Annotated in this window: 49 protein-coding genes; 14 read left to right on the top strand and 35 right to left on the bottom strand. The window is 56.3% G+C overall.

Features of this window, described 5'->3' with window-relative positions; translation table 11 throughout:
• Window positions 1-175: 175 nt before the first annotated feature.
• The 4 genes from hemG to pepQ are packed head-to-tail and all read right to left on the bottom strand — an operon-like array spanning window position 176 to window position 4,159.
• On the bottom strand, window positions 176-709 hold the full coding sequence (gene hemG, locus PAG01S_RS20500; protein WP_022624877.1) for a menaquinone-dependent protoporphyrinogen IX dehydrogenase: 534 nt from the start codon (window positions 707-709) through the stop codon (window positions 176-178).
• 17 nt (window positions 710-726) lie between these two features.
• Window positions 727-2,178, bottom strand: a complete 1,452-nt coding sequence (trkH, locus tag PAG01S_RS20495; RefSeq protein WP_010257200.1) for a Trk system potassium transporter TrkH — start codon at window positions 2,176-2,178, stop codon at window positions 727-729.
• A gap of 32 nt (window positions 2,179-2,210) precedes the next feature.
• Window positions 2,211-2,828, bottom strand: coding sequence for an IMPACT family protein (locus PAG01S_RS20490; protein ID WP_010257205.1), 618 nt, complete (start codon window positions 2,826-2,828; stop codon window positions 2,211-2,213).
• On the bottom strand, window positions 2,828-4,159 hold the full coding sequence (pepQ, locus tag PAG01S_RS20485; protein ID WP_062759646.1) for a Xaa-Pro dipeptidase: 1,332 nt from the start codon (window positions 4,157-4,159) through the stop codon (window positions 2,828-2,830). The genes PAG01S_RS20490 and pepQ overlap by 1 nt, the downstream gene beginning before the upstream one ends.
• A gap of 186 nt (window positions 4,160-4,345) precedes the next feature.
• On the opposite strand from pepQ, the gene fadB reads away from it, so the two are divergent.
• Window positions 4,346-6,529 carry a fatty acid oxidation complex subunit alpha FadB gene (fadB, locus tag PAG01S_RS20480; protein ID WP_033767553.1) on the top strand — a complete coding sequence of 728 codons (2,184 nt, stop codon included), beginning with the start codon at window positions 4,346-4,348 and terminating at the stop codon, window positions 6,527-6,529.
• A 10-nt stretch (window positions 6,530-6,539) separates the two neighbouring features.
• Complete coding sequence (gene fadA, locus PAG01S_RS20475) at window positions 6,540-7,703, top strand: acetyl-CoA C-acyltransferase FadA (protein WP_010257216.1); 1,164 nt, start codon at window positions 6,540-6,542, stop codon at window positions 7,701-7,703.
• Between the two features lie 80 nt (window positions 7,704-7,783).
• Here the strand turns inward: fadA and fre are convergent, their stop codons facing one another.
• The 3 genes from fre to pepE all read right to left on the bottom strand — a co-directional run bounded on the left by fre (window position 7,784) and on the right by pepE (window position 10,817).
• Window positions 7,784-8,485 carry an NAD(P)H-flavin reductase gene (fre, locus tag PAG01S_RS20470; RefSeq protein WP_010257219.1) on the bottom strand — a complete coding sequence of 234 codons (702 nt, stop codon included), beginning with the start codon at window positions 8,483-8,485 and terminating at the stop codon, window positions 7,784-7,786.
• 41 nt (window positions 8,486-8,526) lie between these two features.
• Window positions 8,527-10,011: a 4-hydroxy-3-polyprenylbenzoate decarboxylase gene (ubiD, locus tag PAG01S_RS20465; protein WP_062759645.1), complete on the bottom strand. Its 1,485-nt coding sequence runs from the start codon at window positions 10,009-10,011 to the stop codon at window positions 8,527-8,529.
• A gap of 80 nt (window positions 10,012-10,091) precedes the next feature.
• Window positions 10,092-10,817 carry a dipeptidase PepE gene (pepE, locus tag PAG01S_RS20460; RefSeq protein WP_062759644.1) on the bottom strand — a complete coding sequence of 242 codons (726 nt, stop codon included), beginning with the start codon at window positions 10,815-10,817 and terminating at the stop codon, window positions 10,092-10,094.
• A gap of 206 nt (window positions 10,818-11,023) precedes the next feature.
• Here pepE and rfaH point away from each other — a divergent pair, with 206 nt between their 5' ends.
• On the top strand, window positions 11,024-11,512 hold the full coding sequence (gene rfaH / locus PAG01S_RS20455) for a transcription/translation regulatory transformer protein RfaH (protein ID WP_010257230.1): 489 nt from the start codon (window positions 11,024-11,026) through the stop codon (window positions 11,510-11,512).
• Here rfaH and tatD read toward each other — a convergent pair.
• The 10 genes from tatD to udp form a co-directional block, all read right to left on the bottom strand.
• On the bottom strand, window positions 11,509-12,291 hold the full coding sequence (gene tatD / locus PAG01S_RS20450) for a 3'-5' ssDNA/RNA exonuclease TatD (RefSeq protein ID WP_010257234.1): 783 nt from the start codon (window positions 12,289-12,291) through the stop codon (window positions 11,509-11,511). The two genes, rfaH and tatD, sit on opposite strands and share 4 nt — an antisense overlap.
• An 88-nt stretch (window positions 12,292-12,379) precedes the next feature.
• Window positions 12,380-13,138 carry a Sec-independent protein translocase subunit TatC gene (tatC, locus tag PAG01S_RS20445; protein ID WP_062759643.1) on the bottom strand — a complete coding sequence of 253 codons (759 nt, stop codon included), beginning with the start codon at window positions 13,136-13,138 and terminating at the stop codon, window positions 12,380-12,382.
• A complete protein-coding gene (gene tatB / locus PAG01S_RS20440; RefSeq protein WP_033759483.1) occupies window positions 13,138-13,803 on the bottom strand; it encodes a Sec-independent protein translocase protein TatB in 666 nt (221 codons plus the stop codon). The genes tatC and tatB overlap by 1 nt, the downstream gene beginning before the upstream one ends.
• A gap of 3 nt (window positions 13,804-13,806) precedes the next feature.
• Window positions 13,807-14,061 (bottom strand): Sec-independent protein translocase subunit TatA, encoded by a 255-nt coding sequence (gene tatA, locus PAG01S_RS20435; protein WP_010257244.1) that lies wholly within the window; start codon window positions 14,059-14,061, stop codon window positions 13,807-13,809.
• Window positions 14,062-14,170: 109 nt separating this feature from the next.
• Window positions 14,171-15,808, bottom strand: a complete 1,638-nt coding sequence (gene ubiB / locus PAG01S_RS20430) for a ubiquinone biosynthesis regulatory protein kinase UbiB (RefSeq protein WP_010257248.1) — start codon at window positions 15,806-15,808, stop codon at window positions 14,171-14,173.
• On the bottom strand, window positions 15,805-16,410 hold the full coding sequence (gene ubiJ, locus PAG01S_RS20425; RefSeq protein WP_010257253.1) for a ubiquinone biosynthesis protein UbiJ: 606 nt from the start codon (window positions 16,408-16,410) through the stop codon (window positions 15,805-15,807). The genes ubiB and ubiJ overlap by 4 nt, the downstream gene beginning before the upstream one ends.
• 11 nt (window positions 16,411-16,421) lie before the next feature.
• The gene (gene ubiE / locus PAG01S_RS20420) at window positions 16,422-17,180 is read right to left on the bottom strand and encodes a bifunctional demethylmenaquinone methyltransferase/2-methoxy-6-polyprenyl-1,4-benzoquinol methylase UbiE (RefSeq protein ID WP_008926452.1); all 759 of its coding nucleotides are present in this window, start codon (window positions 17,178-17,180) and stop codon (window positions 16,422-16,424) included.
• Between the two features lie 75 nt (window positions 17,181-17,255).
• Window positions 17,256-18,755, bottom strand: a complete 1,500-nt coding sequence (rmuC, locus tag PAG01S_RS20415) for a DNA recombination protein RmuC (RefSeq protein WP_010257260.1) — start codon at window positions 18,753-18,755, stop codon at window positions 17,256-17,258.
• An 85-nt stretch (window positions 18,756-18,840) separates the two neighbouring features.
• Window positions 18,841-20,109, bottom strand: coding sequence for a tetratricopeptide repeat protein (locus PAG01S_RS20410; RefSeq protein ID WP_062759642.1), 1,269 nt, complete (start codon window positions 20,107-20,109; stop codon window positions 18,841-18,843).
• A gap of 92 nt (window positions 20,110-20,201) precedes the next feature.
• Window positions 20,202-20,963: a uridine phosphorylase gene (gene udp, locus PAG01S_RS20405; RefSeq protein WP_010257266.1), complete on the bottom strand. Its 762-nt coding sequence runs from the start codon at window positions 20,961-20,963 to the stop codon at window positions 20,202-20,204.
• A gap of 303 nt (window positions 20,964-21,266) precedes the next feature.
• Between udp and PAG01S_RS20400 the strand changes: the two genes are divergently transcribed.
• A complete protein-coding gene (locus PAG01S_RS20400) occupies window positions 21,267-22,100 on the top strand; it encodes a dienelactone hydrolase family protein (RefSeq protein ID WP_010671680.1) in 834 nt (277 codons plus the stop codon).
• A 56-nt stretch (window positions 22,101-22,156) separates the two neighbouring features.
• On the opposite strand, the gene metE is transcribed toward PAG01S_RS20400, so the two are convergent.
• Window positions 22,157-24,427: a 5-methyltetrahydropteroyltriglutamate--homocysteine S-methyltransferase gene (gene metE, locus PAG01S_RS20395; RefSeq protein ID WP_062759641.1), complete on the bottom strand. Its 2,271-nt coding sequence runs from the start codon at window positions 24,425-24,427 to the stop codon at window positions 22,157-22,159.
• Between the two features lie 144 nt (window positions 24,428-24,571).
• On the opposite strand from metE, the gene metR reads away from it, so the two are divergent.
• Both metR and PAG01S_RS20385 read left to right on the top strand, forming a co-directional pair.
• Window positions 24,572-25,498, top strand: coding sequence for an HTH-type transcriptional regulator MetR (metR, locus tag PAG01S_RS20390; RefSeq protein ID WP_003854400.1), 927 nt, complete (start codon window positions 24,572-24,574; stop codon window positions 25,496-25,498).
• Window positions 25,499-25,581: 83 nt separating this feature from the next.
• Entirely contained in the window at window positions 25,582-26,061 is a 480-nt protein-coding gene (locus PAG01S_RS20385) for a YehS family protein (RefSeq protein ID WP_010257278.1), read from the top strand.
• A gap of 511 nt (window positions 26,062-26,572) precedes the next feature.
• On the opposite strand, the gene PAG01S_RS20380 is transcribed toward PAG01S_RS20385, so the two are convergent.
• Complete coding sequence (locus PAG01S_RS20380) at window positions 26,573-27,436, bottom strand: carboxylate/amino acid/amine transporter (protein WP_010257282.1); 864 nt, start codon at window positions 27,434-27,436, stop codon at window positions 26,573-26,575.
• Between the two features lie 374 nt (window positions 27,437-27,810).
• On the opposite strand from PAG01S_RS20380, the gene glpT reads away from it, so the two are divergent.
• Window positions 27,811-29,151, top strand: coding sequence for a glycerol-3-phosphate transporter (gene glpT, locus PAG01S_RS20375; protein WP_033767566.1), 1,341 nt, complete (start codon window positions 27,811-27,813; stop codon window positions 29,149-29,151).
• A gap of 49 nt (window positions 29,152-29,200) precedes the next feature.
• Here the strand turns inward: glpT and yigL are convergent, their stop codons facing one another.
• Window positions 29,201-30,001: a sugar/pyridoxal phosphate phosphatase YigL gene (yigL, locus tag PAG01S_RS20370; RefSeq protein WP_010257286.1), complete on the bottom strand. Its 801-nt coding sequence runs from the start codon at window positions 29,999-30,001 to the stop codon at window positions 29,201-29,203.
• 52 nt (window positions 30,002-30,053) lie between these two features.
• Entirely contained in the window at window positions 30,054-31,046 is a 993-nt protein-coding gene (gene pldB, locus PAG01S_RS20365; protein WP_010257288.1) for a lysophospholipase L2, read from the bottom strand.
• Between the two features lie 112 nt (window positions 31,047-31,158).
• Here pldB and rhtB point away from each other — a divergent pair, with 112 nt between their 5' ends.
• Window positions 31,159-31,782: a homoserine/homoserine lactone efflux protein gene (gene rhtB, locus PAG01S_RS20360; protein ID WP_010257290.1), complete on the top strand. Its 624-nt coding sequence runs from the start codon at window positions 31,159-31,161 to the stop codon at window positions 31,780-31,782.
• Window positions 31,783-31,835: 53 nt separating this feature from the next.
• Here rhtB and PAG01S_RS20355 read toward each other — a convergent pair whose 3' ends face one another.
• The 4 genes from PAG01S_RS20355 to pldA all read right to left on the bottom strand — a co-directional run bounded on the left by PAG01S_RS20355 (window position 31,836) and on the right by pldA (window position 36,237).
• Window positions 31,836-32,645, bottom strand: a complete 810-nt coding sequence (locus tag PAG01S_RS20355; protein WP_061703532.1) for a DUF1460 domain-containing protein — start codon at window positions 32,643-32,645, stop codon at window positions 31,836-31,838.
• Window positions 32,646-32,868: 223 nt separating this feature from the next.
• Entirely contained in the window at window positions 32,869-33,492 is a 624-nt protein-coding gene (rhtC, locus tag PAG01S_RS20350) for a threonine export protein RhtC (protein ID WP_010257296.1), read from the bottom strand.
• A 12-nt stretch (window positions 33,493-33,504) separates the two neighbouring features.
• The gene (gene recQ / locus PAG01S_RS20345; RefSeq protein WP_010257299.1) at window positions 33,505-35,334 is read right to left on the bottom strand and encodes an ATP-dependent DNA helicase RecQ; all 1,830 of its coding nucleotides are present in this window, start codon (window positions 35,332-35,334) and stop codon (window positions 33,505-33,507) included.
• A 24-nt stretch (window positions 35,335-35,358) separates the two neighbouring features.
• A complete protein-coding gene (pldA, locus tag PAG01S_RS20340) occupies window positions 35,359-36,237 on the bottom strand; it encodes a phospholipase A (protein WP_010257301.1) in 879 nt (292 codons plus the stop codon).
• Between the two features lie 194 nt (window positions 36,238-36,431).
• On the opposite strand from pldA, the gene PAG01S_RS20335 reads away from it, so the two are divergent.
• Both PAG01S_RS20335 and rarD read left to right on the top strand, forming a co-directional pair.
• Window positions 36,432-36,902 (top strand): thioesterase family protein, encoded by a 471-nt coding sequence (locus tag PAG01S_RS20335; protein WP_010257304.1) that lies wholly within the window; start codon window positions 36,432-36,434, stop codon window positions 36,900-36,902.
• A 23-nt stretch (window positions 36,903-36,925) separates the two neighbouring features.
• A complete protein-coding gene (rarD, locus tag PAG01S_RS20330) occupies window positions 36,926-37,825 on the top strand; it encodes an EamA family transporter RarD (protein ID WP_010257306.1) in 900 nt (299 codons plus the stop codon).
• Here the strand turns inward: rarD and PAG01S_RS20325 are convergent.
• The 10 genes from PAG01S_RS20325 to PAG01S_RS20285 all read right to left on the bottom strand — a co-directional run bounded on the left by PAG01S_RS20325 (window position 37,796) and on the right by PAG01S_RS20285 (window position 48,593).
• Complete coding sequence (locus PAG01S_RS20325) at window positions 37,796-38,848, bottom strand: AbrB family transcriptional regulator (RefSeq protein WP_029519697.1); 1,053 nt, start codon at window positions 38,846-38,848, stop codon at window positions 37,796-37,798. The two genes, rarD and PAG01S_RS20325, sit on opposite strands and share 30 nt — an antisense overlap.
• Before the next feature lie 97 nt (window positions 38,849-38,945).
• The gene (gene corA, locus PAG01S_RS20320; RefSeq protein ID WP_003854370.1) at window positions 38,946-39,899 is read right to left on the bottom strand and encodes a magnesium/cobalt transporter CorA; all 954 of its coding nucleotides are present in this window, start codon (window positions 39,897-39,899) and stop codon (window positions 38,946-38,948) included.
• A 176-nt stretch (window positions 39,900-40,075) separates the two neighbouring features.
• Window positions 40,076-40,132, bottom strand: a complete 57-nt coding sequence (gene ysgD, locus PAG01S_RS22760) for a YsgD/CorL family protein (RefSeq protein WP_353748370.1) — start codon at window positions 40,130-40,132, stop codon at window positions 40,076-40,078.
• Window positions 40,133-40,199: 67 nt separating this feature from the next.
• Window positions 40,200-42,362 carry a DNA helicase II gene (gene uvrD / locus PAG01S_RS20315; RefSeq protein WP_010257313.1) on the bottom strand — a complete coding sequence of 721 codons (2,163 nt, stop codon included), beginning with the start codon at window positions 42,360-42,362 and terminating at the stop codon, window positions 40,200-40,202.
• A gap of 155 nt (window positions 42,363-42,517) precedes the next feature.
• A complete protein-coding gene (yigB, locus tag PAG01S_RS20310) occupies window positions 42,518-43,234 on the bottom strand; it encodes a 5-amino-6-(5-phospho-D-ribitylamino)uracil phosphatase YigB (protein ID WP_022624864.1) in 717 nt (238 codons plus the stop codon).
• Window positions 43,231-44,136 carry a tyrosine recombinase XerC gene (gene xerC, locus PAG01S_RS20305; RefSeq protein ID WP_033780856.1) on the bottom strand — a complete coding sequence of 302 codons (906 nt, stop codon included), beginning with the start codon at window positions 44,134-44,136 and terminating at the stop codon, window positions 43,231-43,233. Before xerC ends, yigB begins: the two co-directional genes overlap by 4 nt.
• A complete protein-coding gene (locus tag PAG01S_RS20300; RefSeq protein WP_062759640.1) occupies window positions 44,133-44,837 on the bottom strand; it encodes a DUF484 domain-containing protein in 705 nt (234 codons plus the stop codon). Before PAG01S_RS20300 ends, xerC begins: the two co-directional genes overlap by 4 nt.
• On the bottom strand, window positions 44,834-45,658 hold the full coding sequence (gene dapF / locus PAG01S_RS20295; protein ID WP_010257326.1) for a diaminopimelate epimerase: 825 nt from the start codon (window positions 45,656-45,658) through the stop codon (window positions 44,834-44,836). The genes PAG01S_RS20300 and dapF overlap by 4 nt, the downstream gene beginning before the upstream one ends.
• 28 nt (window positions 45,659-45,686) lie before the next feature.
• The gene (gene lptM / locus PAG01S_RS20290) at window positions 45,687-45,887 is read right to left on the bottom strand and encodes an LPS translocon maturation chaperone LptM (RefSeq protein ID WP_010257328.1); all 201 of its coding nucleotides are present in this window, start codon (window positions 45,885-45,887) and stop codon (window positions 45,687-45,689) included.
• Window positions 45,888-46,034: 147 nt separating this feature from the next.
• Window positions 46,035-48,593, bottom strand: coding sequence for a class I adenylate cyclase (locus tag PAG01S_RS20285; RefSeq protein WP_010257330.1), 2,559 nt, complete (start codon window positions 48,591-48,593; stop codon window positions 46,035-46,037).
• Window positions 48,594-48,908: 315 nt separating this feature from the next.
• Between PAG01S_RS20285 and hemC the strand changes: the two genes are divergently transcribed.
• From hemC to hemY, 4 genes are read left to right on the top strand one after another with little or no spacing between them, the layout of a single operon-like run.
• Complete coding sequence (gene hemC, locus PAG01S_RS20280) at window positions 48,909-49,850, top strand: hydroxymethylbilane synthase (RefSeq protein ID WP_031292611.1); 942 nt, start codon at window positions 48,909-48,911, stop codon at window positions 49,848-49,850.
• Window positions 49,847-50,575, top strand: a complete 729-nt coding sequence (gene hemD, locus PAG01S_RS20275; protein WP_033767572.1) for a uroporphyrinogen-III synthase — start codon at window positions 49,847-49,849, stop codon at window positions 50,573-50,575. The genes hemC and hemD overlap by 4 nt, the downstream gene beginning before the upstream one ends.
• A 25-nt stretch (window positions 50,576-50,600) precedes the next feature.
• Complete coding sequence (gene hemX, locus PAG01S_RS20270) at window positions 50,601-51,734, top strand: uroporphyrinogen-III C-methyltransferase (RefSeq protein WP_010257336.1); 1,134 nt, start codon at window positions 50,601-50,603, stop codon at window positions 51,732-51,734.
• Between the two features lie 2 nt (window positions 51,735-51,736).
• Window positions 51,737-52,933, top strand: a complete 1,197-nt coding sequence (gene hemY / locus PAG01S_RS20265; RefSeq protein WP_062759639.1) for a protoheme IX biogenesis protein HemY — start codon at window positions 51,737-51,739, stop codon at window positions 52,931-52,933.
• The last annotated feature ends 1,034 nt before the right edge of the window (window positions 52,934-53,967 follow it).

Genomic DNA, 53,967 nt, shown 5'->3' with positions numbered 1-53,967 from the left:
TCTTTCTCAGAAGTTTTTCTCCGGCGGCGCAGTCTCCTGTGCCTCTCAACCCGCTTCCCGTTGCCGGTGTTCCGTGTCGATGGAGGCGCATTATAGGGAGTTCGCGCGGGCTGACAAGTGTTTATTACGAAAAGATTATCGTTCGCAGTAATTTTCATCAAATCGCGCTATTTCGCTACGATTTGCCTGGTAACTGTGCAAAATCATTGGCAAAAGTGCTTACCTGCTGCCAGTCCGTGTACTCCACTTCTTTCGTCGAATCTGTCTCACCACCGGTCATGCGCATAATCAACTGGATCATGACGCGATCGAACCAGCGATAGCGCGGATAATAGAGCGCGCCTGCGAACACGGCACAGCAATCAGGCTGCCACGGCGAGTGTGCCAGGAACTTCTGCGTATAGGCATTGGTTTCAGGAGAGCGCTTCTCAGGTTTGCGCGCCGTCAGGTTCACCGAAAAGAAACCGCTGGTACGCTGCTGCAACTCATGAAGGTGTTGTTTAACGAACTTATCGACGACCGGCTGAAAATGGCCATAGCGGATAGATGCGCCAATTAACACGCGATCATACTGTGCCCAGTCAGGCAGAGTGGCATCCTGAATGTTCAGTACATCACACTGCTGCTGCTGACGGATCACATCAGCAATAGAAGAGGCAATCTTCCTGGTTTGTCCGTCGCGAGTGGAATAGAGAATCAGCGCTTTCATGTCAGCATCCTTATTAATTATTCACGCCAGAAAGTAGGCGTAAACAGCACCAGCAAGGTGAATACCTCGAGACGCCCGAATAACATGGTGGAAATAAGAATCCATTTCGCCACGTCATTCATTGAAGTGAAGTTATCAGCTACGACCCCTAAGCCAGGGCCGAGGTTATTGAGCGTCGCGGCAACGGCAGCAAAAGCCGAGAAGTCGTCAACGCCGGTGGCGATGATCGCCAGCATGCTGATCAGGAACACCAGCGCATAAGCCGAGAAGAATCCCCATACGGCTTCAAGGATACGTTCCGGCAGCGCCCGGTTGCCCAGCTTAATGGTGTAGACCGCATTGGGGTGAACCAGACGCTTAAGCTCACGGTTACCCTGCTTGCATAACAGCAGTATGCGAATCACCTTCAGACCACCGCCGGTTGAACCGGCACAGCCGCCGATAAAGGCGGAGCACAACAGCAGTACCGGCAGGAACAATGGCCAGCGTGCGATGCTGTCGGTCGTGAATCCCGCCGTCGTCGCCATGGAGACCACCTGGAAAAAGGCCTGGTTCAGCGTCTGCCAGCCACTTTCATAGACATTATGGAACCAGAGCACCAGGGTACAGATCAACACCAGCGTCAGCTGAACGCCAATAAACATGCGGAACTCAGGGTCGCGCCAGTACACACGCAGATTGCGTCCGCTTAACATGGCAAAGTGCAGGCCGTAGTTACAGCCTGAGATCAGCAGAAACACCGCCACGATGGTATTGATGGTGCCACTGTTAAAATAGCCGATACTGGCATCATGGGTTGAGAAGCCGCCAATGGCGATAGTCGAGAAACTGTGGCCAATAGCATCAAACGCTGGCATTCCCGCCAGCCACAATGCCAGCGCACAGGCTATCGTCAGCAGGACGTAGATCAGCCAGAGTGTTTTAGCCGTCTCGGCGATACGCGGTCGCATTTTATTATCTTTCAGCGGCCCCGGCATTTCAGCGCGATAGAGCTGCATGCCCCCGACGCCCAGAATCGGCAGTATCGCCACGGCTAATACGATGATCCCCATACCGCCCAGCCACTGCAGCATCTGCCGATAGAAGAGAATCGCCTTAGGCAACGAGTCCAGCCCCACCAGCGTGGTGGCACCGGTGGTTGTCAGGCCAGAGAAAGATTCAAAGAACGCATCCGTCACCGAAAGATGCGGCTGTTCGGCAAAGATAAAGGGCATCGCCCCTACGCTGCCCAGCACCGTCCAGAACAGGACCACAATCAGAAACCCTTCCCGCGGTTTGAGTTCGGTTTTCTTTTTGCGATTCGGCCACCACAGCAGCGAGCCGATCACCAGCGCCATCATAAAGGTCTGGCTAAACGCCCGCCCTGCGCCATCGCGATAAATTAAGGCGACCAGGCCGGGCAAAATCATCGTCACTGAAAAGAGGATCACCAGCAGACCGACTATGCGGGTAATGGCGCGAAAGTGCATTCAGCCGTTCCTTTAAATAAAAGAGATGAACATCATGGTGTGAGCGGGATCAGCGATAACGCGCCCCGACTAAAGTCTGACAGATTTTTTTTGAACCCGTCGATCTGTCCGTAAGGTACAGCCAGCGTCAATGCAATACGATCCTGAAACTGGCTGTCGGTCACCTTACCTTCAAAACGCTGTACCAGCCGTTCAATATCACTGAGCTGTGCATAGTCACATTGCAAAGTGAACAGCTTCATCGGTACTTTGCGCTGCCGTGGCAGCTGCTTAAGCCCCTGCTGGACGCCACCACCATACGCTTTCACTAAGCCGCCGGTTCCCAGCATGATGCCACCGTAGTAACGCACCACCACAGCGGTAATCTCGCCAATATCCGCGCCCATCAGTTGCGCCAGCATCGGTTTCCCTGCCGTACCCGAAGGTTCACCATCATCAGAGAAACCGAGTTGCTGAGAATCATTCGGCGCGCCCGCTACCCAGGCCCAGCAGTGATGCCGGGCAGTGGGATGCTCGCTTTTAACCTGCTGGACAAACGCGCGCGCCGCCTCTGCACCCTCGGTGTGCGCCAGTAGCGTAATGAAGCGACTCTTTTTGATTGTCTCCTCACTGCTGCTTACTGGCACAGCGGGAATATCAAAGGCCTCCATCAGGTCAGATGCAGATCGCGGGTCATGTTCTCAACGCGATGCGCATGGATCACCACGTTATCCTCGATACGAATCCCGCCATAAGGCCGAAGCGCATCAATGGCCTGCCAGTTAAAGTGCTGACTGAAACGGCCTTCACGCAGCGGCGTCAGTAACGAGTCAATAATATAGAAGCCCGGCTCAATGGTTAATACCATGCCCGGTTGCAGCACGCGGGTGCAGCGAAGATAAGGATATTGCGCTGGCGCGGCGAGATGGGTGCCCTGCTCATCCTGCATAAAACCGGCAACGTCATGGACCTGCAGACCCAGCGGATGCCCCAGGCCATGTGGCATAAACGGACCGGTCAGATCTTCAGCCACCAGCGCTTCTTCGCTGATTCCCTGAACCAGCTCAAACTTCAGCAACATCTTCGCAATACGCTGATGCATCTGAAGGTGGTAATCGGTGTAGCGTACGCCCGGTTTCAGCGTGGCTATCAGGGCCAGCTCTTCAGTGTTCATCGCCTCAACCATTCTGGCATAGAGCGAACTGCTCTGCGCCGCATAGCTGCGGGTCAAATCAGCGGCATAGCCAAGATACTCGGCACCCGCATCAATCAAAAAGCTATGGCGTTTCACTGGTGGCTGATGATCCAGCCGGGTGTAGTGCAGCACCGCAGCGTGCTCATTCAGCGCAATGATATTGCCGTAAGGTACATCGGTGTCGCGATGACCGGTAGCGGTCAGATACGCCTGATTGATATCGAACTCACTTAAGCCCGCCGAGAACGCCTCTTTCGCCGCGCGATGACCGGCAACCGCCAGCTTCTGCGCCTGGCGCAGACAGGCGAGTTCATAATCAGTTTTGATGCTGCGATGGAAGTGCAGGAAGTCGATTACCGCTTTAGGATTAATATTGCCAGAGGCGATGCCGAGCTGAGATGCACGCGCGTTAACCGGGCCGATATAGGCGACGTTATCACGCTGTGCAGGCAGCAACTGCGCAATCTCATCCGCATTTTTCAGGCCGATAACGTCAACATCCCCGGTCCAGAAGCTATCCGGCAACGGTTCAACGTTATGCCAGTAATCCACCGGAGAGTAGAACCACAGTTTCGGTTTGTTTACCCCATCAATCCAGAGCCAGCAGTTGGGCACCTGCGTCACCGGCACCCAGGCCTTGAACTGCGGATTCACCTTAAACGGATAAGTGTGATCATCCAGAAACACCGTCAACAACTCACCGGAATGGATCAACATCGCATCCAGTTTATTGCGTGCCAGCACCTGCTGCGCCCGTTGTTGCAACGTGGCGATGTGCGCGTGATACAAGGTCTTCAGTGAATCCATGGACGTCTCTCCAGTGTCGCGAAATGGCCGCAGTTTAGCATACCCCTTGCGCAGATGCCGAAGTCGGCGCAGCTGTGATCTTGTTAGCAAATAAGCAAAGACCAGTTTGCAAAAAATTAACATCGCTCCCACACTCACGATCATCTGGTATGACCAGATCACCTTTCGCGGTTTCAGGAGACGCACATGCTCTACCAAGGCGCTAACCTTACTCTTCACTGGCTGGACGATGGCATCGCCGAGCTGGTTTTTGACGCTACGGGCTCGGTCAACAAGCTCGATACGCAAACTGTCGCCAGCCTGGGCGAGGCAATAGCTGTGCTGGAGCAGCAGCCAGAACTGCGCGGCCTGCTGCTGAGCTCCGCTAAACCTGCCTTTATTGTAGGGGCAGATATCACCGAGTTCCTTTCACTGTTTGATGCACCCACCGAAAAACTGAGCCAGTGGCTGAGTTACGCCAACAGCATCTTCAATCGTCTGGAAGATTTGCCGGTACCGACTCTGGCCGCCATTGACGGCTATGCACTGGGCGGCGGATGTGAATGCGTACTGGCAACCGATCTGCGTATCGCTACTGCGGACGCCCGTATTGGCCTGCCGGAAACCAAACTCGGCATCATGCCGGGATTTGGCGGCAGCGTGCGATTGCCGCGCCTGCTGGGCGCCGACAGTGCGCTGGAAATTATTGCGGCGGGAAAAGATGTCGATGGCAATGCCGCTCTTAAACTCGGTCTGGTCGATGCCGTGGTGTCTCGCGAGAAACTGCGTGAGGCGGGAATCACCATGCTTAAGGCCGCTGCCACTGATGGCAGCTGGCGCGCCCGCCGGGCCCCTAAGCTGGCTCCGCTGAAACTCAGCCCGATTGAAGCGGCCATGAGCTTCACTATCGCGAAAGCCATGGTGCTGCAAACCGCAGGCAAGCATTATCCCGCTCCGCTGATGGCGGTAAAAACCATTGAAGCTGCAGCCAGCCTTGGCCGCGATGACGCGCTGAAGCTTGAAACCGCAGCGTTTGTGCCGCTGGCCCAGTCTGATGAAGCACGCGCGCTGGTCGGCATCTTCCTCAACGACCAGTACGTGAAAGGTCTGGCGAAAAAGCGCGGCAGCGAAAGCGGCGCACCCGCTCAGGCAGCGGTACTGGGCGCAGGCATCATGGGTGGCGGCATCAGCTACCAGTCTGCGTGGAAAGGCGTGCCGGTCAGAATGAAAGATATCAATCCACAGGCGTTAACGCTGGGGATGAACGAAGCCAGCAAGCTGCTCAATAAGCTGCTGGAACGCGGCAAAATCGACGGCAACAAACTCGCCAGTGTGATCGCCACTATCCAGCCCACGCTGGATTACGCCGGTTTTGAACAGGCTGATGTGGTGGTTGAAGCGGTGGTAGAGAACCCGCTGATCAAGGCAAAAGTGCTGGCGGAAACCGAACAGCATCTGCGTGAGGATGCGATTCTGGCCTCCAATACCTCGACCATTCCCATCAGCCAGCTGGCGCAGGCGTTGCAGCGTCCGGAAAACTTCTGCGGCATGCACTTCTTCAATCCGGTACCGCGTATGCCGCTGGTAGAGGTGGTTCGTGGCGAGAAAACCAGTGAAGCGACCCTGAGCAAAGTGGTGGCCTGGGCCAGCAAAATGGGCAAAACCCCGATCGTAGTGAATGACTGTCCGGGCTTCTTTGTTAACCGGGTGCTGTTCCCCTACTTCGCCGCTTTCAGCCTGCTGCTGCGCGACGGCGCCGATTTCCGTCAGATTGATAAAGTGATGGAAAAACAGTTTGGCTGGCCGATGGGCCCCTCATGGCTGCTGGATGTGGTCGGCATCGATACCGCGCACCACGCGCAAAGCGTCATGGCTGACGGTTTCCCGGATCGTATGAAGCATGACTATCGTGATGCGATCGATCTGCTGTTTGATGCCGGTCGTTTTGGCCAGAAAAATGGCAAAGGCTTCTGGCGCTGGGAAGAAGATAAAAAGGGCAAGCTGACAAAAGTGGCTGATACCGAAGTGGATACGCTGCTGGAGCAGGTCTGCCAGCCTAAGCGGGTCTTCAGCGACGAAGAGATCCTGAATCGCATGATGCTGCCAATGCTGAATGAAGTAGTGCGCTGCCTGGAAGAGAAGATTATTGCCTCGCCAGCGGAAGCGGATATGGCGCTGGTCTATGGTCTCGGCTTCCCGCCTTTCCGTGGCGGCGCTTTCCGCTATCTCGATACCCTGGGCAACAGCAATGTGGTGGATCAGGCCCGGCGTTATAGCGCGCTCGGTGGCTTATATGCCCTGCCTGCGCTGCTGGTGCAGAAAGCCCATCAGCATGAAAGCTGGTATCCCGCCGCCAAACCGATTGATGAAGCCGCGCTGAAAAGCGCCTGAGGGCAAAAAGATGGAAAATGTGGTGATTATTGATGCGGTGCGCACGCCAATGGGACGTTCAAAAGGCGGCGCCTTTCGTCACGTGCGCGCTGAAGATCTCTCTGCGCACCTGATGCGCGAACTCCTGAGCCGCAACCCGGCGGTGAACCCGACATCACTGGACGATATCGTCTGGGGCTGCGTACAGCAGACGCTGGAACAGGGATTTAATATCGCGCGTAACGCCGCGCTGCTGGCCGAAATCCCGCATTCAGTGCCGGCCACCACCGTCAACCGACTGTGTGGCTCTTCAATGCAGGCGCTGCATGATGCGGCCCGCGCCATTATGGTCGGTGATGCGCAATGCTGTCTGATCGGTGGCGTGGAGCATATGGGACATGTGCCGATGAATCACGGCGTCGACTTTCATCCCGGTCTGGGCCGTACTGTGGCAAAAGCAGCAGGCATGATGGGCTTAACGGCTGAAATGCTGGCGCGAATGCATCATATCAGCCGTGAGCAGCAGGATGCATTTGCCCTGCGTTCACACCAGCGGGCCTGGCAGGCCACCCAGCGTGGGGACTTTGCAACAGAGATTGTCGCCACCTATGGTCACGACAGCGACGGCATTCTTAAACGCTATGACTTCGATGAGGTGATTCGCGAGGAGACCAGCGCCGAAGGACTGGCGGCACTCAAACCCGCCTTCGATCCGGTTAACGGCACCGTCACGGCGGGTACGTCGTCGGCGTTGTCAGATGGCGCGGCCGCCATGCTGGTCATGAGTGAATCACGCGCCCGTGAGCTGGGGCTGACACCGCGTGCGCGCATCCGCAGCATGGCGGTGGTGGGCTGTGATCCTTCGATTATGGGTTATGGACCGGTACCGGCCAGCAAACTGGCATTGAAACGGGCGGGACTGAGCGTCAGTGATATCGATGTGTTTGAGCTGAATGAAGCCTTTGCCGCGCAGACGCTGCCGTGTATCAAGGACTTAGGTTTGCTGGAACGGATGGATGATAAGGTCAATCTGAATGGCGGCGCGATTGCGTTAGGCCATCCGCTGGGCTGCTCCGGCGCACGCATCAGCACGACATTGCTGAATATTATGGAGCGACGCGACGCCCGTTTTGGCCTCGCCACCATGTGCATCGGACTGGGTCAGGGCATTGCGACCGTATTTGAGCGTCTGTAATACGTTGAGTCTTACTTTGTCAGATTTACCCGCCGTAAACCGGCGGGTTTTTTCTGTCTGCTACAGGCTGCTTCAGCGCATCAGATAAAGGCAAACGCATCGCCGTACATCTGTGACTCCACCGCGCCACGCTCGGCACAGAAACGATCGCGGGCAATCTTCGCCATCTCAAAACGTCCGGCGATGTAGATCTCATGCTCGCTCAGCGTACTGAAATCCTGCATTACTGCCGTCAGTACCGTGCCTGAACGGCCCTGCCAGCCCGCTTCAGGTTGCTCGACAACCGGAATCACCTTCAGGTTCGGGTGCTTCACCGCCAGCGCATCCAGCTCTTCCAGATCGTACAAATGCTTGAGCTCACGTCCGCCCCAGTAAATGGCGATATCGCGCTCTGGCTGTTCCGCCAGTGCAGTGAGCAGAATCGAACGAGCATAGGAGAAACCGGTGCCGCCTGCAATCAGGATCAGCGGCTTGCTGCTCTCTTCACGCAGCCAGGCATCGCCGTGCGGCATATCAACCGTAATCTGGCGATCGTTACGGATGCGATCCATGACGGCCATGGCATAGAGGTTCAGATCGGACGCGCCGATATGCAGCTCAATGATATCTTTTTCCATCGGCGTTGAGGCCAGTGAGAACGGACGCTTGTCACGCTCGTCCATCACTACCATCAGATACTGTCCCGCGCGAAAACTGAATTCCGCTTCAGGGATCAGGCGAACGCGATAGACCGTGTCGGTAATCGCCTCAACCGAAGTTACTTTACAGCTTAACGTTGTCATGCGTTCCCTCTGTCGGGTCGTCTTTATGGTTGTGCTCGCCATCAACGCTGTGGCGGCTGATCAAAAATACCTAGCTCATCCCAGATAGCATCAATGCGCGCGGTGACCGCGGGATCTTTGACGATAGGTGTACCCCATTCGCGCTGCGTTTCACCTGGCCACTTATTGGTCGCATCCATCCCCATCTTCGATCCCAGCCCGGAAACGGGCGAAGCGAAATCGAGATAATCGATTGGGGTATTTTCCACTAATACCGTATCGCGGGCCGGATCCATACGCGTGGTGATCGCCCAGATCACGTCGTTCCAGTCACGCGCATTAACGTCATCGTCACACACAATAACAAATTTGGTGTACATGAACTGCCGCAGAAACGACCAGACGCCAAACATGACACGTTTGGCATGCCCCGCGTACTGCTTTTTAATCGTCACGACCGCCAGCCGGTATGAACATCCTTCTGGCGGCAGATAGAAGTCCACGATCTCCGGGAACTGCTTCACCAGAATCGGCACCAGCACTTCATTCAGCGCCACACCCAGCACCGCAGGTTCATCTGGCGGACGGCCGGTATAGGTGGAGTGATAGATAGGCTTATGGCGCTGCGTAATATGCGTAACGGTAAACACCGGGAAGCTATCTACTTCATTGTAGTAGCCGGTGTGGTCGCCGTAAGGTCCTTCCGGCGCCATATCGCCCGCTTCGATATACCCTTCCAGCACGATTTCCGCGCTGGCGGGAACTTCGAGATCGTTCGAGAGGCATTTCACTACTTCGGTTTTATTGCCGCGCAGTAAACCGGCAAACGCATATTCTGACAGCGTATCAGGCACCGGCGTTACGGCCCCAAGGATAGTGGCAGGATCGGCACCCAGCGCCACCGAGACCGGAAAACGCTCACCCGGATGCACTTTCGTCCACTCCAGATAATCGAGCGCACCGCCACGGTGCGACAGCCAGCGCATGATCAGCCGATTTTTGCCGATCACCTGCTGCCGGTAGATACCGAGATTCTGCCGCTCTTTGTGCGGACCGCGCGTTACGGTCAGCCCCCAGGTAATCAGCGGTGCCGCATCGCCCGGCCAGCACTTCATCACCGGAATCCGCGTCAGATCGACTTCATCGCCGCTGAAAACCTCTTCCTGACAGGGTGCATTGCGCAGGCGTTTGGTCGGCATGTTCAGGACCTGCTTAAACTGCGGCATCTTATCGAACAGATCGCGGAAGCCTTTTGGCGGCTCCGGCTCTTTCAGGAAGGCCAGCAGCTTACCCACTTCACGCAGTGCGCTGACCTCTTCCTGGCCCATGCCCATTGCCACACGCTTTGGTGTGCCGAACAGATTGCACAGCACCGGCATGTCGTACCCTTTCGGGTTTTCAAACAGCAGAGCCGGGCCACCGGCACGCAGAGTGCGGTCGGCGATTTCGGTCATTTCCAGTTCAGGATCGATCGACTGGGTAATGCGCTTTAGCTCACCGCGCTGTTCGAGCAGCGCGAGAAAGTCTCTTAAATCGTGATATTTCATGCGGCTTTAGCTTTCCGGCCAGAGTGAATCGGCCATTATAGGTCTGATTAAGCGGTTATGCTGAGGTTTATATGGCAGCGTCATACGCACTGAAAGGGAACCAGCGGTTGTAACGCGCGGGCATCGTGATACCCCTGAATCGGCTCGCCGTGGCGAAACAGTTTAAAATCTTCGTTTCGCACACTGTGATAGCGCAGCTGATTGTCGTGAACGTGCAGAAAACTGCCTTCACGCAGTGCAATCACCGACTCGGTCGGATTAACTGCACAGAACTCTGCCAGCCGTTCGTCACGGGTTTCGCCCATATGACCGCTGACGCTGGCATCCAGATAGTGGGGATTAATCTGCACCGGAAAGAGTCCCAGCGCAGGCAGCACCACGCTGCTGCGCACCGGCATATCGTTCGTGGTACGGATTGAGGGCGTCGCCACGTTGCAGCCTGCGCTCCAGCCGACATAAGGTACCTGCCGCTCCCGCACCGCGCGCTGAATCGCCCCGATCAGACCCTGCTCATGTAGCATCTGATTCAGGAACCAGGTGTTGCCGCCGCTGACTAAAATCAGCTCTGCCTGCGCAATCACTTCAGCCGGTGAGGCGAGTGCCTGAACCCGCTCAACCTGAATGCCCAAAGAGGCACTGAGTTCGGCGGCGCGTTGCTGCTGATCGCCACGAATAATCGCGAAGGGGATCAGTACCGCCGAGCGGATAGCGCGTCGGGCGATCATGGCGTGCAGCTGCGGCTGCGCATAGCCCAGCAGCGGAGCATCGTCCGCCAGCTTGCCGTTGCTCAACAGAAAGAGTTCCATCAGAGGATCCTTTTGCAGATGTGATGGTCATTGAGTCTGATACAGAGCAATAGCAGACGTCAATTTTCAGTCACCTTTTCTGCTGCCATCGGGCATCTTAAGAAAAGTCTCAGTTTATTTTCTTTGCGGGACGCTTTACCCTGCCCCTGCGCTATAACTCTGGCAACAGGTTTGCTATTCTTAGCGTCCATTCAATGGGAGCAGTTATGGAATCCTGGTACTTACTCTATTGCAAACGTGGACAGCTACTGCGCGCGAAGGAGCATCTGGAGCGGCAGGAAGTGCATTGCCTCAGCCCGATGATCGCTCTGGAAAAGATCGTGCGCGGTAAACGCACCACCGTGAGTGAGCCACTGTTCCCGAATTATCTGTTTATCGAGTTTGATCCGGAAGCCATTCACACCACGACGATCAGCAGCACCCGTGGCGTCAGCCACTTCGTGCGCTTTGGCACGACGCCCGCGACAGTGCCTTCAGCCGTGATTGAAGCGCTGGAAACAGACGTCCCGCAAATCCTGCTTGACCCTGAAACGCCGCAAAGCGGTGATGAAGTGGTCATCACCGACGGGACGTTTGAAGGGCTGCGCGCTATCTTTGCCGAGCCGGATGGTGAAACGCGCTCAATTCTGTTGCTTAATTTGCTGAACAAGCAGGTAATGCGCAGCGTCGACAACAAGCAGTTTCGCAAGATTTAAGCCAGTCTGAATAACGTCCGCGCATTATGGTCGATGCGGGTCGCCAGTTCCTCAGCACTCTCACCACGCCATGTCGCCACCTGGTGCACAATATGCGGTAAAAAGCAGGGTTCATTACGGCGCGAAGTCGGGCGTGGACGCATGTCGCGCGGCAGCAGATATGGGGCATCCGTTTCCAGCAGCAGGCGATCGGCCGGAATCAGTGGCAGCAGCTCGCGCAACTCCAGACCACGGCGCTCATCGCATACCCAGCCCGTAATCCCTACCGATAATCCCATGCCCAGACAGGCTTCCAGTTCATCACGCGTGCCGGTAAAGCAGTGGATCACCGCGCCAGGCAATTTTGGCAGCCAGGGCGCCAGTACTGCGGCGAAACGCGCATGGGCTTCGCGGCAGTGCAGAAAGACCGGCATATTGAGTTCCGCCGCCAGAGCCAGCTGCGCATCAAACGCATACTCCTGCTGCTCATGAGCCGACAGATTGCGATTGAAATCGAGTCCGCATTCACCGATGGCAACCACTTCCGGTTTTTCAGCCAGGCGACGCAGGGTGCTGGCAATTTCCGTTGACCATTCGCTGGCATGATGAGGATGGACGCCCGCGGTAGACCAACAGAAGCCCGCTTGATCTTCAGCCAGTCGCTGAGCCTGCTGGCTCTCCAGCGCGTTAGTGCCGGTAATAAGCATGCCGGTGACGCCCGCATCACGCGCGCGTTTAACCACCTTTTGCCGGTCGGAGGCGAATTGCGTGCTGGTCAGGTTTACACCGATATCAAACATAATTTTTCCCACAGTTTATAAACAAAAACCGCCCATCAGGGCGGTTTGGATTGATCGCTTCCCGCCAGTGCGGGTAAAGCTGTCCGCATCAGGAGTCGGTATTCTCTTCTTCATCCTGTAACCGGCGGCCTTTACCCACATAGTAACGGGAAAAGAATACGCCGACTTCAAACAGGCAGTACATCGGAATAGCGAGCAAAGTTTGGGAAAAAACATCCGGCGGTGTGAGCAACATCCCGACCACGAAGGCGCCCACCAGAATATAGGGACGTTTCTTCTTCAACTCTTCCGGGCTGGTGATACCGGTCCAGCACAGCAACACAATCGCCACCGGCACTTCAAACGCCACGCCAAATGCCATAAACAGCGTCATGACAAAATCGAGGTATTTGGAGATATCCGTTGCTACAGTCACGCCGATCGGCGCTGTCTTGGTGAAAAAACCAAATGCCAGCGGGAAGACCACGAAATAGGCAAAGGCCACGCCGAAGTAGAACAGGAAGGTGCTGGAAAACAGCAGCGGCATAACCAGCCTGCGCTCATGACGGTAAAGCGCCGGGGCGACAAATGCCCAGACCTGATAGAGGATCACCGGCACCGCAAGAAACACCGACACAATAATGGTCAGCTTAATCGGGGTGAAAAACGGTGAGGCCACATCGGTCGCGATCATGCTGGAGCCCACCGGCATCTGGCTGATTAGCGGTGCCGCGACCAGCTGGTAGATGTCGTTGGCGAAATAAACCAGCACCAGGAAAATCCCTAATACGGCGATGATGCAGTTCAGTAGTCGCTTACGCAGCTCAATCAGATGACTGATGAGCGGTTGGGTATCTTCAACGGCCATTATCGTTCATCACTTGCAGAAGAGGGGGTAGCGGAATGACGCGCAGGATCTGCCGGCCTGGCAACGTCGCCAGCGGGCGCCTGTGCCGGTGCGCTGGCCACAGCGGTTGGTGCGGCAGAGGACTGCACCGCCGGACCTGATGAAACCGCTGAAGAAGCCGGTGCAGGAGCATTGGCGACGGCAGAAGGTGCGGCAGAGGGCTGCACCGCCGGGCCTGAGTCTGAAACCGCAGACGGTGTCTGTGCCGGGGCACTGGCCTGATGTTCTGCTGTAGCCGGTGTCGCCGAAGGCTCAGCCGGAGCAGGCGCGGGCCTGTGCTGAGCCGAATGGATGGTGTTTGCCTCGTCTTCCTCTTTTTCAATGTCGATGCTCTGACTGACCGAGCGTTTCATTGAATCCGCAGTTTTACGCAGCTCTTCCATCGACTCTTTCAGCTCAGGTGAGAGCGTGCCACGGCCCGCTTCTTCCACCTTTTTCAGGCTCTCCTGCAACTCCTGCAGCTTGAGCTCCTGCGCCAGTTCATGTTGTACATTGGCTGCCAGCGAACGAATCGCCCTGATCCAGCCGACCACGGTTTTCACCGCAACCGGTAAACGTTGCGGGCCGAGTACAATCAGCCCGATCACGAACACCAATACCAGTTCACTAAAACCAATATCAAACACGGTTTACACCTGCTTGTCGTTCTTGGCTTCTTCTTTGTTAGCCGAAGTTTGCTGTTTGTCCGCCAGCGTTTTGGCAGCGAAGTCAGCGTCCTGCTCTTTCGGTTGATCCTTTTTGTCGTCCTCGTCACCCATGGCTTTTTTGAAGCCACGAATCGAAGAACCCAAATCTGAACCCAGATTACGTAATTTGTTGGTACCGAACAGAAGTACAACAATCACGGCAATGATTAACAATTGCCAGATACTGATACCGCCCATGAGATAGCCTCTAATATTCTGTGAAAACGATGAGGTAATGCACCACAGAGTGCCCTTTTCAACCGGGCCTGAGCCAGCGACATTACCTTTTTTTAGACGGACGTGACAATCAGTTTGTCTTACGCCAGCCGATTAACCAGGAGACAATTCCTGCTGCCATCAACACCGCCGGGAAAAAGTCCCAATCCGGTCGGGTGAGCAGCACAGCCGTTCCGCTTAACAGCAACGTTGCACCGACGCCGAACAGGTAACGCGCCTGATGGTGCCGGACGCGCTGCGCATTCATATCGCCAACTAATTTATCGACGCTGTGCCGCAAAAGTTTGTGCTGGCGCATGCTGTCGTAAAACAGCTCCGGCAGCTCAGGGAGCTTCTCAGCCCAGAATGGCGCTTTCTCTTTTACCGCACGGATAATAGCCGGTAATCCCACCTGATCTTTGATCCACTCTTCCAGGAAGGGCTTGGCTGTCTTCCACAGGTCGAGCTGCGGATAGAGCTGACGGCCGATGCCTTCAACATAGAGCAGCGTTTTTTGCAGCAGGACCAGCTGCGGCTGCACTTCCATATTAAAGCGGCGTGCGGTGTTGAACAGGTTCAGCAGCACATGCCCGAAGGAGATTTCAGCCAGCGGTTTTTCAAAAATCGGCTCGCAGACCGTACGAATCGCAAACTCGAAATCCTCTACGTTGGTATCGGGCGGCACCCAGCCTGAGTCAACGTGCAACTCCGCGACCTTACGGTAGTCACGGTTGAAGAAGGCGATAAAGTTTTCAGCCAGATAGCGCTTATCTTCTTTGTTCAGTGAACCCACGATACCGCAATCGATGCCGATATATTGTGGATCTTCCGGATGTTCATAGCTGACAAAAATATTGCCAGGATGCATATCCGCATGGAAGAAGCTGTCGCGGAAGACCTGGGTGAAGAAGACCTGCACGCCACGTTCTGCCAGCAGCTTCATATTAACGCCATGACGCTCCAGCGTGGCAACGTCTGAAATCGGAATGCCGTAGATGCGCTCCATCACCATCATGGTTTCGCTGCAGTAGTCGGAATAGACTTCCGGCACATAGAGCATGCGGCTATCTTCAAAATTCCGGCGCAGCTGAATGGCGTTGGCCGCTTCACGTAACAGATTCAGCTCATCAAGCAGGGTTTTCTCATAATCGCGCACCACTTCAACCGGACGCAGACGACGGCCATCCGGCAACAGGCGCGGGACCCAGCGGGCCAGGCGATAGATCAGCTTCATGTCCGCCCGAATCACCGGCAAAATATCGGGGCGAATCACTTTGATCACCACTTTCTTGCCAGTTGATTTCAGCGTGGCGGTGTGCACCTGCGCAATGGATGCCGAAGCCAGTGGCTTGATATCAAAATCATCAAACCAGGTTTCAATCGGCGCGCCCATTGAGGCTTCAATCTGCGCTTTGGCTTTGACGCCATCGAACGGCGCAACACGGTCCTGCAGGATCGCCAGTTGATCGGCAATCAGCGGCGGGAAGAGATCACGACGGGTCGACAGCATCTGGCCAAACTTGATCCAGACCGGACCCAGCTGCTCCATCGCCATGCGCATACGTGCGCCGATCGGTTCATGCTGATGCAGATTAGGGATCCAGAAAACAGAGCGACGCCACAGGCGAAACAGGAAAGTGAGGCGTGTCTGAGGAATCAGTTCATCAAGGCCATAGGTCAGAAACACCTTCATGATCAGATATAAGCGGCGGATCTCTCCAAAACTCATTTTGCCTCCAGCTGCGCCAGACGCGCATCAAGCGCCTCAAGCGAACGTTCCATCGCGTCGACCTCCTCAGAAAACCAGGCTAATTCCAGCGAGCCAGGCGCAACACGCCACTCTTCGGTTATGGCCTGTCCGAGATAATCCTGGCGACGCTGCACTTCACCTTTGAAAAAGCGTAATGCCTGTTGTGAGCGCTGGCTGATCCCCTGTGCGGCGATATCGCCGACCCAGGGAGCCAGATATTCTGCCGGATCCAGCTCAGCCAGATCCATCAGCGCAGAGAACTGCTGCACCACCTGCAGGTCACCTTCAACCTGCAGTTCACCGCTACGGATCAGCGGCGTCAGCTGCTGGCGATCGCGCAGCTTCGGCAGGGTTTTCAGCGAGGTGATCACCGTGCAGTCACTGCGATCCTGCCAGTCAGCCAACACATCGACCTGCTGTTCACTGAAGACCAGCACCAGCGGATGAGAGAACTCATTCAGGCGCAGCGTCAGCACTTTGCCATTCAGGCGTTGCCGCGCCGGTTTCAGGCCACGATCGCGATAGAGAATACGGTTCAGCGCCGTTTCCAGGCCCGCGGTAATCAAGGGCGTCAGGTTCATTACCATCTCACTCAGAACTTAAATCCACGATGCAGCGCCACAATGCCGCCGGTCATATTGGAGTAAGTGGTATTTTCAAAACCAACATCGTTCATCATCGCTTTCAGGGTCTCCTGATCGGGATGCATGCGGATCGATTCGGCCAGATAGCGATAGCTCTCTGCATCCTGCGCCACCAGCTGTCCGATACGCGGCAGAATGTGGAACGAGTAGGCGTCATACGCTTTGCTCAGCGGATCCAGAACGGGTTTAGAGAACTCCAGCACCAGCAGGCGTCCGCCCGGCTTGAGTACCCGGAACATAGAGGCCAGCGCCTTCTCTTTTTCCGTAACGTTACGCAGGCCAAAAGAGATGGTAATGCAGTCGAAATAGTTATCGGGGAAAGGCAGGGCTTCGGCATTGGCCTGTACGTAACTCACGTTGCCGACCACGCCCTGATTGCGCAGCTTTTCGCGGCCCATCTTCAGCATGGAACTGTTGATATCGGCCAGTACCACCTGACCCGTTTCGCCCACCAGGCGAGAAAATTTAGCCGTCAGATCGCCGGTACCCCCCGCCAGATCTAACACGCGCTGACCGCGACGTACGCCGCTGCTGTCAATGGTAAAACGCTTCCAGATACGATGGACGCCAAACGACATCAAATCGTTCATCAGGTCATATTTTGCCGCTACGGAGTGAAACACGTCCGCGACTTTGTCAGCTTTTTCGCTTTTGGCGACCGTCTGAAAGCCAAAATGGGTAGTTTCCTGCTGTGATTCATCTGCCATCGGTTTTACCTGCTCCACAAACAATACTTCCCGAAGTGTATCAGAGTCACGGAAGTCAGGCACGCTGCGCCCATACTATTCGTGGAGGCGCCTCACATGCATCTCACTCTCATCCGCATCACTGTCATCATCTGCATCATCAGCCGCCCGGTTTTCCGGCATGGCACGTTCGGCCAGCTGAGGATTGATTGGTCGTTTGATCTCCACGCCCAGCGCTCGAAATCCTTCAGTCTGCGCAATCAGATTGCCGCGCCCTTCCGACAGCTTTTTCATCGCCTCGCGATAGCTGTTCTGCGCCTTATCCAGGCTGTGACCAATGCCGCTCATGTCATCGACAAACAGCCGCATCTTGTCATAGAGCCGCGTTGCCCGATCGGCAATACGCTGCGCATTGCGGCTCTGATGCTCATAGCGCCACAGATTATTAATGGTACGCAACGCCACCAGCAGCGTGGTGGGGCTGACCAGCATGATGTTCTGCTGCAGCGCCTCACCAATCAGCTCAGGCTGGCGGTCAATGGCCAGCAAAAAGGCGGGCTCCACCGGGATAAACATCAGCACATAATCCAGCGATCGTAACCCGGGCAATTGTTGATAATCTTTTCGTCCCAGCAGGCGGATGTGCGCCCGCATGGCAGCGACATGTTCCTGAATAGCCTGCTCTCGTTCGATCTCATCATCCGCATTGAAGTAGCGCTCATAGGCCACCAGCGTCATTTTGGCGTCCACCACCACATCTTTGCCCTGCGGCAGGCGCACAATCACATCCGGCTGCATCCTGCCCTGCTGTTCTGACTGAATGCTCACCTGGGTTTCATATTCGTAGCCTTCACGCAGTCCGGAGGCTTCCAGTACCCGGCTCAGCACCACTTCACCCCAGTTACCCTGGATCTTATTATCGCCCTTCAGCGCTTTGGTCAGGTTAAGCGCCTCCTGCGCCATCTGCGCATTCAGCTGCTGTAACTGCCGGATTTCATGGGTCAGGGTATGTCGCTCACGCGCTTCTGCGCCAAAGCTTTCATGAACCTGACGACGGAAGCCATCAAGCTGTTCACGCAACGGGCCTATCAGCCCGTCCAGACTTTGCCGGTTCTGTTCATCGACGCGACGGCCGCTGTTTTCGAAAATACGGTTGGCGAGGTTTTCAAACTGGGCGCTAAGGCGTTGTTCGCTGTTGGTCAGCAGGCGCTGTTTCTCTTCTGCGGCGAAACGGGTCTCTTCAAGGCGAATGGTCACCTCACGCAGCTCCGCTTCCTGCGCGCTGTTGACCTCCAGCTGATTGCGCAGTTCACGATTAAGCTGCTCACTTTCATTACGCCAGTAATCAAGCTGTTGCAGTCGCTCATTGGCGCCGCTCAGCGCGCCGTGCAGCTGACGAAGCTCCTGCTCACGCTGCTGCGTCTGCTGCTGAAGCTGTTCGATTTGCTGCTGCTGACGCTGTTGCGCCTCTTCCTGCAGACGGCGCTCGGTCTGGAAACTGGCGACCTGATGGCCGGCACGTAACTGTGCCAGCATCCAGCCAATCCCTAACCCGGCAAGCGCCAGACAGGCGCTGATAATGATGTGCTGATCCATGATTTCCCCCGCGACTCAGGCTGCTGAGGGAAAGGTAGAGTCGCACTGTATGAATGTCCAGATAATTTTAGCAGGATTCAGCGCCTTACAGCGCCGTCACCGTAAGCTTGCCAGCCTGCCACTCATCAATCAGGAAAAACGGCATGGGCAATAGCCATTCACCCTTTTTAACCTGCGCCAGATAGTGCCAGGTTGTCCCGCCCGAGGTGATCGCGACGCGCTGTCTGCTTCCCTCAGCAGCGCTGGATTTGCCGGTCATACTGGCAAAACCGGCATTGCTGCCCACATGGAAATGCGGCGTCTGCCAGCGCACGGGGGCATGGTCAGGCCACGGCTGGGCCTGATGAAAATGAAACAACTCATCGTGGCTCAGGAGGCTTTCACGCACCGTCGGCCACAACGCCACCTTGAGGAAATATTGATCGGTGAAGCGCTGGCTGCCCTGATACTGCGCAATGAAATCGCGCATCGCCTGTTCCACATCCCGGAAGACGCCGTGACAGCCGCCCCACATCCCTGCCAGCAGCAGCTCAGTATGGGAGAAGTAGTCACGCATATGGTGGAACCAGTAAGGCGACGCCAGCCAGGCGTCTACCGCTGCCGCTTCGCGCTCCGAGAGCAGCGAGTCGGCATCACGCACGATAAAACGCTTCACGCCCGGATCGTCCATTACCAGGAAACGCCACAGGGTCGGAAACAGCGTTTTCTCGTGGGACATATCGATCAGCTGGACGTGCGGCTGGTCAAGGCGCTGCCAGACATGCTGCGGCACGCTGTCATCGAGATAGATGCGGCAGACCCAGCCGGGATAGAGTTCAGGCGCCACTTCAACGTTTTTGATTAAGGTTTCACAGTAGCGCGGCTGATCGCCATAGAGGCAGAAAGCGATGACATTCTGGTGCGGATGAGTGAGATCGACAGGCTCCGGTTGCGGAGCGGGAAACGCGGCGCGCTGCCCCTGACTGAAACGCGCATCAGAGCGCATCAGCGAGGCCAGCCCATGACGCGCCACCTCATCCTTTTTATCCAGCCAGCCACACACTTCGGTCAGGCCATCCAGCCAGGTTTCAGAGGCGGTAGCCTGTACAGCGGGCGGTGACTGATAAATCTTCTGGTAGATTTTGTACGATTTATTGTACTGACCCAGACGCAGCAGGCAGAGCGCGTAGTCGCTCAGCACCTGCATCTGATTGGGCATCGTGCGCAATACCTCTTCACAGCATTGAGCGGCCAGCGCATAGTCGCCCTGTTGCATGGCGGCGCGAAAACGTTCGGCACTGCGTTCCAGCATGGCTTTGAGTGCGGCCGGATTAGCACCAGGGGCAGGACGTCGGACGGGAATAGTATTGCGCATAAAAACTCTCAGGTTTCACTGATGTTACGCGCCGTTAACTACCGGCAGCAGGTTTTGAGTCTGGACAAAAAACCTGCTGCCAGACGCGGTCGTTATAGTAAGCGACGCGCCGCTTCGACCACAATCTTCACTGCGTCACTTTCTGTCTGTTTCATGGTGACCGCATCCGGGATCTCTTTCTGAGTGCGGTTCACAATCACGCCCGCCACCATGCCGGCTCGCAGTCCCTGGCTGGCGCACATGGTTAACAGTGTAGCGGATTCCATCTCATAGTTGAGAACGCCCATCTCCTGCCACTCTTTCATCGATCCCCGGAAGCGACTGACTACGCGGCCCGAGACGGTGTCGTAGCGCTCCTGACCCGGATAGAAGGTGTCAGAAGAGGCGGTGATGCCGATATGCGTTTTCGCGCCACAGGCTTCTGCGGCGGCAACCAGCGCGGTGGTGCAGGCGAAATCAGCCACTGCCGGAAACTCCATCGGCGCAAAATGCAGGCTGGCCCCGTCCAGGCGAACGGATGCGGTAGTCACCAGCACATCGCCGACATTGATATGCGGCTGGATAGCGCCCGTGGTACCGACACGCAGGAAGGTACGTACGCCAAGCTGTGCCAGCTCTTCGACCGCAATCGAGGTCGAAGGACCGCCAATGCCGGTTGAGCAGACCACGACCGGCTTACCATCAATTTTTGCCAGCCAGGAGGTAAACTCACGGTGTGAGGCGAGATGCGTGGCATCTTCCATCAGTCCGGCAATTTTCTTCACGCGCTCCGGATCGCCCGGCACAATCGCCAGGGTGGCGCCCTGCAGATCGGCTTTAGTCAGGCCAAGATGGAAAACGTCAGACTGTGTCATTTTCAGACTCCTGTTAAGGGAAGGTAGCGCGCCACTCTACGCCAGCACGCCCAATAAATATGTGACAACATTCACTTAAGAAAATGAAAGTTACATTTCCCGAAAGATAAATTGTGACAACAATCACACAATAGCATCTTCCTGGTGCGGATAGCTCTCGGTGGGGCTGTGTCAGGGTCTGCGCAATGTTAAAGAGGAGGATGATTTTATTCGCTGCTGATTCTGTGACCCGACACCTGGCGCATACGCTTTCCGGCCAGGCTATAGTTACGTGATTGCGCAAATGCTTGCACGGAGAGAATAATGAAACCCAGTGATAATATGGCACAAAAACCGGCGACGGGCGGCTTTGCCCCTGCCGTGCAGCCCACCGCCTCCACCACCATCATTACCGACAGCCCGGCGATTCACGCGGGAGAAACCTCAGTGCCCAGCCAGGGCGAAAACATGCCGGCATTCTTTGCAAAACCCCAGTCAGCGGAAGGCCCATGGCCTGTCGTACTGGTCGTGCAGGAGATCTTTGGTGTGCATGAACACATCCGGGATATCTGCCGCCGCCTGGCGCTGGAAGGCTATCTGGCGATTGCGCCTGAGCTCTATTTCCGCGAGGGCGATCCCGCTGAGTATAACGATATCCCGACGCTGTTCAGCGAGCTGGTCAGCAAAGTGCCTGACAGCCAGGTGCTGGCCGATCTCGATCATGCCGCCAACTGGGCCGCACGCAACGGCGGCGATATTCGTCGCATGGGCATCACCGGTTTTTGCTGGGGTGGCCGAATCAGCTGGCTCTACGCCGCGCATAACCCGCAACTGCGCGCCGCCGTGGCGTGGTATGGACGACTGACCGGTGAGCGTACGCTGAAGCAGCAGAAGCATCCTATTGATATTGCGGTCGACCTGAATGCGCCAGTATTAGGTTTGTATGGTGGCCAGGATGAGGGTATCCCGCTGGAGAGCGTCGAGCAGATGCGTCAGGCACTGCATGCCGCCAATGCAACCGCAGAGATCATCGTCTATCCCGAAGCGGGCCATGCCTTTAATGCTGACTATCGTGCAAGCTACCATGCTGAATCTGCCAATGATGGCTGGCAGCGGATGCTGGCCTGGTTCAGGCAGTATGGTGTTGCATCGCAGTAAATGAAAAAGGGGCGCTTATGCGCCCCTGATTTTTTCGCCCCACCAGACCCGATTCTCTACGCCGTTTCTCCACGCAATTTCTTCGCTGCCGTCACCATGTTCGCCAGCGCCTGACGCGTTTCCGTCCAGCCCCGTGTTTTCAAACCGCAGTCCGGGTTAACCCACAGACGCGCTTCCGGAATACGTTTCGCCGCCTTCAGCAACAGTGCTTCTATCCACTCCACGCTGGGGACGTTAGGCGAATGGATGTCGTAGACGCCGGGGCCGATTTCATTCGGGTAGTCGAAGTTCTCAAATGACTCCAGCAGGTCCATGTCAGATCGCGAGGTTTCGATGGTAATCACATCGGCATCCAGCGCCGCGATAGCGTCCATGATGTCGTTGAACTCGCAGTAACACATATGGGTGTGAATCTGGGTTTCATCCCGCGCCACCGCCGCATTCAGTCGGAAGGCCTCCACCGCCCAGTTCAGGTAGGCAGCCCACTCTGACTGATGCAGTGGCAGACCTTCACGCAGTGCAGGCTCATCAATCTGGATAATCCCGATGCCCGCATTCTCCAGGTCTTCGACTTCATCACGCAGCGCCAGCGCGATCTGTTTCGCGATGGTTTCACGTGACACATCTTCACGCGGGAATGACCAGCAGAGGATGGTTACCGGACCGGTCAGCATCCCTTTTACCGGCTTGTTGGTCAGCGACTGGGCATATCTGGCCCACTCAACGGTGATCGCCTCCGGGCGACTGATATCGCCAATAATGACAGGTGGTTTCACACAGCGTGAACCGTAGCTCTGAACCCAGCCATTCTGTGTGAAGACAAACCCCTCCAGATGTTCGCCGAAGTACTCAACCATGTCGTTACGTTCCGCTTCACCGTGCACCAGCACATCCAGCCCCAGCCGCTCCTGTTCGAGAATCGCCTGCTTAATGTGCTCCGCGATGCCGGTGCGGTAATGGTTGCTGTCGAGCCTGCCCTGTTTAAAGTCAAGGCGCAGGCCGCGAATTTCAGTGGTCTGTGGAAAAGAGCCGATGGTAGTGGTAGGCCAGGCTGGCAGATTGAAACGCTGACGCTGCAGGACCGCCCGCACCGGATAAGCGCTCTGGCGTTCACTGTGCTGTGGGGTAATGGCCTTAATACGCTGGCCCACCGCCGCATTATGCACGCGGCGGGAGTGAGCGCGGGCGTGTACCGGTGCGCTCCAGGCTTCCAGCGCCGTCGCATCGTTGTTGTTGAGTGCCTGACTCAGCAGCGAGAGCTCGGCACATTTCTGCAGCGCAAAGGCGAACCAGCTTTTGACTTCATCATCCAGACGGGTCTCGACGCTCAGGTCAATAGGGCTGTGCAGCAGCGAGCAGGAGGAGCCGATCCACACCTGTTCACGCGCTCTGGTCAGCGGTTGCAAGCGGCTGAACCAGCGGCTCAGATCGGCGCGCCAGACGTTGCGTCCGTTGATCACGCCGAGCGACAGCAGCCAGCTGGCGGGCAGTTGCTGATTCAGTTGCTGAATATCATCACGGCCATGGACCAGATCGACATGCAGCCCCTGCACCGGCAGCGCACGAATCACATCAATGTTCTGGCCGATGCTGTCAAAATAGGTGGTCAGCAGCAGTTTGCTGTGACCCTGCAGTGCGTCATACGCCGGCTGGAAGGCTTCGCGCCACGTCTGCGGCAGCTCCAGTGCCAGAGCGGGTTCATCAATCTGTACCCATTCGATGCCGCGCTTAGCCAGTTCCGCCAGCACCTGCTGATAGACCGGCAGAATTCCCTCCAGCAGCGACAGACGTTCAAACGGCTCACCCTTCACTTTACCCAGCCACAGATACGTCACCGGCCCCAGCAGCACTGGCTTGATGTTGTGTCCCAGCGCCAGTGCCTCATCCACCTCGTCCAGCAGCTGGGTCCAGGTCAGTTTAAACGTCTGACCCTGGGTAAATTCCGGCACCATGTAGTGATAGTTGGTGTTAAACCATTTGGTCATTTCTGCCGCCGCCGCAGGCTCGCCGGTCGGCGCACGACCGCGTCCCAGGCGGAACAGGGTGTCGAGGTCCACAGTGCCGGCTTTGTTCTGATGACGCGCGGGCACGTTGCCCAGCATCAGGCTGGTGGTCAGCACATGGTCATACCAGGCGAAATCGCCGACCGGCAGCAGATCGACGCCCGCCTCTTTCTGTTGTTGCCAGTGTCGCGCACGCAGCTCACGGCCCGTCGCCAGTAACGTCTGCTGCGTGCTGTCGCCAGCCCAGTAACTCTCCAGCGCTTTTTTCAGTTCACGGCGCAGGCCAATACGGGGAAAGCCGAGGGTATGGTTCAGGATAGTCATGTGCTGTTCTCCAGATAATCTTTCACTTTGGCTGAAATGGGCAGCCAAAGATGTTTAGCCGTCCAGATGTTTACACTGCTATACTCTGCGGGTACTGTATATTGCTCAAGCGCAATATGTTCATTTTCGATGTGAAGGACTCTCATGATCGAACTCAAGCACCTGCGGACGCTTCAGGCTCTGCGCAATACGGGATCGCTGGCGGCGGCGGCGGCCCAGCTTCATCAGACGCAATCGGCATTGTCTCATCAGTTCAGCGATCTGGAGCAGCGGCTGGGATTCCGCCTGTTCGTGCGTAAAAGTCAGCCGCTGCGCTTTACGCCGCAGGGCGATATTCTGCTGCAGCTGGCAGAGCAGGTGCTGCCGCAGATTCAGCAGGCATTGCAGGCCTGCCATGAGCCGCATCAGACCACGCTGCGGGTGGCGATAGAGTGCCATAGCTGCATTCAGTGGCTGACTCCCGCGCTGGATAAATTCCGCCAGAGCTGGCCGCAGGTGGTGATGGATTTCAAATCGGGCGTGACCTTTGATCCTCAACCCGCCCTGCAACAGGGTGAGCTGGATGTGGTGCTGACCTCCGATATCCTGGCGCGCTCGGGTCTGTTCTACTCCCCGATGTTTGATTATGAAGTGCGGCTGGTGCTGGCAACGGATCACCCGCTGGCGCAGGTTGAGCAGATTTCGCCGGAAGATCTAGCCGATGAGGTGTTGATGATCTATCCGGTGCAGCGTCAGCGTCTGGATATCTGGCGTCACTTCCTGCAGCCCGCAGGCGTCAGTCCGGCACTGAAAAGTGTGGATAACACCCTGCTGATGATTCAGATGGTCTCGGCACGTATGGGGATTGCCGCACTGCCGCATTGGGTGGTGGAGAGTTTTGAGAAGCAGGGTCTGGTGGTCACCCGCACGCTGGGCGATGGCCTGTGGAGCCGTCTTTATGCGGCCGTGCGCGAAGGGGAGCAACGTCAGCCGGTGCTGGAAGCGTTTATCCGCTTTGCCCGTCAGCACGCCTGTGAGCATCTGCCTTTTGTGCGCGACGCCGCGTTGCCCGGTGCGGTGTTGCAGCGATAATCTGGCGGGCACAAACCTGCGCGAAGGCGGGCAAAATCCCCTATAATGCGCAGCCTGTCGACTGACCACGAGAAGATTTCACCATGACTAACAATGATATTCTGCGCAGCGTGCGCTATATGCTCAACCTGAGCGATGCCAAAATGGTGGAGATTTTTGCGCTGGCGCAATGTGACGTGCCGCTGGCGGATATTCAGGCGTGGCTGAAAAAAGATGACGATGCTGCGTTCCGTCCCTGCCCCGATGTGCTGATGGGTTATTTCCTGAATGGCCTGATCTTCTACCGTCGCGGCAAAAGTGAAGATGCGCCCGCGCCGTCGATTGAGCGCAAGATGACCAATAACATCTTCATGAGAAAGCTGCGTATCGCTTTTGATCTGAAAACCACCGACATTCCTGATGTACTGAAACGCGTGAATTTTACCGTTTCACAGGCTGAGATTGGTGCGATTTTCCGCAAACCTGATCATAAGAACTACCGCGAATGCGGCGATCAGATTCTGCGTAACTTCCTGAAAGGGCTGGCGATGATTCAGCGTCCTAAGAGTGAGAAGCCTGCTTAACGTCTGTGGCTGATCGCTTCGGGTACCTGCGTGGTCAGAAGTGGCGCATCTGATCGCAAAGAAAGCCTGCATCCATGCAGCACGGCCTCGCCATCCCTGGCTCGGACGCTTTGCTCCTCAGTTGCGCCACCTCTTCCCTCAAGCTTCTTCATGGCTTTTTAATCAGCAACACCAGGCCAGCCCTGGGGAGTGAAAGCGGGTCATCGGTGGAGCGTTCGTCGCAGGGGGAAAAAGCGCCGGGCGCGTTTCTGAACCATCCTGTAAGATTCCTTCGCGATCGCACACGCCAACTCCAACGCGAATGCTCTACGTTTCAGCGCGCCATCCCCTCCTTCATATTCGCTCTGAGCCCCTGGTTCTGCTGCGATGATGCTGTTAAGTCTCCAGGGCTGGCGCGTCTGAAGAGCGAAGCGTCCGGGCCAGGGATGGCCCGGCCGATCCACAGGGATGTGAGATTCCTTCGCGATCGGACGCGCCAGCCCGGGAGGCCGCACCCATGCAACAGCCCTGTTTATGATCGGTCACTGCGCCCCACCACCCAGCGCTTATGCACCCACAACGAGGCGAGGATCACCAGCGCGCCCGCAATAAAGCTTGGCCAGTGCGGTTTCTCCTGCCAGATAGCCAGATTCACCAGCAGCCCGGCAGGAACGTGCATGTTATTCATAATGCCCAGCGTGCCGGCATCGACCTGGGTCGCACCATAATTCCACATAAAATAGCCGAGACCGGAAGCCGCAATGCCCAGCCAGACCAGAATGCCCCACTGCAATGAGGTGGTCGGCAACTTCTGCGGATTGCCCCAGGCACACCAGGCGATCACCGCAATCAACACCGCACCCAGATAGAACCAGGAGAAGGCCGTGTGCTGCGGCATCGGGCGGGTCTCCTGCAGACGCTTATAGCCCACCATTCCCGCCGCAAAGCAGATGTTTGCCAGTTGCACTAACAGCAGACCAAACCAGAAATGATCGCTGACTTTGTCATAGCGAATAATGGCCGCACCTGCCACAGCCAGCAGTGCACTGAAGATATAACCCATGCGCAGTGGACGACGGCTGATCAGATCGTAAATCAGCGTCACATAAAGCGGCGTCATCACCGTAAACAGCAGGAATTCCGACACGCTAAGGTAGAGATAGGCTTCGAAACTCAGCAGATACATCACGCCCAGCTGCAGCATCCCGACCAGCATGTAAAGCAACAGCGTTGAAGGGCGATGACCACGCCAGCGCAGGAAAGGTAAAAATACCAGCGCAGCCAGCGCCAGTCGCATCAGTACAGAGAACCAACTGTCCACCTGCCCGGCAAGGTATTCGCCAATCAGACTGAACGAAAAGGCCCACAGAATGGTGGTAATAATCAATAAAAACACGGTGACGACCCCGAAATTAACAGGCCGTCAGTGTAAACAATGTGCTGCCATCAGGCTGTGAAATCTGGTTGACATCTGATTACAAAACAGGCGATCAGAATAGCCATCGGTAAAGGACTCTCGCCTCCTGACATAACTGTCTGCATAAAGATTTTTCAGCCAGATAAAATGCGCGAAATGATCCATCGCATGATCACTTCCGCTCCAGAATGTAATAAAACTGTAACAAATGTGTCATTCATCACAGTAACGTTGCGCAACTAACACTATTCTTTGCGCGAAATGGAACATTCTGCGTCCATTTTATTCTGCTCTTTTCCTGCCCCAACCTGCTGGGAATTAAAAACCATAATGTGCCCTGGAGGGCCTCACTGATGCTGAGCATTTTTAAACCTGCACCACGTCAGCCGCAGGTGGCGGAGGATCACATTGATCCGCTCTACCGTCGTCTGCGCTGGCAAATTTTCATCGGGATCTTCTTTGGTTACGCCGCCTACTATCTGGTCAGAAAAAACTTCGCACTCGCCATGCCCTACCTGGTAGAGCAGGGTTTTTCACGTGGCGATCTCGGTTTTGCCTTATCCGGCATATCCATCGCCTACGGCTTTTCAAAATTCATCATGGGATCGGTCTCTGACCGCTCAAACCCGCGCGTCTTCTTACCGGCAGGCCTGATTCTGGCTGCGACAGTGATGCTGATCATGGGATTCGTTCCCTGGGCCACCTCCAGCATTATGGTGATGTTCGTGCTGCTGTTTATCTGCGGCTGGTTCCAGGGCATGGGCTGGCCACCTTGTGGACGTACCATGGTTCACTGGTGGTCGCAGAAAGAGCGCGGCAGGATCGTTTCGGTCTGGAACTGCGCCCATAATGTCGGCGGCGGTATTCCGCCTCTGCTGTTCCTGCTCGGTATGGCGTGGTTCAACGACTGGAAAGCGGCACTCTATATGCCGGCGTTTGGCGCCATCGCCATTGCGATTCTGGCCTTTGCGCTGATGCGTGATACGCCGCAATCCTGTGGTCTGCCACCGATTGAAGAGTACAAAAACGACTATCCGCCCGACTATGATGCCAGCCACGAAGAGGAGCTGACGGCTAAACAGATCTTCATGAAATATGTGCTGCCGAACAAGCTGCTGTGGTACATCGCGCTGGCCAACGTGTTTGTTTATCTGCTGCGCTACGGCATTCTCGACTGGTCGCCGACCTATCTCAGAGAAGTAAAACACTTCACGCTGGATAAATCGTCGTGGGCTTACTTCCTGTATGAGTATGCGGGGATCCCCGGAACGCTGCTGTGCGGCTGGATGTCGGACAAAGTGTTCCGCGGTAATCGCGGTGCGACCGGGGTGTTCTTTATGACGCTGGTAACCATCGCGACCGTGATCTACTGGCTTAACCCGGCGGGCAATCCTGGCGTCGATATGGCCTGTATGATTGTGATTGGCTTCCTGATCTACGGTCCGGTGATGCTGATTGGTCTGCACGCGCTGGAGCTGGCCCCGAAAAAAGCGGCGGGGACGGCGGCGGGCTTCACCGGCCTGTTCGGCTATCTGGGTGGATCGGTGGCGGCCAGCGCCATTGTCGGTTACACCGTCGATTACTTCGGCTGGGACGGCGGCTTCATGGTGATGATTGCTGGCTGTGTGCTGGCGGTTATCCTGCTGTTACTGACCATGGTCAGCGAACACAAACACAAAAAGACTCCTGCCTGACGGCAATAAAAAAGGGCCGGATATCCGGCCCTTTTTTTGCGCTGACGGCTTAAGCAAGATAGAGCGTGCGCAGCGTCTGCGGCACGGCATCATCGGCATTTGAACCGATCACATCCAGCTCCGGCAGCGTATCTTTCAACCGCTGATGGGCGTTCTGCATGATAAAGCCCTTACCCGCCATGCTCAGCATCTCCACATCGTTCATGCCGTCGCCAAAGGCGATACAGCTTTCCAGTGAATGGCCCAGCGTTTTCGCGACCGCTTCCAGCGCATGCCCTTTCGACACGCCGCCCGCCATCACTTCCAGACAGGTAGGCAGTGAGAAACTGACGTTAACCCGATCGCCCCAGCGCGCTTCAATCGCCTGTTCCATCGGGATCAGATGCTCGGGATTTTCGCAGGTGAAAAAGACCTTGCTGATATTATCGGTTGGCAGCAGACCCGGCTCATAGACCTGATAGTTGAACACCGACTCGCGGAAATAGTCCTGCTCAGCCGGGCTTGAGCGGCTGACAAACCACTCATCGTCGCGGTAAACGTGGGTCAGGATATCGCTGTGATGATATTGCAGGCCAAACAGATCGCTGGCGATATCCTCATCCAGATTATGACTGAACACCAGTTCGCCCTCGGCGTTGTGCACGCGCGCGCCGTTTGAGGTGATCATATAGGCCGGAATCGCCAGGCTGTCGCGCATCTGTCCGACATCGATATGATGACGGCCGGTGGCGAATATAAAGTGAATATCTTTCGCGACCAGCTGCTGCAGCGTTTCACGCGCAAAAGGGGTCAGACGATGTTCGGGAGAAAGCAGCGTGCCATCCAGATCGGATGCAACGATGTGATACATGAAAACCTCGGGTATCTGGTTCTGCCGGCCTTAACCGGTCGGATAAATAACGTCAGTGGTGCGAGGAAAAGAAGTCGACCACTGCATTGAGTGCTTCGGCGCGCATCTCATCCTTTTCGAACAGGATCTCATGACGCGCACCGTCGATCACCCGTGGCTTATTGCCCTCACACGGATGACCCGCCGCCGCCATCGCGGCACAAAAAAGGTCCTGCGAACGATTGTCGACCACCCGATCATCGCTGGCCTGTAACAGCAGCAGTGGCGTGGTGATCTTATCGACCTGACTGATGATGTTGCGACCTGCATGGATGCCTTCACGTACCCAATGGTAGGTTGGCCCGCCAACGCGAATCGCCGGATCGTCCGCATAAAAGCGCAGATTTCGCCGGTAACGCTCGGTGCTGTGCGTCAGCCGGTTAATGCCAAACGGATGCGCACGCCAGCGGCCGGTGCCGAGCGCATAGCCATCGCGCATGGCCGGACGCTTCTCCGCCCAGTCCAGGATCCGATGGGCCAGAAAAGAGGGCAACGGTAAAGCAATGCCGAACATCGGCGCCACCAGCGCGACCGCATGAAACGCCTGCGGCTGACGCGCCAGAAACAGCGTTAAGATTGCGCCGCCCATGGAGTGAGCCAGCGCATAGCGCTGCTGGTAGTGACCGCTGATAATCTCTTTCAGATAGAGCGTTTCAAGGTCGTCGACATAATGGGTAAATTCCGCCACGTGACCGCGGTGTGAATCTTCCAGCAGGCGATCGGAACGCCCCTGACCGCGATGGTCAAGGATCACCACATCAAATCCGCAGTGAAACAGATCGTACGCCAGCTCAGGATATTTTATGTAACTCTCGATGCGTCCCGGCACAATCAGGATCACACGCTTGTGTTGCGGTGATGTGAAGCGGACGTAGCGCAGCGTCAGATTACCCACGCCGGTAAACTCAAGCTCTTCGCGGCTGTGCCAGAAATCGAGCAGTGGCCCGGTAGCGAAGGCAGCAAAGGCTTTTTCTCGTCGCAGCCAGCTGGCTTTGTGTTGATTCATTCGCCCTCCTGATGACCGGATACAGAGTCCTGAATGCCATGCGCAGGCCGTAGCGCCGCGCTTATTTCTGGCGTATTGTGTCACAATTCCGCTACTAAAGAGAGCCTGACCCATGACCATCGAATGGTGGCTGACCTACCTGCTTACCACTACAATTCTCAGCCTGTCGCCCGGTTCCGGCGCAATCAACACCATGAGTACCGGTATCAGCCACGGCTATCGCGGCACGGTGGCCTCTATCTCCGGTTTGCAGGTCGGCCTGGCGCTGCATATCGTGCTGGTCGGCATCGGTCTGGGCGCGCTGTTTTCTCAGTCGCTGCTGGCGTTTGAGATTCTGAAATGGGCCGGTGCGGCCTATCTGGTCTGGCTGGGTATTCAGCAGTGGCGCTCAGCGGGTGGCATTGATCTGGATGCAGTCGCCAGAGCGATGCCGCGTCGTCGCCTGTTCAAACGCGCCGTGCTGGTTAACCTGACCAACCCGAAAAGTATCGTCTTTCTCGCCGCCCTGTTCCCGCAATTTATTCAGCCGCATCAGCCGCTATTTATGCAGTATCTGGTGCTGGGCGTCACCACCGTTGTGGTCGATATCATCGTGATGATTGGCTACGCCACGCTGGCAACGCGGATTGCGGGCTGGATTAAGGGACCAAAACAGATGAAGTTAATGAACCGCATTTTTGGCGGGCTGTTTATGGCGGTAGGCGCGCTGCTGGCCAGTGCCAGGAAAATCGCTTAACGTCTGACGCGCCGAATTCGGCGCGAAAGATTATCCCTTCTTCCCTGGCCCCGCTACGGCGCTGTCAGTGGAACCGCACGCAACACAATGATGCCCGGCTTCGAGCGCATATATTCCCTGAACGGCGCATCGACAACTTTTCGATTAACGGCCAGCGAAGAGGCGTTCCTGAACCACAAGCGGCCATCATGCCGGACAGCAATCCCCACATGCGTAACATCCAGGCTCTGACTGGTGGCGTAAACCCCCACGTAATCGCCGGTCTGAATCTGGTTCAGCACCTGCGGTGTGATCGCCCGGGCCGGAATGTAAGTGACAGGACGTGCAATCACACCCAGACCGGGCACCTGTTCTGCTCCGCTGGCCTGACGATTCAGGTGCTTCACCACCGTCACCGTATCCGGGCTAAGAGTGCGGGTTACGTCATCGGCATTGCGCGGACTATCGGCAAACCAGTCGGAAAAAAAGTGGCGACGATTCCGGTAGCTGACCTCACCGCCAGCGTAGCGGGTCCGAATCAGGTTAGCCTCAAAGCTGGCACGATCGTGGCTGCGGCTCAGCGCCTGCACGTAATCAAGCAGCGTGTAACAATCCACACCGTTGAAATTGATCACCAGCGCTTCCGGACGCGTGGGAGAACCGATCAGCGTATCCGCTTCATAGGGTGTTCCGAGAAACGTCGCAGAGATCCGGCTAATCCTTTCGCCCTGCGTCTGATCGACATCGGACAGCGTCTGCATCAGGATCGAGGTGACCTCATCGGTCTGGCCCGGCTCTGGCGCAGGGTTGCGGGCGGCATCAGGCGAGGCGCAGGCGCTGATACAGGCCGTCATCAACACCAGTAATATGAACTTCACTCTCATCATCCTCTCCATAAACGTTGCGCCTGCTTCCCGACTTTAATGGAGATATGGATATGAATGATTAATAAAGAGTGACGATTTATCTGCGGTTGCAACAGCAAAACTCCCTGAGCCCTGGAATGTGACATCCGTCACACAGGCGAACCCTCTGGAGGAAACGACAGCAAGGGAGGTTTCTGCCGGAGCCGCAACGCGCACGCCGGCATAAGGACTGAAACGTTGTTTAACGCGAAAGAATCAGGTGGATACCAAAACCGGCAAACAGTACGCCGGCCATGCCATCGACCCATTTCGCCAGTCGCTGATACTTAGCGCGGATCCACGGCAGCGCAAAAATCGCCGCCACCAGGGTAAACCAGGCAAAGGTTTCACCGACAATCAGCAGGAACAGACCCCAGCGCTCCGCCGAACCGACATCGTCGCCAACAAACAGCGAGAAGACGCTGCCGAAGTAGATAATGGCTTTAGGATTCGACAGGTTCGTCAGCAGGCCTTTGAGAAAGCTCATGCCGCGTTTTGGCAACGCAACCACCGGCTCATCCTGCTGCGGCTGTTTATGACGCTGACGTGCCGAGCACATCAGCTGCCAGCCCATCCACAACAGATAAAGTCCACCGCCGACCATGATGATCTGATGCAGCCAGGCCATTTTTTCCAGAATCAGATGCAGCCCCATCAGCGCCACACCCGCCCAGACCACAATGCCCAGCGTAATGCCCAGTACACCCATCATCGCCTCTTTGCGCGAGCGGCTGGCGGCAGTCTGTGACACGAAAAAGAAATCGGGGCCGGGGCTCATCAGTGCCACCAGATGCACCAGCGCCACAGTGGCAAATAACATCAGCATAATCAGTGTCCTTTACTCTTCATCATCAAGATGCTCTTTGATCATCACCAGGAAAGGTTTGCCAAAGCGCTCCAGTTTGCGGTGACCCACGCCGTTGACGCTGAGCATCTCGGACGCGCTGACCGGCATCTGTTCTGCCATCTCTATCAGTGTGGCGTCATTGAACACCACGTAAGGCGGAATATTCTCTTCATCGGCGATCGCTTTTCGCAGCTTACGCAGCTTGGCGAACAGTTTGCGATCGTAGTTGCCACCGTGAAACTTCGCCGGACTGCTGCTTTTTGTTTTTGCGGTGATCAAACGCGGCACCGCCAGCATCAGTGGCACTTCACCGCGCAGCACCGGGCGCGCCGCTTCGGTGAGCTGCAGAGCCGAATGCATAGCGATGTTCTGCGTCACCAGCCCCAAATGGATTAGCTGACGTAACACGCTCACCCAATGTTCGTGGCTCTGATCTTTGCCCAGTCCATAGACCGGCAGTTTGTCATGGCCCTGCTCTCGGATACGCTGATTGTTGGACCCGCGCAGCACCTCAACGATATAGCCCATACCAAAACGCTGACCCACGCGGTAGATGCCGGAGAGCGCTTTTTGCGCTTCAACCAGGCCGTCATAACGTTTAGGCGGGTCGAGACAGATATCGCAGTTATCGCACGGCTGCTGGCGGCCCTCGCCAAAATAGTTCAGCAGCACCAGACGGCGGCAGGTCTGCGCTTCAGCAAACGCGCCCATGGCGTTGAGTTTGTGACGCTCAATATCCTGCAGCGGCCCGGGCACTTTCTCTTCCAGACATTTACGCAGCCAGGCCATATCGGCCGGGTCGTAAAGCATCATCGCTTCGGCAGGCAGACCATCACGTCCGGCTCGCCCGGTTTCCTGATAATAGGACTCGATGTTGCGCGGAATATCGAAGTGGACCACAAAACGGACGTTGGGCTTGTTGATGCCCATGCCAAAGGCCACCGTCGCCACCACGATTTGCAGATCGTCACGCTGAAACGCTTCCTGCACCCGGCCACGCTGCTCGCTGTCGATACCGGCGTGGTATGCCCCGACGCTGAACCCCCGGCTTTGCAGTCGCGCGGCGGTGTCTTCCACCTTCGCCCGGCTGTTGCAGTAGATAATGCCGCACTTGCCGCGCTGATCCTGAACGTAACGCAGCAGCTGATCGGTGGGTTTAAATTTCTCCACCAGCGTGTAGCGAATATTGGGGCGGTCAAAGCTGCTGATCTGGATCAGCGGATCCTGCATATGCAGCAGGTTAACGATGTCGTTGCGGGTGGTTTCATCCGCGGTCGCGGTCAGCGCCATTACCGGTAATTCCGGGAAGCGCTGACGCATCTTGCCGAGTGCGCCATATTCCGGACGGAAATCGTGGCCCCACTGGGAAATACAGTGCGCTTCATCCACCGCCAGCATCGCCGGTTGCCAGTGCGCCAGACTGTCCAGGAAGTTATCCATCATCAGGCGTTCCGGGGCGATGTAGAGCAGCTTAACCCGACCGGTTCGGCAGTCGGCCATCACCGTCTGCTGCTGATCGCGCGTCATGGTGGAGTTGAGATACGCCGCCGCCACGCCGTTCGCCAGCAGCTGATCGACCTGATCTTTCATCAGCGAGATCAGCGGCGACACCACCAGCGTCAGCCCCTCGCGCACCAGCGCAGGGATCTGATAACAGAGCGATTTACCACCGCCGGTGGGCATCACCACCAGACAATCGCGCCCGCTCAGCGCCTCATTGATGATCGTCTGCTGACCGGGACGAAAATGCTGGTAGCCGAAGGTATCCTGCAATACCTGCTGCGCCAGCGCTTCCTGATTAAGAACTGCCGAGGTTGCCACGCGATTCCTGTCTTTCGTTATGGATTAGAACAAGTCGTTAAGTGTTACACCCACACCCAGACGCGTCTGGCGATGGTTGTAATCGATCAGTGATTCACCGTAACCGCTAAATACCTGAGTATAGAAGCGAACGTGCTCAGTGATAGGGTAGCTCCAGCCCAGGGTCGCGCCGCCATAACCGCTGTTCCAGTTATAGTTGCCCTCAACGCTGAAGATATTGTCGCCGAGCTTATAGCCCAGACGGGTGCGGTAGTAACCCATGTATTTGGTGATATCAGGATTATCATCGCTGTTCGCCCCTTCAGGGATGCGATACCAGGGTTTGATTTCCGCCAGGAAGTTACCATTCTCTGCCATCAGACGCGCATAGACGCGGTTCCAGCTGCGCGAGGTGGGATCGCTTCGTCCGTTGGATTGGTGATTCAGACCCACTTCGACATCACGCAGTGTCCAGCCCGCCAGCGAATAGTCGGTTGCCCAGCCCAGGAAAATCTGCGGCTCATAGTTGGTCTCACGGAATGGCGATGACTCAGCGCTATTCGACAGCTGCCACCAGGAACGCTGGGTGTAAGAGGCTGCCAGCACCGAGTTGTCGCCCAGAATACCGCGCCACAGCGGAAACGCCAGGCTGAGCTGGAATTTCACTTCATCTTTGCGGGCATTCTCTCCCCAGTTATAGGAGGAGATCGCCTCTTTATTGAGGTCGCTGGTATAGGTATAAAGCAGATAGTTGTTCTCGTAAGGATAGAGAACAAACGGGTTATCATGCTTCTCCAGCAGGTTAGCAATAATGCTGCCCTGAACCTGTGGCGCGTCATGAACCTCTTTAATATGGGCTTCATCCGCCTGCGCCAGCGCAGGAAATATCAACATTGCCGCCAGCAAGGCGCGATGCTTACGCATAAAATTCTCCGGTGAGCAGCTGCGTATCAAAGTAACTGAAAGGGTGTCGTAAAAAGCAGGCCATTCTACACGCAAATGGCAGTGAGCATGAGTGCTGATTTCTTAAACTGGAAACACCCTCGCAGGCGGCATAGAATACACAACTCATTCATATTCCGCGCCCCTCTGGCCCGATTTTTTCAGGACACATCATCATGTCATCACCCGTGCTGACACAGCAGGACGCTCGCCAGCTGGTCGGCGAAATTTTCGTTTATCACATGCCGTTTAATCAGGCGCTGGGCCTGGAACTGATGCGCCTTGACGCAGACTACGCAGAGATCAGCTTCAATAACAAAACCATGCTGGTGGGCAACCAGGCGCAGCAGATTCTGCACGGCGGCGTTATCGCGTCGGTACTGGATGTGGCGGCGGGCATGGTCTGCGTCAGTAATGCGTTAACCCGTCAGGAAAGCATCAGCGAAGCGGATCTGCGCCAGCGTCTGTCACGCATGGGCACCATTGATATGCGCGTCGACTATCTGCGTCCCGGACGCGGCGAACGCTTCACCGCCACCAGCAGCCTGCTGCGCGCCGGTAACAAAGTCGCCGTGGCGCGTGTGGAACTGCACAATCAACAGGGCGATTATATCGCCACGGCTACCGCCACCTATCTTATCGGCTAACCACGCCATTGAATGGATCGCATATGGATACGCAACAAACCCGCCAGGGCGTTGGCTTTGCACTGGGCGCTTACTTTATCTGGGGCATTGCGCCCGCTTATTTCAAACTGGTAAAGCAGGTTCCCGCCACGGAAATCATGACGCACCGGGTGATCTGGTCTGCACTGTTTATGCTGTTACTGATTACCCTGAGCCGCAGCTGGCCCGGCGTTCGCAGCGTGTTGCGCCAGCCTAAAAAAGTGCTGTTGCTGGCGCTGACGGCCGTGACTATCGGCGGCAACTGGCTGCTGTTTATCTGGGCGGTCAACAATCAGCATATGCTGGAAGCCAGCCTGGGCTACTTTATTAACCCGCTGATCAACGTGGTGTTCGGCATGCTATTTTTGCGCGAACGGTTTCGCCGTCTGCAGTGGCTCGCCGTGCTGCTGGCCACCGTCGGTGTGCTGGTGCAGCTGTGGCAGTTTGGGTCGTTACCGATCATCGCGCTGGGCCTGGCACTGAGCTTTGCCCTGTATGGCCTGGTGCGCAAAAAGATTCAGGTCGATGCGCAGAGCGGCATGCTGATTGAAACCCTGTGGCTGTTTCCGCTGGCGGCGATTTACCTGTTTGGCTTTGCCGACAGCGCCACCAGCCACTTATCCGCCAACCCACTGAGTCTCAACCTGAAGCTGATAGCGGCGGGCATCGTGACCACCATTCCGCTGATGCTGTTTGCGGCGGCCTGTAGCCGTCTGCGACTTTCCACCGTAGGCTTCTTTCAGTATCTCGGCCCGACGCTGATGTTTGTGCTGGCGGTCGCGTTTTACGGTGAGACCATCACGCCAGACAAGATGGTGACCTTTGGCTTCATCTGGCTGGCGCTGCTGGTATTTGTCTGCGATGCGGTGGCGTTTTCATTCCGTTCCCGTTCGCGCATAGCGTGAAATAAAGCGCGCTAAAGCCGGGCCGGTCAGCAGGATGGTAAAGAGACGCAATGTCTGCAACGCCATCACAAACGCCATGTTGACCTGGGTTCCCGCCGCAATGATCGCCACCGTGTCCAGCCCGCCTGGACTGGTGGCGAGATAGGCCGTCATCAGATCGATATCCAGCATTCGCGTCAGCATCCACGCCAGCCCGCCACACAACAGCATCAGCCCGAAGATCGAGGCCAGCATCTGCGGCAGCGTGCGCAGTGCCAGCAGAAAAATCGGGCGGGTGAAACGTAATCCCACGCTCCAGCCAATCAGTGCATAGGCCACAGCCAGCAGCCATTCTGGCACCTGTAACACCGCGATGTCGCTACTGTGCAGTGCTGCGCCCGCCAGCGCAGGCAGCAGCAGCGCGCCAGAAGGAATGCGCAGTCGGGTGCCCAGCCACGCGCCTGTCAGCATCACCACCAGGGTGATAACAAAGCCATGATTCAGCGGCGGAAACCAGAGCAGCGAGACGCTGTGCGCCTCATCGCCCAGCCCGATGCGCGCCACCAGCGCGGCCGCCGAGGCAACAAACAGCACCCGCAGATACTGCATGAATGCGACCAGTCGCACGTCAGCGCCAAAGTCACCCGCCATCGCCACCATGGCCGATGCACCGCCCGGCGACGATCCCCATGCGCCGGTCGGGCCAGGCAGATGACTGAAGCGCACCAGCAGAAAACCTGACAGGCCGCTGGCCGCCAGCGTCAGCAGCAGCACCGTCAGCACGATCGGCCAGTCCTGAATAAGCGGTGCCAGAATCGAAGGCGACAGACTCTGCGCAATCATGCAGCCCAGTACGGCCTGAGCGAGCAGGAACAGCCGCTTATCAATTCGCAGCGTGGCACCCGACAGCCCCATCACCACACCCACAATCATCGGTCCCAGTAACAGCGCAGCGGGCACATGAAAATAGTGCAGCACCGCGCCCAGCAATACCGAGATCAGCAGCAGCAGTGTCCACTGCGCGCGCAACGAAAAAGCGTCCATAAGAAGTTAATAATTTGTAAAAACAGGAGGGTAAGATTACGCAGAAATGGAGACAGGAGCCAGCAGAACGGGCCATCTCAGATGGCCCGTTCTTATTTTAAAGCCAGTTTTTACGCTTGAAATAGAGATAAGGCGCCAGTCCGGCCAGAATCATCAGGCCGATCGCCGCCGGATAACCAAAGCTCCACTTCAGTTCCGGCATAAACTCAAAGTTCATCCCGTAGCTGGAGGCCACCAGCGTCGGCGGCAGAAACACCACGGAGACCACCGAGAAGATCTTGATGATGCGGTTCTGCTCGATGTTGATGAAACCCATCGCCGCTTGCATCAGGAAGTTGACCTTCTGAAACAGTGATTCGTTATGCGGCAGCAGCGATTCGATATCGCGCAGAATTTCACGCGCCTGCTCCAGCTGATTGCCCGGCAAACGTGCTTTGCGTACCAGGAAGTTCAGGGCGCGCTGGGTATCCATCAGACAGAGGCGCACCTTCCAGCCGATATCTTCCAGTTCCGCTAGTCGCGACAGCGCCTGATCGTACTCTTCGCCCTGCTGACCTTCCATGATCACCCGGCTGAGTTTCTCCAGTGCGCTGTAGATGTTCTCGATTTCGTCCGCCAGCTGCTCAATTTTGGTTTCAAACAGGTCGAGCAGCAGCTCAAAGGCATTGCCGTCGATCAGGGTCTGATTACGGGCGCGCATGCGATAGAGACGGAACGCAGGCAGCTCACGTTCGCGCAGCGTGTAGAGACGGCCTTCACGGATGGTGAACGCCACGGTGGAGTTGCCGGCGTGATCGTCAGCGTCTTCATAGAAGAAGAAGGAGTGGATATGCAGACCATCTTCATCTTCGAAGAAGCGCGCCGAGGCCTCGATATCTTCCAGCTCAGGCCGTGTTGCCAGACTCTGGCCCAGCTCAGATTGCACGCGATCACGTTCGCCCTCTTCCGGCTCGATCAGATCGACCCAGACAGAGGTCGTCAGTTTGTCGTTTTCGTCTTCCAGCTCCAGTCGCGTCAGGCGGCTGTGATCCAGTTTAAATGCGCTCAGCATAGCAATACTCCCCATTGCAGACTAAATGGGACAAGGCAGTCCGCCGTTCCTCAACATGGAACGGGCAGCCTGAACACGGAAACAGAGTTTCAGAGATAAATCAGTGCTGACTCGCGACGGAATCAAAAAGGGAGGTCGCTGATAACCGCTAAGGCTACCCGCGTAAAGAGGTAGCCTTAGATGTTATTCCTGGAATCCAGGTCATTGAGCCAGCATCGACTGGGCGTGTCCAAGGCATTGTCCTCTCATGATAATAGTGGGCGCATGTTACGCTGAGACGAAAAAGCCGTCAACCGCACGCTAAAGCGTTTCAAGCTTCGCGTAAGCCGCCACCAGCCACTTGATTCCCTGCCCCTGAAATGCCACCTGAAGACGGCTATGCTCGCCGCTGCCTTCCAGATTAATGATGGTGCCTTCGCCAAATTTTGCGTGATGAACACGCTGACCCAGCGCGAATCCACTGTCATTTTTGGTCACCGGGGCACCCATCCGCTGATGGTTTACCGGACGGCTGACGCTGGCGCGCAGACGCACTTCTTCTATGCACGCTTCGGGCAGTTCGCCGATAAAACGGGACGGCCGGTGATACACTTCCTTACCATAGAGTCGGCGGGTTTCGGCGTAGGTCAGCGTCAGCTTGAGCATCGCACGGGTCACGCCGACATAAGCCAGACGACGTTCCTCCTCCAGCCGGCCACCTTCATCCAGTGACATCTGGCTCGGGAACATGCCCTCTTCCATGCCGACGATAAACACCTGGCTGAACTCCAGCCCTTTTGCCGAGTGGAGCGTCATCAGCTGAACCGCATCCTGCCATTTATCTGCCTGGCCTTCGCCCGCTTCCAGCGCGGCGTGGGATAAAAAAGCCTGCAGTGGCATCAGATCTTCATCTTCATCCTGATAGCTGAACTGCCGCGTAGCGGTCACCAGCTCCTCAAGGTTTTCGATACGCGCCTGGCCCTTCTCACCTTTTTCCTGCTCATACATCAGCCACAGGCCAGAGTCTTTGATGACCCGGTCGGTCTGAACATGCAGCGGTAACTCGGCGGTTTCGGTTGCCAGTGAATCAACCAGTTCACAGAAGCGTTGCAGCGCAGACGCGGCCCGGCCAGCCAGCGCACGGCTTTGCAGCAGTTCACGCGTTGCCTGCCACAGCGTCATCTGACGTTCACGGGCCGTCTGACGCACCACGTCGAGCGTGCGATCGCCCACGCCGCGCGTCGGGGTATTCACCACGCGTTCAAATGCCGCGTCGTCATTGCGGTTCGCCATCAGACGCAGATAGGAGAGCGCATCTTTGATCTCCTGACGTTCGAAGAAGCGCATGCCGCCATAAATACGGTACGGCATGCTGCTTTGCAGCAGCGCCTCTTCCAGCACACGCGACTGGGCGTTGCTGCGATAGAGAATGGCGCAGTCATTGAGCGCGCCGCCGTTCTCCATCCAGACCTTAATGCGGTTGACCACGAAGCGTGCTTCATCCAGCTCATTAAAGGCGCAGTAGATCGAGATCGGTTCGCCATCGCTTCCTTCGGTCCAGAGCTCTTTCCCCAGGCGACCATTGTTGTTAGCGATCAGGGCGTTGGCGGCTTTCAGGATGTTATTGGTTGAGCGGTAGTTCTGCTCCAGACGGATCGTTTCCGCGCCGGGGAAATCCTGCAGAAAGCGCTGAATATTCTCGACCTGTGCGCCGCGCCAGCCGTAGATCGACTGGTCATCATCGCCCACGATGATCACCCGGCCGCTGTCGCCCGCCAGCATCCGAATCCAGGCATATTGAATGTTGTTGGTATCCTGGAACTCATCCACCAGCACGTTGGTAAAGCGTTCGCGGTAGTGATTAAGAATGTGTGGCTTGTTGAGCCATAATTCATGGGCGCGCAGCAACAGCTCGGCAAAGTCGACTAAACCGGCGCGATCACAGGCTTCCTGATAGGCCTGATAGATGCGCAGCCAGGTCTGCTCAATCGGATTGCCGTAGCTTTCGATATGCTTTGGCCGCAGGCCTTCATCTTTTTTGCCATTGATGTACCACATGCCCTGACGCGCAGGCCACTGTTTGTCATCAAGGTTCATTGATTTGATCAGGCGCTTGAGCAGACGTAGCTGGTCTTCGCTGTCGAGGATCTGAAAATCCTGTGGCAGACCGGCGTCAAGATGGTGGGCGCGCAGTAAGCGGTGCGCCAGACCGTGGAAGGTTCCGATCCACATTCCGCCCTGACTGGTGCCGATCAGATGCTCGATACGGTGACGCATCTCCGCTGCCGCTTTGTTGGTAAAGGTCACCGCCATAATCGAATAGGGCGAGCAGTTCTCCACCGACATCAGCCAGGCAATGCGATGCACCAGCACCCGCGTTTTACCACTGCCCGCGCCTGCCAGCACCAGCAGGTTACTGCGCGGTGCCGCAACGGCAGCGCGCTGATTGTCATTCAAACCATCGAGCAGTTCAGAAACGTCCATAAGCACCGATTACCAAAGAAAAAAACGCCGTCGTCACACTGATTATTCCGCCTGCCGCAAGGCATTATCGCTGCCAGTAAGGCGGCGCCACAGACGCCGGATAAGGGACGGCGGCAAAACAGAAAAGAGGAGACGACTGGATAAATTTACAGCCATTATAGCAGTGAGGTGAGTGATGCCAACCGCGAAATTTCGACATGCGGCAACAGGCGCGCATCCGGGATATGCATCAGGTTACCCTGCCGCAGGTTAATCCAGCAGGCCTGCAGCCCGCAGCGCAGTGAGCCCGCCACGTCGGTGGTCAGGTCATCACCCACGTGCAGAATATGGTGTGGCGCGATATCAAGGCGTTGCGCGGCAAGCTGATACATATCCTGCCACGGCTTGGCGCGCCCGTCTGGCCCGGCCCGCAGTGTGAAGCGGAAGTATTCGGCAATGCCCATTTTTTCCGGGCAGGCGTTGCCGTTGGTGACCGCCACCAGCGGGATTTTCTCCGCCAGGGCTTTCAGCGTCTGGTGCGTCTCATCCGGCATCTCGACCTGACTCCGCCACTGATGGAAGACCGCCATCACTTCTGCCGCACCCGCGGTAGCTTCAGCGGCAGAGAGGCCGATATTCAGCATCGCCAGCTCAACCGAACGGCGTCGCCACTCCGAAACATCATGATAGATATCAGGTTCGCGCTGCAGCAGCTCATCGCGCAACTGCTGATAATCCTGCGGCGTGAAGTCACGCAGCGCCGGATGAAAAGCCTGTAACGCGGCATGGGACTCCAGGGTGGTACGACGGATGACCGGGTAGTTATCGTAGAGTGTGTCATCAAGGTCGAAGGTCATGGCTTTTATGGCCGACAGCGGACGATAAAACTTCATTCGTTCTTTCCTCGTTTGGCGCGGGGATGCGCAGCGTCATACACCGAAGCCAGATGCTGGAAGTCAAGATGGGTGTAGATCTGGGTCGTCGACAGGTTTGCATGACCCAGCAACTCCTGCACGGCGCGCAGGTCACCACTGGATTCCAGCAGATGCGTGGCAAATGAGTGTCGTAGCTTATGCGGATGGATATGGCTGGCCACGCCCTGTCGGATGCCCCATTCGGCAAAGCGTTTCTGCACGTTGCGTGGCGAGATGCGGTTGCCGCGCGTCGAAAGAAACAGCGCATCATCCTGGCCGCCAAAGGTTTCACGCAGCGGCAGCCAGTGCTGGATCCAGGCGACCGCCGTGCGACCAATCGGTATCCGGCGCTCTTTGCTGCCCTTACCGACTACCCACACTTCGCCTGAATCGAGATCGACGTGGCGACAATCCATATTCACCAGTTCAGAGAGACGCAAACCGCCGCCATACATCACTTCCAGCATCGCCCGGTCGCGCACCGCCAGCGGATCGTTAAGGTCGATCTCCAGCAGCTGATTTACTTCATCGACATCAATGTTTTTAGGCAGATGGCGCGCTTTACGCGGCGTCATCACCCCTTTGGCCGGGTTGGCGGAAAGCAAACCCTGGCTCACCTGCCAGTCGAGAAAACTGCGCAGGGCGGAGAGCCGCAGCGCGAGGCTGCTGGCGGCCAGTCCGGCGCGACGGCTGCGCGCCGCCATGCTGCGCACCTGTGCCGGTTCCAGCTGTGCCCAGCTGCTGAGCTTCATCTCATCAGCAATCGCCACCAGCGCGGCAAGCTGGCGCGCATAGCTGCTCTGGGTTAACGGACTGAGCTGGCGCTCCACTTTCAGGTAGCGCAGAAATCCGTCGACGGCCTCCTGCAGCGCGCTGCTCATGCGCGTTCAACCCAGCGGGAGAGCAGATCAGGCATCATCTGCGACAGATGCTGCAACAGCAGTGTCCCCATGCCCGATTGATAGTGCTGGCTGTCACGACTGCTGAACACCAGCACGCCGAGATCGCCCTCCTCACCCATTAGCGACATGGCAACCGACCCGATCGCTTTGGCCTGCGGCAACAGCAGCAGCAGTTCCGGCCCGTTAAGGTTGCCAAGATAGTGATGCTGGTTACCGAAGCGCTGAATACGCAGCGGTTCAAACGCCTGACGCGAGAGGCTCAGCTGAAAGAAATCGGAGGGCGCGCCCAGCAGCCATTTATCACTGAACAGCCGCACATTGGCACCCGCCAGGCCCAGCTCACGCGCCCAGCGATGCAGACGGTTGAGCATATCCTGCAGCGAGTCAGCCGCGGCCAGGTGGCTTTCCAGCGACAGCAGACGGTCAAACAGTTCGTGGTTAGCGCTGGCCTGCTCCATCAGCAGCGTGATCTCTTCTTCCAGCCGCTGAATATGGTTGCGTTGCCGCGCCATATGCCATTCGACCAGCGAGACGCTGCCACGCACCGGATGCGGCACGGCCATCTGTTCAACTGCGCGGGCATTGCGGATAAAGAAATCGGGATTCTGCCGCAGATAATCACTGACGGCCTGATCGTCCAGCAGAACCGAACTGTCAGCCTGCTCTTCGATATTTTTCATAGATGAATAAACCCATCGTAGACGTGTGTCGCAGGCCCGGTCATATAGAGTGGCTGACCGGCGCCTTTCCAGGTGATGTGCAGCGTTCCGCCAGGCAGGTCGACACGCACTTTGGGTGCCAGAATGCCCTGCTGAATGCCACAGGCAACGGCAGCACAGGCGCCGCTGCCGCACGCCTGCGTTTCACCCGCTCCGCGTTCGTAAACGCGCAGGCGGATATGTTCGGGATTGATGATCTCCATAAAACCGACATTGACGCGATCCGGGAAGCGTTCATGACTCTCCAGAATCGGGCCCAGCAGTTCAACCTGCGCGGTTTTGACACTTTCAACCTGGATAACGCAGTGCGGGTTGCCCATCGACACCGCACCCAGCATCACTGTCTGTTCGGCCACACGTAGCAGATAGAGATTTTCGGCTTTGTTGGCACGAAACGGCACCTGCTGAGGCTCAAAGTTTGGCTCGCCCATGTTCACGCGCACCTGGTCGTCAGGCGTGACGGTCAACACCATGCGGCCATTCTGCGTACTGACCCGGATGTCACTTTTGTTGGTCAGCCCTTTCAGCTGAACAAAGCGGGCAAAGCAGCGCGCACCGTTGCCGCACTGTGCGACTTCACTGCCGTCAGCGTTGAAAATGCGATAGTGGAAATCGAGATCGGGATCATATGGCGGTTCAACAATCAGCAGTTGATCAAAGCCGATCCCCAGATGACGATCGGCCAGCCGGCGGATCAATTCCGGCGAAAAGAAGACGTTTTGTGTCACCGCATCCACAACCATAAAATCGTTGCCGAGACCGTGCATTTTGGAGAACTGCATTTTTTGCTCCGCCGGATAAGCCATCAGATTAGTTCGCTTTTACGCCTGAATTGCCGGTAACCAGCCCGCCGACATCGGCTTTAGAGGCATCCGCTTTCTGGCGGTCGGTTGGGGCTTGTTGTTTCTTCGGCTGATCCTTCGGCGGGAAGTAGAGCGGTCCTTTCAGACCACAACCTGCAAGGCTGATTACTGCCAGTGTCATGGCCAACAGGCTTATTACTTTCTTCATTCTTTATGCTCTTCATGTCCTTTACCTGGATGCTTATCATCGCAGTTGAAGGTGGAAAAGCAACAGGAAATGCCCGCAAATAGCGTGAAGCGGGTGACAAGCCGGGAAGATAGCGGCCACCTGCAGAGCGCAGGCAGCCCGTCAGCATCAGTGCACCTGATAGCGTGGCTGATAGTCGCTGTTGTCGTTGTCAGGCTGCGAGGTACACAGCTGCGTCAGCGTCTGGCTACGGAACGGAATCACCTGGAATCGCTCACCGGTGTTCACAATCTGGTAGAACTGCGGCAGGTTGAAGTTGATAAAGCTCGAACCATAGGTAAAGCGATCGTGCGATGAGGAGTAGAACCGGCTGACATCGCGCACCAGCTCCTCTTTACTGCCTTCACAGTGATGATAGACCTCAACCCGATTGGTCTCATCGAGGATGTAGATATTGAAGCCGCGCTCATCGGTGGTGTTTTCAAAGAAGAACTGAATAATGCCTTCGCTGGCATAACCGTTGACCACGGGTGGCAGCGGCGTCTGATTCGTTTCGACTTTGATCGACAGTCCGTGCAGCTTGTTGTTGGAGATCGCGCCATAAAACTCAACCGCGTTTTCCAGCTTCTGCACCGAAACGCTCATGCGTTCAAAGAACAGGCCCCATGTCTCACCCGCCATACGCAGCGCTTTAAAGCGACCCGGCTCCTGACGTGTGCTGGAGAGGCGAAGCTCAATGCATTCTGAGACCAGCTGCTGTACCCGCGTCCGAATCAGACCGCGCAGATGCTGGCTGTAGCAGAACACTTCCACCGTATCGGGCGGTGCAGCATCCTGATGCATCTTGCCGAGAATGGTTTTCAGCCCTTCGATCATCGCCTGTTCGCCACTGAAGTGCAGCGTACGCACCTCATTCCAGGAGTTGCGATAGAGCAGATCGATGCTGCCAATCAGGCACTGCTGCTGCTGACCAAAACTAAAGACATCCAGCTTACGGAAGTCGAAGTGCACCACCTGATTGCGGAAGGCCGCCGTCGGATCGTGTTCAAGGTTAACAATAATCGCAAGGTGCCGGATTTCGCATGGACTATAGAGCGCTTTTGGCGTCGGCGAGGGCAGACGCAGCGGGAAGTGGCTGGAAACATCGTTAACCAGCTCCTGCAGACGCGCCAGATCGCAAACCTCATTGCCTTTAATATGCAGCCGGGTTTTACGGGTCAGCAGTCCATTGAACCACGCCCACGCCACCAGCTTGTTCAGGTAACGGTTATATTCCAGCGGCTGATGGCTGATAATCGAATCCATGTCCGGCGCCTGGTTATAGAGATACCAGCCGGAACGGTTGGCGCGGCCAGGCGGCACATGAATAAAGGTCAGATTGGGTTCGGAGAGATCGGGCGAAATCTGCGGATTCACCAGCGTCACTTTGCCCGGCAGCGCTTCAAACGCAGCATACAGTTTACGGGTCAACACACCGATATCCTGCGGGCTGGCGCTGACGCTTAAGTTATTGCGACGGGCAAAGCGGATCAGATTGCGATAACTCTGCATCATCGCATCCAGCAATTCATTATGGGCTTCGCGCACCCGCTCGATTTTCCACTCAGCGCGATTATCCAGAATGGCAATCTTCTCTTCGTTCCAGCCCCACTCTTTGACCAGCTGCGATAAAATTTCGCGACGCCAGCCGGTGCGGTGCTGATGATCTTCGGTGCTGAGCTTTTCACACACTTTGAGGTAGAAACAGCGACGCACCAGATCAAGACGCGGCTGATCGTCAACGCTGGTCAGATAGTGCGTAACGCGCTCCAGCATCATGCAGTAAGGATCAAGCCCGAAGCAGATGATTTCACCGTCATGCAGGCGCTGTTTGATATCCATCGCCAGTAGCTGCGTATTCGGGTATTCCCAGCTGTAGGCTTCCAGCAGCAGCGTTTTCAGTACGGCTTTATACGGGGAGTCGATGCTTTTATAGAGCTGCCACAGGCTGGCGCCGAAATACTCTTCCGCCGACAGCGTGCCGAGGCCGCCAAGATCGAGCCACTCATTAGGGGTCAGCACGCCTTTGGCGTAGAGCGACATTACGTAGTCGTCGTAATTGTGCTCTTCTTCGCCCGGCACCATATTCCACAGGATGCGTTTACCCGCCATACGAACTGCCGTACGGTAGAACTCATCCAGCAGTAAAATGTGTTGTGTTGAACCGCAATCTTCACCGCCCAGACTGCCGCTTTCGTTGTGGCGGAAGCGGTTCTCATCAATCAGAAAGAAACTCACCTCTACGCCCATTGAAACGCACCACTTCTGCAGCAGCGTACATTTGCGCTGCAGATTCAGACGCTCTTCATTATCAAGCCAGGATTGATGGCAGACCCAGATATCGAGATCCGAGACGCTGTTCTGGCCGACAGATGAGGTGCTGCCCATAGAATAGATAGCCGTGATCGGCATTTCGCCTTTCGGCGCATCGGCATGACGCAGATCGCTGTCGCCGGTGAGATCGGCCAGCAGCTGACGCTGATTTTCATCAGGCGTGAAGAAGCTGATGCCATGTGGAACGCTACCTTCAAGGTAACCCGGCATCTGCGGATGTTGATAATGTAATAAGGTTGGCAGCAGACTGTAGACGCGCTGAAAAGCGGGTCCCATAGCAGCCAGCGCACGATCAACGCGCAGCTGGTTGATTGCATCCAGTCTCTGTTTCAGTGTCTCAATGTAGAGGTACAAGACGTTTCGCCTGATTGTCCCAGTGTTTAAGCACCCTGTTTCCACACTCTGCCGCTTATAAAGTAAAAAAGTGGGCAGATAATTGCTGGAAACGTGATCAATCTAACACCCTGCAGATTGACCGTAAAGAAAGTTGCGCTACCTGACAGTTTAGCACGTTCTTACCAGCTTCCCGCCTTTTCAGCTCTGGTTCCCACGTTATGGCTTAATAAACCGGCCTGAAACCGCACGCAGGCCGTTTTCAATCCGTTGAAACTGACAGTCTTCACCCAGAGATGATAGGATATTCAGTGAACGATAAAAATGGTTAACAGCATGTTAGACAAAATTTTCAGAATTGCTACAAGACAAAGCCCGCTCGCATTATGGCAGGCACATTATGTACAGCAACGACTCATGAGTGCCCATCCGGGACTGCGCGTTGAGCTGGTGCCTATGGTCACGAAAGGTGACATCATCCTTGATACGCCGCTGGCAAAAGTGGGTGGCAAAGGGCTGTTTGTCAAAGAGCTTGAGCTGGCGATGCAGGATGGCCGTGCCGATATGGCGGTGCACTCGATGAAGGATGTGCCGGTCAATTTCCCGGAAGGTCTGGGCCTGGTAACCATCTGCGAGCGCGATGATCCGCGCGATGCGTTCGTTTCTCATCATTATGACTCTATTGACGCGCTGCCACAGGGTGCCATTGTCGGCACGTCCAGCCTGCGCCGTCAGTGCCAGATTAGTGCGCGCCGTCCGGACCTGGTTATCCGCTCGCTGCGAGGCAATGTCGGCACCCGCCTCGGCAAGCTTGATGCCGGAGAGTATGACGCGATTATTCTTGCTGTCGCCGGGCTGAAACGCCTGGGACTGGAAGATCGCATTCGTCAGGCGATGCCTGCCGAAGTTTCCCTGCCCGCCGTGGGTCAGGGTGCGGTCGGCATTGAATGCCGTCTGGACGACACCACCTTAATTGGCCTGTTGCAGGCGCTGAATCACGATGATACCGAAGTCTGTGTCAGAGCGGAGCGCGCCATGAATACCCGTTTAGAGGGTGGCTGCCAGGTGCCAATCGGCAGTTTCGCGGTGCTGGAAGGCGATGACCTCTGGCTGCGCGGCATGGTCGGCGCACCGGATGGCCGGGTCATGGTCAGCGGCGAACGCCGTGGTCCCCGCGCTCAGGCTGAACAGATGGGTATTTCACTGGCCGATGAACTGCTGAATGGCGGCGCGCGTGAAATCCTGCAGGAAGTTTACCAGGGGCAGCCGCCGGCATGACCATTCTGGTGACGCGCCCGGAACCCGCAGCGGCAGAGCTGGTGTCACGCCTGCATGCCCTTGGCAAACAGGCGTGGAGCCTGCCGCTGATCGAATTTGCGCCGGGCGCTGATCTCACCTCTCTGCCACAAAAGCTCGCCGCACTTCGCCCTGGCGACCTGGTTTTTATCCTTTCTCAGCAGGTTATACATTACGCACAACACACCGTCACAGCATGGCCCGCTGAGCTGGACTATTATGCAATTGGTCGCAGCACCGCACTGGCGTTTCATACCGCCAGCGGACAGCAGGTGACCTGGCCTCATGCGCATGAAACCAGTGAAGAATTGATCCGGCTGAATACCCTTCAGCAGGTTGCGGGTAAACGTGCGCTGATCCTGCGTGGCGATCCCGGACGCGAGTTGCTGGCTCAGACGCTAACCCGGCGAGGTGCTGAGGTGTCGTTTGCAGCCTGTTATCAGCGCTGCCAGAAGTATTATGATGGACCCGTTGAAGGACGCCGCTGGCGCGATCGCGGTGTCTCCGTGCTGGTGGTGACCAGCGGTGAAATGTTACAACAGCTTTTTTCGCTGTTCCCCGCAGTTGATCGCGAGGAATGGCTGCTCAACTGCCGACTGGTTGTCGTCAGTGAACGTTTGGCTACCCTGGCCGCAGGATTGGGTTGGCAGGATATTCAGGTAGCCGATGGTGCCGATAACGATGCGCTGCTGCGCGCGTTACGCTGAACTTTAACAATGGGATGTGCCACATATGACGGAACAAAAAGACTCCTCCGCCATGGTTGAAGAAACCACCCCAGCGGTCGACCGCTCTCCTTCCAGCAACAGCACACCACCGCGTAATGCGAAAAATGGTGGCATGGTGCTGGGTGCAGTTGCGATTGTGATTGCGCTGGCGATTGGTGCGGGTTTATACCTTAACGGGAAACATCAGGCTGATTTACAGGCACAAACCAATCAGAAGCTGAGCGAACAATTAAGCGCGTTGCAACAGCAGGCCAGCAGCGACAAACAGCAGCTGACTCAGCAACTGAGCGGCGCTGAAACCGCGTTGCAGACAGCCCAGACACAGCAGAACGCGTCAGCAAAAGAGCTGGAAACCCTGCGTGAAAAAGTGGCCGTGATTTCTGGCAACGACGTGCGCAGCTGGTTGCTGGCACAGGCGGACTATCTGGTGAAACTGGCTGGCCGCAAACTCTGGAGCGACCAGGATGTCACCACCGCCGCTGCTCTGCTGAAAAGCGCCGATGCCAGCCTGGCCGACATGAACGATCCCAGCGTCATGAATGTGCGTCGTGCGCTGACCCAGGATATCAGTAACCTCTCTTCGGTTACGCAGGTCGATTATGACGGCGTGATCCTCAAACTGAACCAGTTGTCGAACAACGTTGATAATCTGCGTCTGGCCGATAATGACAGCGATGATGCGCCGATGGACAGCGATGGCGGTGAACTGTCAGGTTCCGTGCGCGAATGGCGTCAGAATCTGGTGAAAAGCTGGCATAACTTTATGGATGATTTTATTACCATCCGCCGCCGCGATAACACCGCCCAGCCGCTGCTGGCACCTAATCAGGATGTTTACCTGCGTGAGAATATCCGCTCGCGTCTGCTGATTGCTGCTCAGGCGGTACCGCGTCATCAGGATGAGATTTATAAACAATCTATCGACACCGTGTCCGCGTGGGTTCGCGCCTGGTACGACACCAATGATGCCGCTACCAAAGCCTTCCTTGCCCAGCTGGATGAGCTGAGCCAGCAGAACATCAATATGGATCTGCCGGATAACCTGGAAAGTCAGCCGTTGCTGGAACAGCTGATGCAGACCCGCGTCCGGAACCTGTTAGCGCAACCTTCTGCCGCTGCTAATCAGCAGGGAGGCTAAGCATGCTTAAGGTATTTATCCTCTTTATCCTGCTGATTGCTGGCGTGGTGCTGGGACCGATGATTGCCGGTCATCAGGGTTACGTGCTGATTCAGACCAATAACTGGAATATCGAAACCAGCGTCACCGGCCTGGTCATTATCCTCATCCTCAGCCTGCTGGTGATTCTGGCCGTGGAATGGCTGCTGCGCCGCGTGCTGCACACCGGCGCGCGTACCCGTGGCTGGTTTACCGGACGTAAACGCCGTCGCGCCCAGCGTCATACTCAGTCGGCGCTGATGAAGCTGGCAGAAGGCGATCACCGTCAGGTGGAAAAACTGCTTTCTAAAGATGCCGATCACGCTGATGTGCCGGTGGCGAACTACCTGCTGGCAGCAGAAGCTGCGCAACAGCGTGGTGATGAAATCCGTGCTAATCAGCATCTTGAACGTGCTGCAGAGCTGTCGGAGAGCAACACTATTCCGGTAGAAATTGCCCGCGCACGTATTCAGCTGGCACGTAACGAAGATCATGCTGCGCGTCATAGCATTGACCGTCTGCTGGAAGTGGCACCGCGTCATCCTGAAGTGCTGCGCCTGGCCGAACAGGCGTATGTCCGTACTGGTGCCTGGAGTGCATTGCTGGATATTCTGCCCGCCATGCAGAAGGCGCAGGTCGGCGATGAGCTGCATCGTGATGCATTACAGCAGCAGGCCTGGCTGGGTCTGATGAATCAGGCGATGGCCGACCAGGGCAGCGATGGGCTGAAGCGCTGGTGGAACGATCTGAGCCGCAAAACCCGTCAGGAAACGACGCTGCAGGTGGCCATGGCGGATCATTTGATTGAATGCAACGATCACGACACCGCGCAATCGATCGTGCTGGAGGGCATCAAGCGTCATTATGACGATCGTCTGGTACTGCTGATGCCTCGCATCAAAAGCGGTAATCCGGAAGCGCTGGAGAAAGTATTGCGCCAGCAAATCAAACAACACGGCGCAACACCGCTGCTGCACAGTACGCTGGGGCAGTTGCTGATGCGTCATGGTGAATGGCAGCAGGCTGCTGAGGCACTGCAGCAGGCGCTGGCACAGCGTCCTGACGCGTTTGATTATGCATGGCTGGCGGATGTTTATGATCGTCTGCGTCGCCCGGAAGAAGCGGCGAAGATGCGTCGTGAAGGGTTGTTGCTCACCTTGAAGAACAATCCCAACGCCTGATCCTCTTTTCATACCTGATAAAGCCGGGCTTGCCCGGCTTTTTTGTGCCCGCAATCTGCCAGCACGCTTTCGCAGGCAAAAAAAACACCTGCCAGTGGCAGGTGTAAGATCAGGTCGGTAAGACAACCGGGAGGTACCTGACTCAACGTGGTGTCTGTTAACCCTGTAAGGCTTTCGCGATACAGGCAGGCAGACAACAGGTACCTAAAATTGGCTCTGCATCATTCCCAGGTTTATGTAGCATCAGCAGACATAAGAGGTGGAATGAGCATCTACAGCAGAAGTATTGCACAAGCCATGCCAGGTTTATGATTATTTTTAAAATCACAATAAATCAGCATGTTAAAGAATTAGCTCAAAGCTTCATTCAACAGGCCTGTCGGGAAATGTCGGTATCCAGCGACAGCTGGCATTTTCTCTGTCTCTGAATGGAGACAGCAAGGCAAATCTCTCTGTGAAATCAACAATAACAATGACTTATTTGTCGGCAATTCACGACGCTGTTGCTCCTGTTTAAGCAACTTTATCTGAAAACTGGCGAAATCAAGGGTGAGCTGGCATCAAAGGATTAGCTAACAAGCAGCCCGCTCTCACTGCTGTGCGGGCTTCAGGGAGCATACGCCTTTCGCAAAGACGTCAAAAGACGCCATCCTCAGCGCGGGCGATTACGCACCTCATCCCTGAGGTGCGCCCGTAGTCGGGCCAACGCTTTGCGTTGTTCAAAAACGCTCCCGGCGTTTTTATCCGGGCGGCGCGATGCTTTGCTACAGGCGTATGCTCCCTTCGCTTCACGTATGGCAGACGCATCTGATACTTACAAGGACGCTTCAGACAAATGACAGATCTAAACCCGGATGCATCTGACCACAGCGCATAAGCTCAACGCGCAGGGAGCATGGTCAGAAGAGGAAAGCGTCCCACGCCAGGGACGGCGTGGGCCGAGCGGCCATGGATGGCTTAAGCGACTTTCCGATCTGACCATGTTCCCTTCGCAGGCTCGGATTTACAGCAAACTTATTTAGCTGTACCCACCT

The organism is Pantoea agglomerans NBRC 102470 (genome assembly GCF_001598475.1).
Classification (GTDB): Bacteria; Pseudomonadota; Gammaproteobacteria; order Enterobacterales; family Enterobacteriaceae; genus Pantoea; species Pantoea agglomerans.
The sequence above is the reverse complement of the archived record's forward strand: the minus strand, read 5'-3'. Positions and strand labels throughout refer to the sequence as shown.

Bases quoted from the DNA above. Each gene is read 5' to 3' on its own strand.
- hemG (WP_022624877.1), bottom strand. From the start codon at position 709: ATGAAAGCGCTGATTCTCTATTCCACTCGCGACGGACAAACCAGGAAG.
- trkH (WP_010257200.1), bottom strand. From the start codon at position 2,178: ATGCACTTTCGCGCCATTACCCGCATAGTCGGTCTGCTGGTGATCCTC.
- PAG01S_RS20490 (WP_010257205.1), bottom strand. From the start codon at position 2,828: ATGGAGGCCTTTGATATTCCCGCTGTGCCAGTAAGCAGCAGTGAGGAG.
- pepQ (WP_062759646.1), bottom strand. From the start codon at position 4,159: ATGGATTCACTGAAGACCTTGTATCACGCGCACATCGCCACGTTGCAA.
- fadB (WP_033767553.1), top strand. From the start codon at position 4,346: ATGCTCTACCAAGGCGCTAACCTTACTCTTCACTGGCTGGACGATGGC.
- fadA (WP_010257216.1), top strand. From the start codon at position 6,540: ATGGAAAATGTGGTGATTATTGATGCGGTGCGCACGCCAATGGGACGT.
- fre (WP_010257219.1), bottom strand. From the start codon at position 8,485: ATGACAACGTTAAGCTGTAAAGTAACTTCGGTTGAGGCGATTACCGAC.
- ubiD (WP_062759645.1), bottom strand. From the start codon at position 10,011: ATGAAATATCACGATTTAAGAGACTTTCTCGCGCTGCTCGAACAGCGC.
- pepE (WP_062759644.1), bottom strand. From the start codon at position 10,817: ATGGAACTCTTTCTGTTGAGCAACGGCAAGCTGGCGGACGATGCTCCG.
- rfaH (WP_010257230.1), top strand. From the start codon at position 11,024: ATGGAATCCTGGTACTTACTCTATTGCAAACGTGGACAGCTACTGCGC.
- tatD (WP_010257234.1), bottom strand. From the start codon at position 12,291: ATGTTTGATATCGGTGTAAACCTGACCAGCACGCAATTCGCCTCCGAC.
- tatC (WP_062759643.1), bottom strand. From the start codon at position 13,138: ATGGCCGTTGAAGATACCCAACCGCTCATCAGTCATCTGATTGAGCTG.
- tatA (WP_010257244.1), bottom strand. From the start codon at position 14,061: ATGGGCGGTATCAGTATCTGGCAATTGTTAATCATTGCCGTGATTGTT.
- ubiB (WP_010257248.1), bottom strand. From the start codon at position 15,808: ATGAGTTTTGGAGAGATCCGCCGCTTATATCTGATCATGAAGGTGTTT.
- ubiJ (WP_010257253.1), bottom strand. From the start codon at position 16,410: ATGAACCTGACGCCCTTGATTACCGCGGGCCTGGAAACGGCGCTGAAC.
- ubiE (WP_008926452.1), bottom strand. From the start codon at position 17,180: ATGGCAGATGAATCACAGCAGGAAACTACCCATTTTGGCTTTCAGACG.
- rmuC (WP_010257260.1), bottom strand. From the start codon at position 18,755: ATGGATCAGCACATCATTATCAGCGCCTGTCTGGCGCTTGCCGGGTTA.
- PAG01S_RS20410 (WP_062759642.1), bottom strand. From the start codon at position 20,109: ATGCGCAATACTATTCCCGTCCGACGTCCTGCCCCTGGTGCTAATCCG.
- udp (WP_010257266.1), bottom strand. From the start codon at position 20,963: ATGACACAGTCTGACGTTTTCCATCTTGGCCTGACTAAAGCCGATCTG.
- PAG01S_RS20400 (WP_010671680.1), top strand. From the start codon at position 21,267: ATGAAACCCAGTGATAATATGGCACAAAAACCGGCGACGGGCGGCTTT.
- metE (WP_062759641.1), bottom strand. From the start codon at position 24,427: ATGACTATCCTGAACCATACCCTCGGCTTTCCCCGTATTGGCCTGCGC.
- metR (WP_003854400.1), top strand. From the start codon at position 24,572: ATGATCGAACTCAAGCACCTGCGGACGCTTCAGGCTCTGCGCAATACG.
- PAG01S_RS20385 (WP_010257278.1), top strand. From the start codon at position 25,582: ATGACTAACAATGATATTCTGCGCAGCGTGCGCTATATGCTCAACCTG.
- glpT (WP_033767566.1), top strand. From the start codon at position 27,811: ATGCTGAGCATTTTTAAACCTGCACCACGTCAGCCGCAGGTGGCGGAG.
- yigL (WP_010257286.1), bottom strand. From the start codon at position 30,001: ATGTATCACATCGTTGCATCCGATCTGGATGGCACGCTGCTTTCTCCC.
- pldB (WP_010257288.1), bottom strand. From the start codon at position 31,046: ATGAATCAACACAAAGCCAGCTGGCTGCGACGAGAAAAAGCCTTTGCT.
- rhtB (WP_010257290.1), top strand. From the start codon at position 31,159: ATGACCATCGAATGGTGGCTGACCTACCTGCTTACCACTACAATTCTC.
- PAG01S_RS20355 (WP_061703532.1), bottom strand. From the start codon at position 32,645: ATGAGAGTGAAGTTCATATTACTGGTGTTGATGACGGCCTGTATCAGC.
- rhtC (WP_010257296.1), bottom strand. From the start codon at position 33,492: ATGCTGATGTTATTTGCCACTGTGGCGCTGGTGCATCTGGTGGCACTG.
- pldA (WP_010257301.1), bottom strand. From the start codon at position 36,237: ATGCGTAAGCATCGCGCCTTGCTGGCGGCAATGTTGATATTTCCTGCG.
- PAG01S_RS20335 (WP_010257304.1), top strand. From the start codon at position 36,432: ATGTCATCACCCGTGCTGACACAGCAGGACGCTCGCCAGCTGGTCGGC.
- rarD (WP_010257306.1), top strand. From the start codon at position 36,926: ATGGATACGCAACAAACCCGCCAGGGCGTTGGCTTTGCACTGGGCGCT.
- PAG01S_RS20325 (WP_029519697.1), bottom strand. From the start codon at position 38,848: ATGGACGCTTTTTCGTTGCGCGCGCAGTGGACACTGCTGCTGCTGATC.
- corA (WP_003854370.1), bottom strand. From the start codon at position 39,899: ATGCTGAGCGCATTTAAACTGGATCACAGCCGCCTGACGCGACTGGAG.
- uvrD (WP_010257313.1), bottom strand. From the start codon at position 42,362: ATGGACGTTTCTGAACTGCTCGATGGTTTGAATGACAATCAGCGCGCT.
- yigB (WP_022624864.1), bottom strand. From the start codon at position 43,234: ATGAAGTTTTATCGTCCGCTGTCGGCCATAAAAGCCATGACCTTCGAC.
- xerC (WP_033780856.1), bottom strand. From the start codon at position 44,136: ATGAGCAGCGCGCTGCAGGAGGCCGTCGACGGATTTCTGCGCTACCTG.
- PAG01S_RS20300 (WP_062759640.1), bottom strand. From the start codon at position 44,837: ATGAAAAATATCGAAGAGCAGGCTGACAGTTCGGTTCTGCTGGACGAT.
- dapF (WP_010257326.1), bottom strand. From the start codon at position 45,658: ATGCAGTTCTCCAAAATGCACGGTCTCGGCAACGATTTTATGGTTGTG.
- lptM (WP_010257328.1), bottom strand. From the start codon at position 45,887: ATGAAGAAAGTAATAAGCCTGTTGGCCATGACACTGGCAGTAATCAGC.
- hemC (WP_031292611.1), top strand. From the start codon at position 48,909: ATGTTAGACAAAATTTTCAGAATTGCTACAAGACAAAGCCCGCTCGCA.
- hemD (WP_033767572.1), top strand. From the start codon at position 49,847: ATGACCATTCTGGTGACGCGCCCGGAACCCGCAGCGGCAGAGCTGGTG.
- hemX (WP_010257336.1), top strand. From the start codon at position 50,601: ATGACGGAACAAAAAGACTCCTCCGCCATGGTTGAAGAAACCACCCCA.
- hemY (WP_062759639.1), top strand. From the start codon at position 51,737: ATGCTTAAGGTATTTATCCTCTTTATCCTGCTGATTGCTGGCGTGGTG.